This window comes from Devosia sp. Soil_C_22, from assembly GCF_057657195.1.
Map to the genome: position 1 here is coordinate 56340 of NZ_JBDGIY010000003.1, position 57671 is coordinate 114010.

The following is a 57671-nucleotide window of genomic DNA, read 5'->3' on the forward strand; positions in this document are numbered from 1 at the left end:
GATCATCGTCACCATCGGCACGCTGACGCTCTATCGCGGGCTGGCGCAGGTGATTGCCGGCGACAAGTCGATCCGCGTGCCCGAGTGGTTCATCGGCATCGACCGCGCCATGATCCTCGGCATTCCGGTTCCAGTGGTGATCTTCACACTCTGCGCGCTGGTGCTCGGGCTGGTGCTGGCCGGGACCATCTTCGGCCGCCAGATCTACCAGATCGGCACCAACGAGATCGCGGCCCGCCATGCCGGCATCCGGACTCGGCGCATCAAGCTGATCCTGTTCCTGCTTGTCGGGGTGGTGTCGGCGGTGGCCGGCATGATGACCGCCAGCCGGCTCGGCTCGGTGCGCTACGACCTCGGGCTCGGCGGCGAGCTGCAGATGGTGCTGATGGCCATGCTCGGCGGCACCTACATTTTCGGCGGCCGCGGCACCATTCTCGGCACCTTTCTCGCGGCCTGGCTGCTGGTGGTCGTCTCGACCGGCATGACCGTCGCCAACTGGCTGCCCGCCATCCAGCTGACGGTGCTGGGCATCCTGCTCATCATCGCCATCATCGCCACCAATTTCATCTATTCCCGCACCCAGAGGTAGCGGGGGACTATCGCCGGCACGACCGGCAAACAGGAGGAACGCATGCTGAAGACAACTCTGGCCGGGCTCGCCCTCGGCCTCACCCTCGCCACCTCCGCGCTGGCGCAGGATCCGCTGTCGATGGTCTATATCGGCAAGAACACCGGCAACCCGTATTTCGACTCGATCAACGGCGGCTTCGTCGACGCCTGCAAGGAGCTCGGCTGCGAGTATGAATTCGTGGCCCCGGCGACCGCCGAAGCCACCTCGCAGATCCCGTTCATCGAAGCGCAGATCCAGCGCGGCGTCGACGTGATCGCCATTGCCCCGAACAGCCCCGACGCCCTCAACCAGGTGCTCGACTCGGCCCGCGCCGCCGGCATCCTGGTGCTGACCGTGAACGGCGACCTGACCGGCAACGAGACGCACCGCGACGCCACCATCCTGCCGGTCAATTTCGACATCGTCGGCAAGGACCAGGTCGAGATGGTCGGCTCGCTGATCAACTACGAAGGCGAGATCGCCATCCTCTCGGCCACCACCGAGGCTCCCGACCAGAACAAGTGGATCGTGGGCATGAACGAGACGCTGGCCAACGACGCCAAATACGCCAACATGAAGCTCGTCGCGACCGTCTACGGCGACGACCAGCCCGAGAAGTCGACGGCCGAAATGGAAGCGCTGCTCGCCAACTACCCCAACCTCAAGGGCGTGATCGCGCCGACGACGGTTGGCGTGGCGGCCGCCGCGCAGGTGGTGCAGAGCCGCGGCATTGCCGAGCAGGTGAAGGTCACCGGCCTCGGCCTGCCGAGCGAAATGCGCGACTTCGTCAAGGATGGCACCGTCACCGCCTTCCAGCTCTGGTCGCCGTATAACGAGGGCTGGCTGGCTGCCCACTTCGCCAAGGGCGTCAAGGAAGGCACGATCAAGAACGAAGTCGGCGCCACCTTCGAGGTGCCAAACCTCGGCACCATCACCATCAACGATCTCAACTCGATCAACACCCAGGCCGAGCTGACCACGTTCAACGCCGAGAATATCGACGACTTCAACTTCTGATGCATGGGGCGCCGGGGCATGGTTCCGGCGCCCGCCCTGACCACGGTGTCATCCCGGCGCAGGCCGGGATTCATCCTGAGATGCCTCTCCTGCCTGAGATGGTGGAAGACCTCAGGATGGGCCCCGGCCTTCGCCGGGGTGACCCGGTGGTGGGGATGAAAACCGAGCACGCTATTTCTACCGCCATGCCGGTGATGAGGGGCTCACAATAGACTGGTGTTGGGCGCCGGATCGAAAGGTCCGGCGCCTCGCTTTTTGGGGAGTGTCGACGGGTCGGCCGCCGCGCCCCCTCTCCCCCAGGGGAGAGGGTTGGGGTGAGGGGGCCTTGCCGCAGACTCGGAGCGGGAGGAAGGCCCCCTCACCCGGCCCTTTGGGCCGACCTCTCCCCCTAGGGAGAGGTGGTGCGCCGCCGCCGGGTTTCGGGCTCTAGTCGTCCTTGCCCGCCACGGCCGCCTCGTAGGCCTCGAGCACCGCACCGAGCGTGCCGCGCACGTGGGCGGCGCCGATCTTGCCGGCGGCGTCGGGGTCGCGGCGGCGGAAGGCGTCGAGCAGGGCGTGGTGCTCGGAGCGGACGCGTTCGGCGAAAGCGGCATCGCGGCCGCGGCGGTTCATCAGGCCTTCGCTGAGGCCATAGTAGCGCGGGATCAGCGCCGCCGCTTCCATGTTGCCGCCATGCGTGTTGATGAAGCGGTGGAACTCGTGGTTGGCCCCGTCGATCTGGGCCCAGTCCATGGCGTCGATGGCGGCGTCATGTGCCAGTTGCAGCGCTTCCAGCTTCTTGAACGAGGACAGCGAGGCTTCCTCGGCGAACTGCCGGGCCATGAACGATTCCAGCGCCTCGCCGATCTCGTGCGCATGGATCAGCCGCGTGCGGTCGAGCAGGCGGACGCGCGCGCCGTGGTTGGGGATGAGCTCGACCAGCCCCTCGCCCTCGAGCTGCTGCAGGGCCTCGCGCACCGGCTGCACGGACACCCCGAAGCGCTCGGCGATCGCCGTCATGCGTAGCCGGCCACCGAGCGGGATTTCGCCGTTGATGATCTCGGCGCGCAACAGCCCGGTGACCCGCTGGTAGGCGGTCTCCACCTTGGTATCCGGTCCTGCCCCGCGCTTGCGACGCATGGTTGCGACGACGTCCCCGGCCATGGTTCCTCCCAAAATGTCGCATCGTATACGATGTTGACAGATTTGATACGATCTAGCATGGTCGTATATGTGACCAGTAGCCGACCGGTCCAGCGGAAATCCAACAAAAACGCTGCGTCAGTCGGTGGCACGGAATTCTACCGGCAATGCCCGCGCAGCAGCCTCCCCAGGCCGCCGGCGAAGCTTTGTCGCCCGCCTGAACCGGACGAGCCTGCCTCGTCCAAAATCCGCATACCGGGAGGATCATTGTGATCAAGAAGCTTTTGGTGGCCGCAGCCTTCGGGCTCACGGCCAGTGTCGCCGCATTGCCGGTGATGGCGCAGCAGACCACCCTCGACTTTGCCTCGTGGCAGCTCGAGGAACCGGGCAACGCCGACTGGTGGAAGGCCGTGATCGCGGCCTTCGAGGCCGAGAACCCCGACATCAAGATCAACCAGACCTACATTCCCTTCGCCGACTACCTGACCCAGCTGACCATCCGCTTCGCCTCGAACCGGGCGCCGGCGCTGATGCAGATCTCGGAGCAGAACTACGGCGCCTATGCCGCGCAGGGCTGGCTGGCGGGGCTCGACGAGCACATCAAGGGCACCGACATCGAGACCGGCTGGGCCGCGGCCCAGAAGGACCTAACCTGGGACGGTGAGACGCGCGGCGTGCTCGTTTCCAACGCTGCCCTCGTGCTGTTCTACAACTCCAAGCTGCTCGAGGATGCCGGCGTCGCCGTGCCGACCAGCTTCGAGGAATACCAGGCCGCGGTGGCGGCGATGACCAAGCCTGACCAGGGCATCTTCGGTCTGTCGGCCGTGACCACCGACCACCCGACGGTGGCCGAGGACATGCAGCGCTACATCGGCTATGCCGGCACGTCCGTGATCAAGGACAACGCCTACAACCTCACCTCGCCCGAAGTCGTGGCGGCGGTCGAGACCTACCGCAACGTCGTGAGCAAGAACGCCCCGCTCGGCAACAACTCCGCCGTGGCCCGCCAGCTTTTCGTCGACGGCCGCACCGCCTTCCTGGTCGACGGCCCGTGGGTCTGGACCTGGCTCGAGGGCGCATCGCCCGAGAACCGGCCCAACCTGCACATGGTGAAGACCCCGTGGGATCCCTCGCAGGCTCCGGGCGGCGTGTCGCTGCACATCGCCGAGGGCCTCGACGAGGCAACCGAAGCCGCCGCATGGAAGTTCATCGAGGTGGCCTCCCGTCCCGAGTGGCAGCGTGAGTACCTGATCATGACCGGCCAGCCGTCCGGCCGAGCTTCGTCGGTGCTGACCGAAGCCGACGTCGCCGAGAAGCCGCACCTGCAGGTGATCGCGGACGCCGCGGCTGTCGGCGTGCCGCTGTTCCCCACGCACCAGGCCATCCGCGCCTACTTCAACGAGTACTCGGCCATCATGCGCGCCGCCGCGTTGAAGGTGCTGACCACCGAGACTCCGGTGGCCGACATCATGGCCGAGACCCAGGCCGAACTCGAGCGCGCCGTTCCTCTGAACTGACACGCGCTCCCGGGCGCGGCGATCCCTCCCTTTCGCCGCGCCCGTTTCCCTGCTTTTTGATCCTCATCAGGAGAGGCCGATGACGAACGCGTCCTCGCTAGGCGCCGCCGGCAACAAGCTGCGGCTGTTCGACATCAACTACCATCGCCGGCAGACGCTGCTGTCCTTCGCGCTGCTTATCCCCGCCGCCGCGGCGGTGCTGCTCCTGATCGTCTATCCGCTCTACCAGGTCGTCGAGATCTCTTTCCGCGACGGCCGCCTGATGAATTTCGCCCGCATGGGCGAGCTGCCGCTGGGCCTCGGCAACTATGCCCGCGTGCTGGGCGATCCGACCTTCTGGCGCGCCACGCTGAACTCGACGCTTTATGTCGGCGGCAGCGTCGGCGGCGCCTTCCTGATCGGGCTCGGCACGGCGCTGCTGCTGAACAAGCAGTTGCCGGGCAACCGCATCCTGCGCACGCTCGTGCTGGTGCCCTGGGCCGTGCCGGGGGTCATCGTCGCCATCATGTTCCTGTGGATCCTCGACGGCTCGTTCGGCGTGTTCAACTCGATTCTGCGCTCGACCGGCCTGCTGTCGGGCGAGATGCCGTGGTTCGTCGATGCCCGCACCGCCATGGTGGCGGTGATCGTGCCGACCATCTGGAAGACCTATCCGCTCATCACGCTGACCCTGCTCGCGGCGCTGCAATCGATCCCCAAGGAGCTCTACGAAGCCTCCAATGTCGACGGCGCGACCAAGCTGCAGCAGTTCGGCTACATCACCTGGCCGGGCATCCAGGGCGCCTCCTTCCTCGTCATCATGATCTCGGCGCTCGGCGTGTTCCGCGATGTCGACATCGTCTTCGCCACCACGCATGGCGGACCGGCCGGCGCGACCGAGACGCTGGCGCTCTATGTCTACAAGGAAGCCTTCCACTATTTTCGCATGGGCACCGCAACCGCGGTGGGTACTCTGATGATCCTGGCCGCCTTCCTGATCGCAGCGACGATGGCCACCCTGTCGCGAAATTCGAAGTTCTGAGGGAGAACGACGAATGCAGCTCTCCGACAAAAAGCCGCTCACGCCCGCCCGCGTCCTCGCCTTCCTCGTCCTCGCCGGCTTCGCCCTGGTAACGGTGTTCCCGTTCTACTGGATGGTGATGACGGCGGTGATGCCGACCGACACCATCCTGTCGCGCACGCCCGCGTTGCTGCCCGACCTGACGCGCATCGACGTCTCGGCCTTTGCCGAGATCTTCGACGGACGGCCGTTCCTGACCTGGATCATCAACAGCCTGATCGTCGCCTTCGCCTCGACCTTCCTCAGCCTGTTCGTGTCGACGCTGGCCGGCTACTCTCTGTCGCGCTTTTCGAGCCCGCCGCAGCAGGCCCTGGGCGGCGCGCTGCTGATCAGCAAGCTGATCCCGGCGAGCCTGATCCTCATCCCGCTGTTCATCATCTACACCAATATCGGCCTGTTCAACTCGCTGTGGGGGCTCGTCGCCGCCAACATGACGATCGGCGTGCCGCTCGCCACCTGGCTGATGAAGGGCTTTTTCGACCGCATTCCGCGCGAACTGGAACAGGCCGCCATGATCGACGGCGCCAACCAGTTGCAGGCCTTGTGGCTGGTCGTGCTGCCCCTGGCCAAGCCCGGCATGGCCGCCTCCACCGTCTACCTGGTGCTGACCAGCTGGAGCGAGTTCATCTTCGCCCGCACCCTGGTCGACAAGCCGGACGTGCAGGTGCTGACTGTCGGCATGCAGAGCTTTGTCGGCGAGCAGATGGTCGACTGGTCGATGCTGATGGCCGCCGGCACCATCTCGGTTCTCCCGGCAATCGTCCTCTTCGTCTTCCTCGAGCCGTTCCTCGTCTCGGGCATGACCAAGGGCGCGCTCGCCGGCACCTGATCCAAACCCACTGATCCAGACACAAGGGCAACAAAGCGATGGATCGCACCAGTTTTCGCGGCATCTTCGTCATCGTGACGACGCCGTTCACCGACGACTTCAGGCTGGATGAGGCGGCCCTGGAGCGGACCATGGACTTCTGCCTCGCGGCCGGCGTCCACGGTGTCGTCGCCAATGCGCTGGCCAGCGAGGGCTTCTATCTCAACGAGACCGAGCGCAAGCGGGCGGCCGAGATCATCGTCGGCAAGGCCAGGGGCAAGGTGCCGGCCATCGTCGCGGTGTCGGCCCCGCACTACCACCTCGCCATCGACTATGTGCGCCATGCCGAGAGCATCGGGGCCGACGCTGTGATGTCGCTGCCGCCCAGCCTCCATGCCTCGACGCCCGCCGACATCAAGGCGCACTACAAGGCCATCGGCGCGGCGACCAAGCTGCCGCTGGTGATCCAGAACGTCTCCGGCCAGGGCCTCTCGGCGCTGAGCGCGCCGCTGATTGCCGAACTGGTGCACGAGATTCCGAACGCCCGCTTCGTCAAGGAAGAGTCGGGTTATCCGGCCCAGACCGTGGGCGAGATCATTCGCCTGTGCGGTGACAAGGTCGAGGGCGTGATGGGCGGCAAGGCCGGCAAGACCCTGATGGAGGAAGTCCGCCACGGCGTGGCCGGCACGATGCCGGCCTGCGAGATCGCCGACGTGCATGTGGCGCTGTGGAACGCCATCGAAGCCAAGGACGAGGCGCGTGCGCGAGAAATCTTCACCCGGCTGCTGCCGCTGCTCGACATGGAGAGCAATTACGGCATGCCGCTGATGAAGGAAGTGCTGAAGATGCGCGGCGTGATCGGCTCGAACGCGGTGCGCCAGTCCGGTTTCCGCGCGCTCGACGACAACGCCCGGGCCGAGGCGGCCGCCATCATGGACGGGCTGACCGACCTGATGCTGCCCGAATACGCGCACCGGCGCTGACGCAGAATTTCGGCGGCGCGAGCCGCCACCCCTGTTCAGTTTTGAGAGGCTTGAAATGAACCAGATCGACCAGCAGATCGGTCGCGCCGAGAACGCGATCAACACCCACTCGTCCCCCTCGGACCTGCGCATCACCGACATGCGCATCGCCGTGGTGGCGGCCAACTACGACTATCCGATCATCCGGATCGACACCAACCAGGGCGTCTACGGCCTCGGCGAAGTCCGCGACGCCGGCCACGCCATGGATGCGCTGCGCTTCAAGTCGATCATCCTCGGCCAGAACCCGTGCAACGTCGACATGATCTTCCGCGCCATCAAGCGCTTCGGCAACTGGGGTCGCGAGGGCGGCGGCGTCTCGGGCATCGAGATCGCGCTGATGGACCTGATCGGCAAGATCTACGGCGTGCCGTGCTGGCAGCTGCTCGGTGGCAAGTATCGCGACAAGGTCCGCCTCTACGGCGATACCCCGACCCCGGACGATCCGACGCCGGAGGATTTCGTCGCCGCCGTGAAGGGCCGGCGCGACCGCGGCCTCACCTGGATCAAGTTCGACCTGCGTCCCTCGCTGTTCGAGACCGGCGACAACCCGCTGATCGGCCACGATGCGCCGCATGAGACGGACTTCGACATGGGCAAGTGGTTCAAGGCCCCCATGGCCGGCCGCGGCGTCAAGCTGACCGACGAGACCATCGAGCGCGCCGCCCATGTGGTGGGCGAGGTGCGCGCCGCCGTCGGCAACGGCGTGCAGCTGTGCGTCGACCATTTCGGCGAGAACTACCTGACCGCCGACGAGGTGATCCGGCTCGGCAAGGCGCTCGAGAAGTACAACCTCGCCTGGATGGAAGACCCGGTTTCGCGCTTCGACATCCCGGGCCACAAGGTCGTGGCCGATGCGCTGCTGACCCCGATCGCCGCCGGCGAGGACCTCTACCTGCGCGACGGCTTCCGCGAGGCCATCCAGACCCGCGCCTTCGACATCGTGCACCCGGACCTGCTGACCTCGGGCGGCCTGATGGAGACCAAGCGCATCTCCGACGATGCCGAGGAGCAGGGCATCCCGACCGCGCTGCACTGCGCCGGCTCGCCGATCGGCTTCATGGCCAACATCCACACCGCCGCGGCGATCTCGAGCTTCCTCGCCTGCGAGCATCACGGCCTCGACCTGCCGTTCTGGGAAGGCCTCGTCACCGGCCTCGAGCCAGACTACATGGCCGACGGCTACGTCACCGTGCCGAACAAGCCGGGCCTCGGCATCGACATCAACCTCGATGCGATCGAGGAAAACCTGCGCACCCCGGGCACGATGTTCCTGCCGACCGACGAGTGGAACACGCCCAAGCTCGGCTTCTGGCGTCCGGACGATCGTTGGCCGGAGTAAGGCGGCGGGTCCGATTGGGTTGGGCGGGGCGTCACGATGTGGCGCCCCGTTTGCTTTTGGGGGCATGGCGTTACCCACCACGGGGTGTCATCCCAGCGAAAGCTGGGATCCATTTCGCGGCCGGCGCGGGCGGAGAGATGGACCCCAGCTTTCGCTGGGGTGACAGCCGGTGGGGTGGGTGAGAATGGGGCGTAGGCCCAAACAAAAAGAGCGGGCCCGAAGGCCCGCTCCTAGTTGATCTCCGTTGCCGGAGACAGCCCTTAGAACGGGCTCTTGTCGTCGAGGAACTCGGCCGCGTTGTCCTTGGTGATCACGGTCGAGTCGAGGATGTAGCGGCCGGCGACCTGGACGCCGCCGGTGAAGTGCGACGTGGTCAGCTCGATGGCCGTCGCGATCATCGCCGGGCTGTAGCTGACGTCGATCGGGGTCAGCTTGTCGCCGGCGGCGACGCGCTGCAGGATCTGCTGCATGCCGGCGCCGCCGACGACGAACATGTCGTTCTCGCGGCCGGCCTGCTTGATCGCCTCGATGGCGCCCAGCGAGATGTCGTCGTCCTGCGTCCACACGCCCTTGATGTCCGGGAAGCGGGTCAGGAAGTCCTGCATCACCTTGAAGCCGTCATCGCGGTTCCAGTTGGCGAACTCGTCGTCGAGCACGGTGATGTTGGTGCCTTCGATGCCGGCCATGAAGCCATCGAAACGCTGCTGGTCGATCGGGATCGGCAGGCCGCGCAGGATGACGATGTTGCCGCCTTCCGGCAGGGCTTCCTTGAAATAGGCCGCGGCGTTGGCACCCAGGCCCGGGTTGTCGCCGGCGACGTAGAGATTCTCGACGCCGGTGACCGACAGCTGGCGATCGACCACGGTGACGAACTTGCCGGCATCCTTGACCTGCTTGATCGCCGAAGTCATCGCGTCCGGATCGCCGGGCAGGATGACGAGGGCGTCGATATTGCGGGTCGAGACCATGTCCTCGATGTCGGCGATCTGCTTGGGCGCGTCGGGCGCCGAGGCGAAGACGAAGTCGACATTCGGGTACGTGCCCTTGAGGCGCTCGATCGCCTGCTGGGCGAAGTAGTTGACGCCACCGGTCCAGCCATGGTCGGCGGCCGGCACGGAAACGCCGATGGTCACCTTGTCCTGGGCCACGGCGACGCCGCCGAGGCTGCCGGCGACGACTGCCGCGGCGAACAGAGATTTCAGTTTCATTCGCAGTCCTCCCAAAATGCCCGTTTGTCGGGCGATGCAGAAATTCGTCCCGTCAGCTGGTGCGGCGACCCCGCTGCAGCAGCACGGCGAGAATGATGATGACGCCCTGAAAAGCCCCGTTGAGATACGGGCTGATGAAGCTTTGCAGGTTGAGGATGTTGCCGATGAGCCCCAGGATCACGACGCCCACCACCGTGCCCCAGATCCGGCCATAGCCGCCCTTGAGCGTGGTGCCGCCGATGATCACGGCGGCGATGGCTTCGAGCTCCCACAGGACGCCCGTAGTGCTGGACGCCGAACCGAGCCGCGGCACATAGAGCAGCACCGCGACGGCGACCAGCACGCCCTGCAGGATGTAGGTCAGCAGCCGGACGTTATCGACGCTGATCGAGGAATAGCGCGCGACCTGCTCGTTCGAGCCGATGGCGGCGCAATAGCGGCCGAAGGCGGTGCGGCGCATGACGATCTCGCCGCCGATCGCCACGGCCGCGAACACGATGATCGGCCATGGCACGCCGAACAGGCCGTCGTAGTAGACCGGGCGGTACACGTCGGCGACGTTGAAATTGAGCGACAGCGTGCCGCCATCGGCGAGGAAGGTGACGAGCGAGCGGAAGATGCCCATCGTGCCCAGGGTCACGATGAAGGCCTCGATCCGGCCGCGCGTGATCATCAGCCCGTTGCCGACGCCGGCGGTGCCACCCAGCGCGAGGCCGGCCGCCATGCCGACGAGGATGACGCCCCAGCCGATGCCCATCGAGGGGATCAGCGCGTTCATCACTATGATCATGACGCCCGCGATCACCGCCGCCATCGAGCCGACGGAGAGGTCAAGCCCGCCCGCGGTGATGACGAAGGTGGCGCCGATGGCGATGATGCCGATGAAGGACGAGCGCGCGAGCACGTTCGTCAGGTTGTTGTAGGTGAGAAAATTCTCGTTCAGCGAGATGCCGAGCAGCACCAGCAGCGCCAGCGCCACCAGCGGCCCCACGGTCTTGAGATCGAGGCGGAAGCCCCGTGCGGGCTTGACCACTGCTTCAGGCGCTGATGCGCTCATCGTTTCCACTCTGCTTGATGCCGGCGGCGTACCGCATGATTTCTGCTTCGGTGATCTCGGCGCCCTCGACGAGGCCGGCCATGCGGCCGTCCCGCATGACCACCACGCGGTGGCTGAGCCCGATCACTTCCTGCATCTCCGACGAGATGACGATGATCGATTTGCCCTCGGCCGCGAGCGCCGCGATGATGTGATAGATCTGCTGCTTGGTGCCGACATCGATGCCGCGTGTCGGCTCGTCCATGATGATGATGTCGGGCTCGGACTCCATGGTCTTGCCCAGCATCAGCTTCTGCTGGTTGCCGCCCGACAGGCGGCCGACGGCGACCGACGGATCGCGCGCCCGGATGTCGAAACGGCGCACGGCGCGCTCCAGCGCCCTGGCCTCGCTGGAAAAATCGAGGAAGCCGGCCTTGAGGTGCTTCTTGAGCGTCAGGAGCGTGAGGTTCGGCTGCAGCCCCATGTTGAGCAGCAGGCCTTTGCCCTTGCGGTCCTTGGTCATGTAGGCCAGCCCGGCTGCAACCGACTGGGCTACGCGCGTGTAGTTGACGGCCTTGCCGCCGACCTCGACCTCGCCGCCGGTCTTGTGCGTGAGCCCGGTGATCGCTTCGGCCACCGCGGTGCGGCCCGAGCCGATCAGGCCGGCAAAACCGAGGATTTCGCCCTTCCTGAGGTCGAACGAGATGTCCTTGACGCCAGGCGCCTGGAGGCCGCGTACGCTGAGCACCACTGGCGCATCGACATCCGGCTCGTGCTTGGGCGGATAGAGATTGGATAGCTCGCGGCCGACCATCATCTGCGCCGCGGTATCCGGGGTCAGCGAGCCCGCGTTGACGGTGGCGATCAGCTGGCCGTCGCGCAGCACGGTGACGCGCTGCGCGATACCGACCACTTCGTCGAGCTTGTGCGAGATGAAGACGACGGCGACACCGTGCTCGGTGAGGCGCTTGATCTGCTTGAACAGCGTCTGCGTCTCGCCCACCGACAGCACGGCGGTCGGCTCGTCCATGATGAGTACGCGCGCGTCGCGGCTGATCGCCTTGGCGATCTCGACCATCTGCTTGTCGGCGACCGACAGCGTCGAGATGCGCGCATCGGGGTCGACGCGAACATGCAGCCGCTCCATCACCTCGGCGGCCCTGCGCTTCATCTGCTCGACATCGAGGAAGCCGAAGCGGCGGATCTCGCGACCGAGGAAGATCGACTCGGCGACGGTCAGGTGCTCGGCCAGATTGAGCTCCTGGTGGATGAGCACGATGCCGAGCGCTTCCGCCTGCCCGTTGGGCGGCAGCACGACCGGCTTGCCGTCGAGCACCACCGTACCCGAAGTCGGCTGCTCGATGCCCGACAGGATCTTGATGAGGGTGGATTTGCCGGCGCCGTTCTCGCCGATGATGGCGTGAACCTCGCCGCGCTTCACGTCGAAATCGACGCTGAACAGCACGGGGACGTCGTTGAACGACTTCGAGATGCGGCTGGCCGCTAGAATCGCAGGCGCGCTACCGCCGACGGCATCCGACATGCTCATCCCTCCCCCGAAAGCGGCCCGGTTTACGCGCAGGGCTCACTTTACCGCCCTCGATGTAAAGGTTTTCATAGATGATGTAAAGGTTTACATGATTGGAGAAATCTATAGCCTGCCGCGAGGATAGCTGGCGCATCCGATGCCTTCTGCTAAAGGACGGAGCGACGCCTCGACCCGCGCGTGGTGAGGGACGGAGCACCGGGTGCAGCAGCAGAAACTGGCCACGATCGAGGATGTCGCCGCGATAGCCGGCGTCTCGATCGCCACGGTCAGCCGCGCCATCAACGAGCCGACCAAGGTCGCGGACGAAACTCGCCGCCGCGTCAACGACGCCATTGCCCGTACCGGCTACACGACCAACGCGATGGCGCGTTCGCTGCGCATGCGGCGCTCCAACATGATCCTGATTCTCGCTCCGGACGTGGGCGACCCGAACTTCTCCAACATCCTCGTCGGGCTGGAGACGGAAGCCTCCAACCGCGGTTATGGCGTGCTGATCGGCAACACGCAGAACGATCCCGAGCGCGAGACCGACTACCTGCGCTTCATCAGTTCCAACCAGGCGGATGGGCTGATCCTGCTGACCGGCCACCTGCCCTTCGGCTACGGCCAGGACGGCTCGGACGCGCGCCTGCCGCCCATGGTGGCGGTGAACGAGCCAATCCCGGGCAGCGACGTGCCCTTCGTCGGCGTCGACAATTTCGAGGGCGCACGCATTGCGGCCGAGCACCTGATCTCGCAGGGCCACCGACGCATTGCCTTCATCGGCCATTCGACCAGCCGCGCCGTGAACCAGTTGCGCGAACGCGGCTATCGCGCCGCGCTCGAGGGCAACGGCATCGCCATCGATCCGCGCATGATCCTCGATGGCGACGGCACCACCGAGAGCGGCCGGCAGGCGACCGAGCACATGTTCGTGCGCGACGTGCTGCCGACGGCCTTCCTCTGCGTCAACGACGCCACGGCGCTCGGCGTCATCATCGCGCTGACGGCGCGGCACTATGACCTGCCGCGCGAATTCTCGATCATGGGCTTTGACGACATCTCGTTCGCGAGCTTCGTCACCCCCTCGCTCACCACCATGAAGCAGCCGCGCCTGCGCATCGGCGAGGCGGCGATGGAAGTGCTGCTGGGCCTGCTCGAAGGCAAGCAGCCCGATACCCGCGAAGTGCTGCTGCGCAGTGAGCTGGTGGTGCGCAACTCGGTGGCGCCGAAGCGCTGAGCTTCAGCTCCGCTGCGGCAGCAGGGCCAATAGCAGCACCACGGCGACCATCGCCGCCGCGGCCCAGAAGGGTGCGTCGGGCGACATGCTGTAGAGCCAGGCGCCGAGCAACGGTCCGCCGGCAACGCCGAGGCTGCGCGCCGCCATGTTGATGCCGCCGACCTTGCCTTGCGCCCCGCTGCCGGTGGCCAGGCTGATCACCGCCAGGTTCGCCGGCAGCATGAAGCCGAGGGCGATACCGACCGCCGCCATGGCGAGGGCCAGCCCGAGCACGTCCTGCGCATGGATCAACGCCACCGAACCCGCGAGCGCGGCGATGCCGCCGACACGCAGCATGGCCACCGCGTTCCAGCGCTGTCGGATGGCGACGATGGTCTGCGCGACGATCAGCGCCAGCGCCGAGGACGTGAGCAGGAAGCCGGCCTGCCCCGCCGCATCTGCCGCCTCGAGGCCGAGCCGATCCATCAGCCGGTAGCCCAGCATCGGCTGCACCAGCGTGTAGGCAAGGAAGCCGAAGAAGGTGATGACGAAATTGGGCCAGATGCGCGCCATCGGCACCACGCCCTCTTCCGGCGCCGCAACCTTCGTGCCGCGCGTTTCGGGCAGGTAGGCCAGAGCGATGAAGAACGAGATGGCGCACAGTATTGCGACCGTCACCAGCCCGGTGACGAAGCCAAAGCCCGCCGTGGTCCACAACAGCACCGCCCCGCACAAGGCGCCGAGGCTGACTGCCATGCTCAGCAGTCCCATGCCACTGACCCGCCGCCCCGGCACGGTGAGCTCGGCCACATAGCTCTGCGCGACCGGCACCAGCGCCGCGCCGAACAGCGCCTGCACCAGCCGGGCCAGCGCCAGCAGGACCAGCACCGTGACGACCGGCAGGACTGGCGCGAGCCAGAATGCACCCGCCATCGCGGCCGGGGCCAGCGTTACCATCGGGATGGCGAGCAGCATCAGCCGGCGGCGGCTGGCGGTTTCGGACACGTAGCCCCAGGCGGGCGCCGCGAGCACGGCGGCCAGCGCCCCGCCGCTGAGAATGATCCCGACATCGATTTCGGTGAGGCCGACCGAGCGGCCGGCAACGCCGAGCCCGGCAGCAAGGAACGAGTTGGCCGTGGTATAAGCGATGGTGGCCGCAATGGCGGCGAGTTGCACAGCGAGCGCGCCACGCATCTCCACCCCCGACCGTTCCTCCACGCCAAGCGCCACGCGCCGTCCTCCCAATCTTCCCTTTCAGAACATGGACTTACGGACGCCGCTTGGGAAGTCCTCCTTCTGGCCGATCCGCTTATGAGCGGCCGGGCCGCGGGCGCGTCAGCCGGCCGGCACCGCCTTGAGCAGGTCGAGCCGGCAGCGCTGGCCGCCCGGAATGGCGTTGCCAGGGTTGGGCAGCTCGACGCGAATGCCGAAGGTGTCGGAGGCGGTGTCGAAGACGGAGTCGACGACGATGACGCTGCCACGCAGCGTCGCCTCGGTGGGCCGCTCCAGTTGCACGTCGACATCGGCGCCGACCCTGGTTTCAGCCCACAGCGCCGTCGGCAGGTAGGCATCGACATAGAGCGGATCGGTCTGGACGATGGTTGCGACCACCGAGTCCTGCCGCACGAACTCGCCCACCTGGGTGTCGACCGAGACCACCGTGCCATCGATCGGCGAGTGGAGGGTCAACCGCTCGAGCAGGGCGCGCTGCCGGCCGAGCTCCAGTGCCGCAACCTGCGCCTTGCGCTGTTCCGCCTCGAGGTCGAGGCGGGTGATGTCGACCGCGGCCTGCAGCTCATCGAGCCGTGACCGGGTCACCGAGCCGGACTCGACCAGCTCCCGCGAACGCTCGAGCGCCGCCTCGGCGACCTCGAGCCGCTTGCGCTGCGCCGCGATGGCTTCGCTGGCGTCGGCATCGATCTCGGCCAGACGGACGCTCGCCTCCTCGACCGAGGACTCGAGTTTGGCGACGGCCTCGCCGGCCTTCACCTGGTTGCCGCGGCTGACATTCATTTCGGCCAGGAGCCCGGTGACCGGGCTGCCCAGCTTCACAATACGGGCCGGGGTGGCGACGCAGTCGAACAGCTGCCCCTCCTGCTCCTGCGCCACCGCCGGGCACGCGATGGCCAGAACCGCGATGGTACACAAGAGCCTGAGCTGCACGGCTATTCTCCGCGTCCCGTAAACGCCAACGTCTTGGCCTGTTGCTGGTCGGTACGCAACAGCGACTTGCGCATGCGCGCATGGGTGCCCTCGAGCCGCAACTGCGCGAGGTCGATGAAGACGGCGGCGCCGCGCGAGCCGAGCAGCGCCAGCGCCATGCGGGCGAGCCCACCGATCAGCTTGCCGCCGCCATCGGCGAGAATCGGGTCCTCGATGGAGAGGATCGGCTCGAAGCGACCGCGCTGCCCCTGCCGGCCGCTGCGGCCGGCAAGCTGGCGATCGATGCGCCGCGCCTCGTGCCGCTCGATCATGATGACGTGGAGGCCACCCAGCTCCTCGACACCGGGTCCGAGCTTGATGTCGGTGCCCCGCCCCGCCATGTTGGTGGCGACCGTGATGGCTCCGCGCTGGCCGGCCTCGGAGACGATCTCCGCCTCACCCTCGTCCTGCCGCGCGTTCAGCACCTGATGTGGCAGCCCGGCCGCGGCGAGCCGCTCTCCCGCCTCGATCGAGGAGGCGACGGTGCGGGTGCCGAGCAGCACCGGCGCGCCGAGGGCGTGCAGCTGCCGGACCCGCTCGATGACCGCCTGCCAGTGCCGCTCGGACGAGCTGAGCACTTTTGCGCCGATCATCTTGCGCTGGACCTTGCGGTGCGTAGGGATGTGGACGACGTCGAGCCCGTAGACGAGCTTCAACTCGCCTGCGACCTGCCTGGCCGTGCCGGTGAGGCCGCCGAGATAGCGGTAGCGGCGGAAGAAGCGCTGATAGGTCATGCGCGCCAGGGTGCGCCGCGCCATCGAAGGTTCGAGCCCTTCCTTGATCTCGACCAGCTGGTGCAGGCCGTCGCTCCAGCTGCGATCGGGCATGGCTCGGCCGGTATGCTCGTCGATGATCACCACCTTATCGTCGCGCACCATGTAGTGGTGGTCGCGGTGGAACAGGCGGGTGGCCGAGATCGCCTGGCGGATCAGCTCCTCGCGCCGGATGACGCCGCGCCACTGTTCGCCGCGGCCCTGCGCGAATTCGCCGATCATCTCCCGACCCGATGCGGTGAGGCCGACGCGATGCTCGAGCGCCACGAGCTCGTAGTCGCGCCCCTCCTCCAGCGTTTCGGCAAGATCGAGTGCCTCGCGTGCCGCCGCCATGTCGAAGGGCAGCGGCGCGCTTTCCGAGATGATCAGCGGCGTGCGCGCCTCGTCGACCAGCACGCTGTCGGCTTCATCGACGATGGCAGCCACCAGCCCGCGCATGCGCAACCGCTTGGCACGGGTCTCCTTGCCGCGTAGCTCCTCGAAGCGCAATTGCGTGTCGGTGTCGCGGTCGCCCAGCACCAGCCGGTCGCGCAAGGCGTCGAAGGCCAGCTCCTTGTTGGTGCAGTAGACGATGTCGGACGCGTAGGCCGCCTGCCGTTCCTCGAGCTGCTGGCCCGAGATCGCGATGCCGAGGGTGAAGCCGAGACGGGTGAACAGCGGTTCGCCCAGCTCCGCATCGCGTTCGGCGAGATAGTCGTTCACCGTGACGACATGCACATGCCGGCCGGCGAGCGCGGTGAGCGCCGCGGCCATGGCGGCCGTCATGGTCTTGCCCTCGCCGGTCGCCATTTCGGCAATATGGCCCTGCATCAGCGTCGCCGCCCCGAGCAGCTGCACGTCATAGGCGCGATTGCCGAGCGTGCGGCGCGTAACCTCGCGCACCAGCGCCAGCGCTTCGGCGAGCAAGGAGCGCTTCTCGATGCCGTGACGCCGGAGCTTCAGCGACACCTCGCGCGCCGCGTTGTCGAGGGCCGCATCGTCGAGGCCGGTGAAGCTTGGCTCGAGCTGGCCGGCCTTGCGCACTGCACTGAGCAGCGCCAGCCGGTGCCGGCCGGAAAACGGCAGGCTCAGCCGGGCCAGCACCTGCTGGGCGATCTTGTCGAGCCCCTTCTTTTCCGGCCTGAGCAGCACCGGATAGGGCCTGAGCACGGGGAGCGCGAAGCTCGCGGGGGCGGGGCTAGGCACCGAACACTCGCAGCAGGGTCTGCCGGATGGCGCGCTGCACCCGCAGGTAAAGCGGCTCCGCGCCATGGTCGAAGCGCACATAGGCGCGCGCGCCATAGGCCAGCAGCCCGTCCGGGCGCGGCGAGGTTATGTCGACGATGAACAGCTTTTCGAGCGCGATCGGCGTGCCGTCGGGCGCATGGCCGATGGCGATATCGCCGCCGGCGCGCGCCGCGAGCGAGAGGCTCGGCAAGTCGTTCTGCGCCGTCGGGACTTCCCGCGTGATGGTCGCGTCGAGCGAAGCGGCGGGATCGAAGGAGTAGCGCACCTCGACCCCATCGGTGCGGGCACGTACGAGGTCGACCTCGGATTGCGGGATCACCACCCGCACCACCGGATCGGCATCGCCGATGACATAGCCCAGCAGCTCGCCCTGCCGGACGTAGCGGCCGACCAGATCGGGCGCGGCCGGAATGAAACGGCCGGCCGTCGTCGCGGTGGCCACCAGCGCCGACTGGCGCGCGTCGAGATCCTTGCGCTGCGCCTCGACATGGTCGCGCTGCTGCAGCGTTTCCGCGGCCTGCACGCGATCGGCGAACTGCAGCGCTTCGTAGCGAAGGCTGAGTTCGCGATAGCGCGCATCGACGATGGCGAGGCGCGCGGCGATGCCGGCATCCTCCATCTGGATCAGTGGCGCGCCGGCTGCGACAGCCTCGTTCTCGCCGACGAGGAAGCTCGTGACGATGCCGGCCGTTCCGGCGCGCACCTCATCCTCCCCCGGCAGCCACACGACGCCCTGCGCCACCGTGGCATAGGGCAGCGGCAGGACCCCGACGGCGGCGACCAGCACGGCCAGCGTTGCCCCGCTGACCATCAGGGCGCGCCGCCGCTTGTGCTGCAGTGCCGGCGACGAGAACAAATAGCCCAGCATCTTGAAGATCGGCACGACCAGCGTTGTCACCAACGTCAGGAGCGCGAGCAGCACGCCGATAAAGAACAGCTTGGTCGCGATCAGCAGCGCGATGCCGAGGCTGAGCACGATCCGGTAGACATAGGCGAGGATGGCATAGACGAACAGCCAGCCGCGCTCGGATGGTTCGTGCGAGGGGTTGTCGATATGGCTGAGCCCGAAGGCATAGCGCTGCACCAGATAGCCGACATACTTGTGGGCACGGGTCGCCATGTTCGGGATCTCGAGCCAATCCATGAGCACGTAATAGCCGTCGAAGCGCAGCAGCGGGTTGCCGTTGAACAGCAGCGTCGAGACGCCGCCGATCACCATGACGTTGAAGGCGATCTCGCGCGCAATGCCCGGCTCGGCATTGACCCAGAAGATGGCGGCGAGCGCTGCGAGCCCGAACTCCACCATGATGCCGGCGCCGCTCACCACGATCCGGTGCCACTTGCTGGTGAAGGCGGTCGCCGCCGTGGCATCGACATAGGGCGCCGGCACGAGGATGAGGAGCATCAGGCCAAACTCGTGCACACGGCCACCGAACACCTTGGTCGCGTAGGCATGCCCAGCCTCGTGCAAGGCCTTCACCACCGGATAGGCGAGCGCGATCAGCGCCAGGTTCCCGGCATTGAGCAGCTGCCCGCTGGCGGCAGCCTGCAGCGCCGGCCAGTTGAGCCCGACCAGCACCAGCCCGACGACCACCAGCGCGAGCCAGGCGATGAGGCCATAGATAGTGAACAGCGGGCGCACCAGCCAGGCGGTGGCATCGAGGAAGCGGTCGGGGTCCCATAGCCCGATGCGCAGCGCCAGCGGGTTCTTGATCCGCGACATGATGTTGGTGCGCGCCGTCTTGGCCGAACGCTCGGCGAGCTCGGCGAAATCGGGCGGCAGCTCGGTCTGCAGGAGGTCGGCGCTGTGCAGCTGCGACAGCAGCAGGATCATCTCGTCCTGCGTCGGCGGATCGTCGCCGGCCTTCTGGCCGACCATGTCCCAGATTTCTTCCATCGTGCGCCGGCCATCCATCAGCGCGACGGCGAGGTTGGCGGCGGCGGAGAGACGGTGGAAGCGGCCGTTCTGCTGGTCTTCGAGCACGTACCAGACGCGCTGGCGGAAGCGCTGGCGGTGGATGCGGGCCTGCCCGCGCAACCGTGGCTTCAGCCCGCTGACCCGATACCACGACGAACTGAACAGCGACTGGGCCATGGCGCGGCTACGGCACCAGCCGCCACCAGAGCAGCCCGAGCCAGTCGAGGAAGGGACGCGTCCAGATGGCGATCAGCGGCTGCTTGTCGATGGCGACACGGGCGACGCCGGTCATGCCGGGACGTAGCCGGGTGAGGTCGCCCTCGAGGCTGGCCTCGACCCGAAAGCCGCTGCCATCGGCCCGGTCGGTGGCGACCGGTGTGATGCGGTCGATAGTGATGGGCAGGGGCAGCTCTGGCATCGAGGCGAACACGACCTCGCCCTTCTGGCCCAGTTGCAGCGCGCCGATATCGCGCTCGCCCACGGTGACCACGACGCGATAGGCCGAGAGCGGGGAAAGCTGGAACAGCGTCTCGCCGCGGCTGACCGAGGCGCCGATGCGCTGGCTGAGATCGCCGGCGACGACGAGGCCGGCGAAGGGCGCGACCAGCCGGGTGCGGGCGATCTGCTCGTCGATCAGCCGGATCTGCGCATCGGCCTGCTCGATCTGGCTGCGCACGATGTTGATATTGGCCGGCTCGCGTGCCGCCAGCGCCCGATCATACTCGTACTGGTGCTGCTGCCGCTCGGTGACCCAGCGCAGCCGCTCGAGATTGAGCTCGCGATCCTCGAGGCTGGCGAGCTCGTCGCCGGCTTCGACCACGTCGCCGGCGCGCGCGGTGGCCGTCTGCACATAGCCGTCATAGGCCGAAACCACGGCGCGGCGCTCGAGCGGCTCGAGCTGGGCATCGGCGACGACGTGGAAGGTCTCGGTCCAGAAGCTGAGCGCTGCAACCACCGCCAGCGCCCCGAGCGCGATGGCCTTGCGCGCGATGTGCCCGGGGCCGACCAGCTTGATCAGCTGCTGGACAAAACTGTCCCAGATCTTGACGATCAGCCAGCGGTCGTTGTGGCGTTTCTCAGCCAGCACCGGCCCGAGCGCAGCGGCAACCACGCTGAGCAGCCGCACCGTCTCCTCGTCGAAGGGTTGGTCGTCCGGCCGCTCGAAGGTGATGGCGCCGATGAAGGCGTCGACCACCAGCAGCGGCACGGTGAGGATGTTGCCGTTGTGGTGCGTCTTGGCCAGCGTGGCATGGGCCGTGGTGAACACCACGTCCTCGGCGGCCGGCGGGTAGCGCAGGATGGCTTTCTGGTCGATGGCCTCGTCCATCGCCTTGCCGATTTCCTGCACCAGCTGGGCGCGGCGCGAAAAGCTCGATGTGTGCGAGATGGCGACGACCTTGGTCGAGCCCCAGCGCGTGAACCCCAGGCTCACCCGCGCACAGGAAAAGCGCAGCGCCATCTCGGTGACGGCGGCCAGAGCGGCGGTGCGGAAATCGCCGCGATCGACCACGGTGGCGAGGAGCTCGAGCGTGGCGCGAGAACGGTCGCGCTCGGAGCGCAGCGCCGCATCGCCGCCCTTGTGGAAATACTCGCGCAGCCAGGCAAGGCTCCACTGCAGCTGGCGCAGCTGCCGGGCCGGCGCGTCGGCCTCTTCGTTGGCGGCGATGGGCAGCGCCACGATGGCAATAGCGGCGGTCTGCCCACCGGCTTCGACCGGGTGGGCGAGATAGCGCAGCGCGCGGGCGCCGCGGCCTGATTGCCGCAGTACCGGGCGGCCTTCGGTCAAAGCCAGGCGGGCGAGGCCTTCGAGCTCATCGAGCGAAGCAGAAGCCGGCCAGGCCGCGAGCGCGCGGACAGCGCCGGCTTCGACGGCGAACACGGCGTTGAAGCGGGTGCCGGCCAGTTGCCGGGCCTGCAGAGCGAGGAAAACCGAGAGATAGCCGGGGGCTTCGTCGGTGGCGAGCAGCCGCTGCCACAGCGCGCCCTCGGGCGAGGCGGCAATGGAAGCCTCGGCGCCCCCGGCGCCGCGCCCTTCCAGAACCTCGCCATTCCCACTCATGGTCCGGGAGCTTACTCGACCTCGAGCGCGCCGTAACGACGCTCGTGCTCGCGCAGCACGTTTTCAAGGATCGTGGCGAGGCGCTTGGCCGCCAGCGGCGTCATGATGATGCGGTTGGAGAGCTCCACCGTCACCTGCCCGCCCGCCTCGGGGTTCCAGGTACGGTTGGTGCCGAAGAAGATGTCGACCTGTTCGCGCGTGCCCTGCACGTTCACCACATTGGCGAACTGGGTCTGCATCTGCTCTTCGTGCCAGACTACGCCCGGCTTGGCCTGGGCCGTATCTTCGTCCTGCTTGGCGGGCCGCCTGGCCATGATCGAATGCTCCTCCACCGGTAATTTGTCGCTGTGACCGCCGCACAATACCAGCCGGCGCTGACATCGTCCGGCCTGGTATGATCGAACGGTTACCGCTCAGAAGCGGAAGTTGAGCGATACCTTGCCGGTCAGCAGTGACGGTGTCATTTCCAACTGCCCGAACTGAGTATTGTCCGATGTCAGCGGTTCGGTCGCGACCGTGTAGAGGCCCTCGACACCAAGCGTCATGGTATCGTTGATGGCGGTTTCGAGACCGACGCCGACCTGATAGCCCGGCAACAGTTCCTCGCCGCCGCCCGCGAGTGCAAAGAACTCTTCGTTGGCGGTGGTATAGATTCCGGCAATACCGAGCTTGCCGTAGAGCAGCGTCGACGGATTGAGCTTGGCGCCGAGGCGAGCCCCCAGTGCGATCACGCCTTCCACGGTTCCGAACTCGGTCGGCGCGTTCACGTCGAGGCTGTTCTGATCCGGATCCTCGAACACCACCGGGTTGTAATCGAGGCTGGCCTCGAGACCCAGGATCCAGTCGTCGGTAATCGCAAAGTCGAACCCTGCACCAATCCCGGCGCCGAACCCCTCGCCCCAATACGGACCGACGCTCGAGCCTGGTGTCGCGACCTCGCGGTCCATGCTGCCGGCGGTTCCGAGCAGTGCAAGCGACAGCCGCGGGCCGCTGAAGTCGAAGTCGACCGGCGCGGAATTAGGCTCGGGGAAGCCCAGGCCCATGTTGCCGCCGAAGCGATACTTGAGGCCCGCGGTGACCGCGAAGTAGCGCGGCTCGAAATCGGAATTGTCGTCCGTCGTGAACGTGTCCGTGGCACGGAAATAGCGCGCATCGAGGCTGGCGGTCAGCGCATCCATGAGGCGGGTCTCGATGCCCACGCCCAACACATAGCCACCAACGCTCTCGGTAGCCTCGTCAAAGAAGCCGGTAATCGCAGTTACCCGGGAAACGCCGCCACCGACAATGCCGTAGACCTGCGTGTTGTTGTCGACGCGATAACCCAGTTTCACCGCCGCAGTGGTGCTGTCTTCGATGGTCGCCAGCACATTGTCGGGAAGCAGCGGTTCGAAATCGGCGCCGAAGTGATCGTAGCGAAGCTCCACGCCGGCCACGACATTCGGGGTCAGCAGGAAATCGTAGCCGACCGTGATGCCCGCCGTCAGCGACTGCTCCGAGAACAGATATTCCTGCCGATCGACGAAATTGGGATTGTAGTACAGGCCCTGGAAGGATTGACCGAGATTGACCCCGACATAGAGGCCGGTCATCGGCGTCTCCGCCGGCAGGGCAACCGGCACGTCCGGCTCGGCAATGATCAGGTCCGCCGCAAGCGACGGCGTGGCAATGGCAGCAAGCAGCACGCTTGCAGCACAACTCGACAACTTAAGCATACGGCCCCCCGCATTTATGTGATCGATCATCGCCCCATGAGGCGGATTCAGCAAGCGGCTAGGCCGGTCACGGGGCCACGCATCCACCAGCAAGGCGGTCGCGTGGCCTGATTACAACACTTGCGAGTTCGCGTTAGCCAGCCGTTAAGGCAGCGGCACGAATTCGCCCGTCTCTTCATCGAATACTAACGCTCCCTGATCGGCGTGGCGCGCCAGAGTCGGCGTCACCAGCTGCACGAATTCGCCCGTTATGATGTCGTAGTACCAGTGGTCGAGATCATCCCGTTCGGCGAGGTCGTCCTCGTCGCTGGCCTCGATCGTGATCTCGTTGGCCTTGAGCAACGTGATCAGATCCGGATCGAGCGGCCGTGCCGAATGATACTCGGCGTCGACCTCGCGTTCGCCCAGGTCGATCGGCGTATGGATGATCGTATCCGGATCGGCTCCCGTCACGAAGGTGAACGGCTGGTGCGGGGCGGGGCGGATAGCGGCCTCGATGGTCTTTTGCACCACGCCCGTCAGCTTCGGCGTCGTAACCGCAGCGGCGTTGCGACCGAAAAGTAGCCCCGTGGCGGCTGCCCGGTTTACGTCAGCCCCGATGGCGTTGAACAGCGGCACTACCCAGTTGCGACCAAGGAGCGAGTTGTTGGCGCTCGCATCCACCGTCTGCTTCACCATGTCCCTGGCGCCCGGCGTCTGCACGGCCTTGTCGCGCGCCCGGTCGAAGGCAACGGTGTTGGTACCCGCTCCCCCACCGACCGTGTCGTAGCCATTGCCGCCCGACACCGTGTCGTTGCCCAGGCCGCCATCGACGATATCCGCCCCCATCAGGCCGAACAGTTGATCGTCGCCGGCATCGCCCCGGATGTCGTCGTCGTCGATCTTGTAGATGCCCTTGAGGTTGACGTCGGTGGCAGCGGTGCGATGCAGCTTGCCGAAGATGCCGTAGTCGTAGGTGTAGCGCAGCGTCGAGGACTGGCTCGAGCCGGGCTCGCCGATCGGCAGGATGCGGTAGGCGACCGGCGTGCCCGCCGCGCCGGCGCCGTTCACCACCGGCATCGCCTGGCCGTTGTCGCCGATGACGATGTCGTTGCCGGCCCCGCCATTGATGGTGTCGGCGTTGAGCGTGATGTAGTCGAGCGCCGGCTTCTTGGACTGGCGCGGGTCGCTGAGATTGGTCAGCCAGTTGCTGATCGCCCCGTAGGCTGACCAGTCGGTGAGCTTGGCCTTAGTGAGGTTGACGATCACGCCGAAGGCATTCGACTGCGCCGTGGCCTGGGCCATGTTGCCCACATACAGCGCATCGATGGTGTTGAGGAACGTGTTCTGCATCTGGTCGGCGACCGCCTTGGCCTGCGCCGCGGTATAGTCCTGCAGCAGCACCGGCCGCTCCAGCACGCCGGTATCGCCGATGATCACGTCATCCTCGGAGCCGCCCGAGATCGTGTCGCTACCCACCTTGAGCATGTAGCCGAGCTGGTTGCCGAACAGCCAGTTCGCACCGGCATTGGCGGAAGCGTCGATCCTGTGATCGCGGGTGATGTGCGCGTTCAGCGCGTTGGTCAGCGTCGTGTCCTGCGCCGCCAGCGCCGCATCCATCGCCGTCTTCTGGGCGGTGGTGTAGGTCTTGGTCGGGTTGGCGCGGGTCACCATGATCGAGGGAATGGTGGTGATGCCGTGGTCGCCCACCAGCATATCCGCCCCTGCCCCACCATCGATGATGTCGTTGCCCAGCTCGAGCTTGTGGGTAGGCCCGATCAGTACGGCGTTCCGGGGGTTGTAGGTCCCGGTGATGCCCTTGTTGGCCACATACTGCGCGATCACCTTCGTGCCGGCCGCGTGGACGGTGAAGGAGAGGTCGGCAAACACGTTCTGCAGCCCGAACACGAAGGCGTTCATGCCCAGCACGGCCGCCTGGTCGTTGGCGCCGTCGAGCACCAGGAGGCGCGAGGGCACGATAACCGTGCCGGTATCGCCGAACACCATGTCGTTGCCAGCATCGCCGTTGATGGTATCGGCGCCGATCTTCACCGTGGTCATCGCCCCGGTATGGGTCCGCGCATTGTCGGCAAAGCCCAGCGATGAGAAATTGACCATCAGGTTCTGCATGGTCAGCGATAGCCCGGCGAGGTTGGCGTCGATCACCGCAAAGCCGGTGCCCTGATCGGCAGTGACCCGGCCATCGTCGCCGAAGATCGTGTCGTCACCGACGCCGCCATTGATGGTGTCGTCGCCGTAGACGTCGCCGGCATTGGTGACATCGCCCATCACTGCGGCGAGCAGCTTGTAGGCGCCACCGGCCGCGAGATCGAGCGCGTTGCGGCCGGCCATGTCGCCGGCAAAGCCGGCCGCCCACGGGTAGACCTCGAGCTGCGGCTGGTAGGGCGTGAGCTCGCTCGGCAGCAGATTGACGGCGGGAACTACGAGCTCGCCGAATACCGGCAGGTTCAGGCCGAGCGCGGCATCGGCCGCAATCACCCGGTAGGCATTGACGATGCCCGGAAGATCGGTGGCGAAGGCGGCATTGTTGCTGGCCCGATCGCCGAAGATAGTGTCGTTGCCGGCATCGCCGTCGATCCGGTCGTCCCCGCGCTGGCCGAACAGCACGTCGTCGCCGTCGCCGCCATAGATGATGTCGTTATAGGCCGGCTCGAGGTCCACCCCGATTGCCATCGTCTCCCAGGTACCGCCCGTGACGACATTGCTGCCGTCGCCATTGACGCGACCGCCGACCAGCAGCGCGTCATAGTCGAGGAGCTTGGCCGCCGTCGACAGACTGACGCCCGAAAGATTCGAGGCGAGTTGGACGATGGCTTCCGCCGTCGCCACTTCCTCGAGCACCACGTCGCGATGCCAGGTGCCGTCCGAGTTCAGCACGGCCGATCCGTCGGCGTTGAGCGCCCGCAGGATCTGGCCTTCGTCGCCAAGGACGATGTCGTTGCCGGCCTGGCCATGCAGGATGTCCGCACCGAGGCCGCCGACGATCTCGTCGACCCCGCCGTCACCCCAGATATAGTCGTTGCCGCGCTGGCCGTGGATACGATCCTCGCCTTCACCGCCATACAGCCGGTCGTTGCCGCCGACGAAGTCGGCATGGTCGAACGGCAGGATTTCGCGCATCAGCGCCGGCGTGCGACCCGGAATCGCCGGGTTGAGCTTGTAGATCGCGTCCTTCCAGCTCGTACCGCCGACCATGACGCGGCCGATGATGCCGTTATCGCCCAGGATCACGTCCTCGCCGTTGCCGCCCATGATGGTGTCATGGCCGTCCGCGCCGCCGACCACGTTGTGGCCGCCCACGAGATCGTCGTCGCCGCTACCACCGTCGATGGTGTCGTTGCCCTGCTGGCCGAACACGATGTCGTTGCCGGCTTCGGCATAGATCGTGTCGTTGCCGCCGCCATCGGCCACCCCGGTCAGGATCGAGATGACGCGCTGGTTCTCCGGCAGGCTGATGTCGAACAGGGCATGGTCGCCGAATACGCGGTCGTCGCCGGCGCCCGAACGGATGATGTCGTCATCCGTACCGCCGATGACGATGTCGTTCGAGGCCCCCGTGCTGATCGTATCCTTGCCACCGGCCGTCGGAGCGATGGAGAAGGCGCGCAGCAGCGTCAGCTGCGAGGAGCCGGCAACGAGCCCGAACTCGACAATGGCGTTGTCGCCGAAGACGATGTCGTTGCCCGCCCCGGTGGTGATGGTATCGCCGTCGGCGCCACCGATCGACAGATGGTCGCCGTCGCCGGTTTCGATCGTGTCGGCGCCGCCGATATCGGGGTCGATGGCGTAGGCGGTCTTCACCACGCCATCGATGAACTCGACATAGCCGTTATCGCCGAACAGCACCGAGCCGAGCAGGTCGGACTGACTGGTGCCGACCTTGAGGCTGTCGCCGGCTGCACCGCCGAACACCACGTTGTTGCCCGAGCCGGCCACGATCGTGTCCGCCCCGCCCACATCGGTGGCGATCGAGTAGGCGATCTGGATCACGCCATCGACGAACTCGGCATGGCCGCTGTCACCGAACAGGGTGCTGTTGCCATTGCCGTTGGCGATATCGTCGCCCGCCGCACCGCCGAAGATGATCGCATTGCCGTTGCCGGCGCGGATCTTGTCGGCGCCGCCCAGTTCGGGCTGCAGCGAGAAGGCCATCGTCGCCTTGTTCTGGAAGAACTTGGCATAACCATAGTCGCCGAACACGACGCTGTTGCCGTCCCCGATGCCGATATCGTCGCCGGCGCCGCCACCGATGATGGTGTTGAAGCCCGTGCCGGCGCGGATGGTGTCGACGCCGTCGTTGACGTCGTTCTCGCTGATCAGCGCGACGAGCTTGCCGTCCTCGAAGTTGGCGACACCGTTGTCGCCGACGATGACGTTGTTGCCGTTGCCGGCCGTGATGGTGTCGGTGCCCGAACCACCCATCAGGATGTGGTTGCCGTCGACGATGGTGATGGTGTCGTTGCCGAAATCGGCCGGCGCGATGGTCTGCACCAATTGCCGCGCGCCGGTCGACGAGAACAGCGCGAGGCCGTTATCGCCCAGGATGACGCTGGTGCCGACGCCGGCGCTGATCTCATCGTCGCCGATGCCGCCGAAGACGATATTCTCGCCGCCGCCGGCCTTGATCTTGTCCTTGCCGCCCTTGTTGGTGGACGTGGTCTCGACGCGGAAGGCGATACCCGCGGCAAAGAAGGCCGCACCGTTGTCGCCAAGGATCGTGTCGGCCTCGTCGCCGGAGGTGATGTCATCCTCGTCGGCGCCGCCGATGACGATGTTGCGGCCGGCACTGGTGGTGATGACATCCTTGCCACCGTAGTCGACGGCGGTCGAGATGACGGATTCCACCCGTGCCTGGTTGTCAAAGACGATCCAGCCATTATCGCCCAGGATCACGTCGCCCGCGGTGCCCGGATCGGCCGCCGGATCGATGCTGTCCTCGACCCCGATGGTGTCGTTGCCCGAACCGCCGACCACGATGTTGCGGAGGTTCCCCTCCACCGCCGCACCCGCATAGGTGGTGATGGTGTCGTTGCCGCCATGCTCGGGAGCGGTGCTCTCGATCTCGGTCGGCAGGCCGTTGGCGAAGCTGGCAACACCATTGTCGCCGAACAGGATGTCCGTGCCGCCGACACCGGTGATGATGTCGTTGCCGGTGCCGCCGAGCACGATGTTCTTGCCGCCCATGGCGTTGATCTCATCGTCGCCACCCACGGTCGTGTTGGTGGTTTCGACGCGGATCACGTCGTGGTTGCTCATCATGTTGAGCACGCCTGCGGTCAGCGCCGTGGTGGTGCCGTCGATAAGACCGGCCTGCGTGATGAGGCCGTGGTCGCCCAGGATCACGTCGGCATTGGCCCCGCCGGTGATGAAGTCCTTGGCCGCCGAGGTGGCGCTATCGTCTATGATCACGGTGCGCAGCAGGTAGTCCACGTCGAAGGCGCTGTCGCCGATGATCCAGTTCATCCCCGTGCCACCGGTGATGTGGTCGCTGCCCGTACCGCCGGCGATGAAGCTGGTGGCATTGCCGCCGGCGAGGATGTCCTCGCCCGCGCTGCCATCGACCACGACGATGCCGTTGGCGCCCGAAGCGTCGATGATGTCGTCGCCATATTCGGTGAAGGCGTAGGCATTGCCGTCCGGCGCCCCCTGCACGGCGCTGTAGCGCTCGCCATTGGCCGAGGTATCGCCGAACAGCACCAGCGGACCGGTGCTGTCATGGACGATCAGGTGGTCGGAATTGCCGCCGCCATGGATGACGGTGAGCGTCTCGGCGTCGGTGCTGTCGACGTGGAATTCATCGGCGCCCTGGCCGAGCAGCACCTCGACGATGCCGACATTCTCGTAGGTGATGCCGCGCGGATACGACTTCTCGCTGCCATCGCCCATTCGGACGATCAGGTCGCCGGCCGGCATGTTGAGGCCGGTAATGGTATTCTCGCTGAGGCGGCCGGTCTGGTCGGCTTCGACCGTATCGGCAAACACCACCAGCTGGTCGAGATCGGGCGTATCGTCGTCCTCGATCTCGCGGGTGACCTCTTCATTGGCCTCGCCCGGCAACACGACGGCGCGCGTGATCGACCGGTTCGCCGAACCCGAACCGCCTTCGATGAACAGCGGGCCCTGGATCGACACGAGGTCATGCGGCTGCGGCGTGAAGGTTCGGTCGTCCTCGCCCGAGTCCGCGCCGGCCGGATCGTAGACGAGGTCGATGGTTACGAGGTCGTCCCAGTTGCTGGCATCGAACTCGACATAATAGCCGGCCGCATCCTGCTTCACGCGACCGCCATCGACGACGACAGGCTTCGCCTTGCCCTCGGTGTTGATGTCCACCCGCACGGTGGCGTTGGGCGCCGTGGTCAGCCGCATCTGGTAGCTGTCGGCCTGGCCGGCCTGAGAAACCTGGGTCGAACCGTCGGTTTCGATGATCTCGACGCCGGCGGTGTTGGAGTCGACGACATCCACGCGGACGCGCGCCGTTTCGACGTCGGAATAGAGGCCACCGGTGCTGGTCACCGTGTGCGTGATGTCGGTGAGGTAGCGGTTGGCGATGCCGTCGCCGGTGACGCTCACCGTCACGGTCTGTGCGTCGTTCCAGGCGAGGATGCCCTGGCCCGCGTCGGCGACGAGGGCGAACTTCAGGGTCGTGGCCGAGAGCTGGACGCCCGGGCTCGAGGCGAGGGTAACGGTGACAACCTCGCCGGCTGCCGGCGGCTTGCTCAGCTTGACCGTGTAGTCATCGCTGGTGCCGCCTTCGAACACCTGCGTGTCGCCGCCACTCTCGAGGATCAGCACATCGGGGCGATCGTCATCCTGTACGCGCACGATCACGTTCGGGATCGCGAAATCGACGTAGGCCGGGTCGGCGGTGATCACCGAGTGCGAGATCGCCACGGTGCTTTCGCCTTCCTCGGCGCTGTCGCCTTCGGCCATCACGAAGATGGTCGTGGTCGGCGGCTGGCCGGCCACGAACTCGACCGTCACCGATTCCGAGAAGTTGACGCCATCGCGCGAGACCAGGACGGTCTTGCCCGGGCCGCCCGGACGGGTGCCCAGCAGGGCCGAAGCCTGGGCTGCCGAAATGGTGACGAATACCGAGGCCGCCGGAACCGTCGGCAGCGTCAGGGTGTACGTGTCGATGGCGGCGAGCCCGCCATTCTCGAGCACGTTCAGCCCGTCGTCGGTATCCAGCGTCGCCGTGCCGGTGGTCGAACCAGTCGCGGTGAAATCGAGGCCGCGCACGAAGATGTTGTTGAAGCGCGAGTCGGTGCTGGTGACCGTATGGGTGATCGCGCCCTGGTTGCCGTCGCTGTCGGCGACGACCGTCTGAGTGACGTCGCCGGCCACATTGAACGTATCCGAGCCGAGGCCGCCGATCAGCGTGGTGACCACATCGGCCGGGGTCGACAGCACGTAGAAGGTGTCGTCCCCTTCGAGGCCGTCGACTTCCATGGCCTCGGCGTTGGCGTAGCGCACCATCAGGCCGGCGCCATAGACACCATCCTTGGTGATGACGAAGGTGTCGGCGAATTCGGTGCCCAGCACCACGATCTTGTCGAAGCCGGCGCCACCGTCGATGTCGACAGGCGCATTGACGTTGTACTGGATGTTGTCGTTGCCGTCGCCGCCGTTGAGCTTGACGTCGCCGCTGCCTTCGAGCGCGAAGGCGCGGATGACGAACTCGTCGTCACCGTCCTCGCCCTCGAGGCGGAGGTCGGCCTTGTTCGAGTAGACGATGAACTGATCCTCGCCATCGCCGCCATAGAGCACCGCCGGCAGCGAGATGCCGTTGGACAGGTAGGCGCCGAAGCTGATCGACGTGGTCTCGAACCGATCTTCGACCGACTCGATCGCCCCTTCGTCACGCGGCGTGGCAAAGAGCTGTCCGACCTGGAACTTGTCGTCGCCCAACCCGCCGTCGACGGTCATGACCGCCGAGTTGTCGTCGAAGTAGAACGCGTCGTTGCCGTCATTGCCGTTGACGATCACGCGCCCGTTGATGTCGGCGGTATAGTTGATGCGCTCGAACGCATCGGCATAGGTATCGGGATCGCTGCCGGTCTGGCGCAGGTTGGCGATCATGTTCTTGCGCATCAGGAACACGTCGTTCTCCGACGTGCCCTCGACCTGCAGCACGTCGCCCGCGTCGAGCTTGGAGCCGGTGTCGATCACGTTCATCACGTAGTCGGAGCTGGCGCCCTCGACGATGACCAGCACCTTGTCGTTGCCGTCCTGGCCGTCGATGGTGATCTCATCGCGCAGTTCGCGGCCGGTGACGGGATCCTTGAGGAAGTCGCCCACGACATCCGCACCGTCGCGGGTGTGCATGGTCACGAGCTTGTTGACGGTGATCAGATCGTCGCCGGCGCCGCCATAGACGAAGGTGTCGCCGTTCAACGCCTCGACGTCGAACAGGATGCTGTCATCCTGCGCCGCGCCGTGCATCTCGATCACCGGCGCACGGAAGCTGCCATAGAGCTCGGCCGAACCGCCGACTGTGTCCGGATCCGGGCCGACCTTCTGGTAGTCGACCTTCATGATGATTTTGGTGGCAGCCTCGATCGAGGCGCCCGCTTCGACCACGAGACCATCGCCTGCGAGCAGACGCACCTCTCCCGTGTTCGATTTCAGCGTGACCCCGGAGACCACCGTCAGGTTGTCCGGGTCCGCGTCGACGCCGATCTCGCTATCGTTATTGTCGTCCTCGGCCCAGAACTCGAGATCGACATTGGCCTCCGAGTCTTCCGTCACGGTCGTTGGGCTCGACGACTTGATATAGGCCGAACCGCCGGCGAATACGCCGCTGGCGCTCGCCACTACGTTGCCCACCTCGAGCGCGCCGAGGTTCGAGATCCAGGTCGAGCCGTTAAGCGAGGCGGCTTCGAGATTGCCGACCTCCGTGACGATCGCCGCCGTATCGCTGCCGACATTCTGCGTGGCGCGCATGAAGGTCATCCGCGCCACCACGTTACGCGGATCGGCCGCGCCGGACGGGCGCGCGTTCAGGATGCTGCCGTTCAGCGCCACGAGGAAGGCGAGCGGACGGAAGTCGCCCGCAGCTTCGGTCGGCGTACCGACCTGGTCGAGGCGGAGGTCGCCGGTGGTCTCGGCGAGATAGATGCTCTCCACCTCGGTGAAGGCACGCACTGCGCCATTGGCCTGGTTCGAGCTGTTGATGTCGAGCTCGTTGCCGGCCTGGCCGATCGCGATCTTGGCGAACAGGCTGATCGAGTTGCCGATGACGTCGGCGCCGCTCTGCGCGCCACCCGGGGCGTACTCCGCGTCGACGATCGAACCGAGCTCGGACGTGAGGTACACATCGCCTGCGTTCGAGGTGATCTTGCGGACGTTGAGATCGCCTTCGGTTTCCTTGAGCGAAATGTCGCCGTCGGCCGTGGCGATCACGGTGCCGACATTGTCGGCCTCGCTCGCATCGCCGCTATAGAGGCCGGTGACGTTGATCTCGAGCGCGTCGGTCTCGGTGCCGATGCTGCCGCCGGCCGTGAGCGAGATGTGGTTGGCGCGCACCTTCTCGGTGTCGGTGCCCAGCGCATCGAGGATCGAGCCTTCGGTGGCGACGAGCGTCACATTGCCCGAGCGCGAGAAGATCGAGTCGATGAGCAGGTCCGAGGTCGGCGCGGTGATGTTCACGTCCTGGTCGGCACGGGCCACGAGGCTGCCGCCTGGCAGCATCTCGACCGTAACCGCCTTGTTGACGCCGATGCCGCCGTCGCCGCCTTCGATGACGATGTCGAGGCCCTTGAAGTTGACCTCGGTGCCGGCCAGCCCGTTGACCACGCCCGCGCTGCTCTTGAGCCGGATGGTCCCGGTCGTACCCGCCTCGACGCGGCCGACCTCGACCGTCTGTTCGGATCCCAGATAGATCGAGCCGCCCGCCTTGGCGTTGACGAGGCCATCGACGGCCACATCCACGTCATCACGGCGCGACACGATGATGTGCGTGATCGGTTTGGTGGCGTTGTTGGGATCGAGCTGACCGACCGCGATGGTAACGCTGCGGTTGGTCTCGATGCCGAGCATGTCGGTGCGCGGCAGCGTGTTGCCCTGGCTGTCGAGCTTGTCGACATAAACCAGCGTGACCGTCGTGCCGTTGATGGCGCCGATCTTGTAGTAGCCGCCCTTGGTGGTGGCGTTGGTGGTGTCGCCGCCGAGGTACAGATAGTCACCGACGGCGTAGCCCGACCAGCCGGTCGAGCGCGTGATCGTGCCCTCGTGCAGCGCGGTGTTGCCGAAGCTCACCACCACGTTCTGCTCGAGCTTGCTGGCGTAGACGATGTCCTGCCGCTCGGCCGAGGCGATGGCGACGCGCTCGTCGTCGCTCAGCCCGCCCGGGTTGGAGCCGATCTCGACGATCATCTCGCCGTCGACCTTGCCGATATTGCCGCTGGTCTCGATGGTGAGGTCACCCTCGGCATCGACATTGTTGTCCTCGATCACCGTCTCGGTATCGGTGACCGGCTTCATGATGCCCGAGCCGAAGGCGAAAAGCAGTTCCTGCTCCGTCCACACCTTGATCGAGCCGACAAGATCGTCGGCCACGGTGCCGATGGCGAACAGGTACTTGTAGTTCGGGCCCGTCCTGTCCCAGGCCTGGCTGGTCTCGCCCAGCCGGCCGAACATCTTGTGCAGGTCGTGATAGTCGGCGGTCTGCCGGGCTTCCTCGGCCGCGATGCCGTCGGCGATGAAGTCGGCGACATAGTCGTCGAGCTCCGTTCCCTCCAGCGGGGTCTCCAGCGCGGCGTTGAGGAACAACGCTTCCGTCTCGAGCTGGTTGGACAGCGCGTCGCGTTCCGCCGTGCCCAGCGTGATGGCGCCGGCTGTATCGGATTGCGCCGTGCGATAGGCCCAGTATTGGGCGTACGCCGCATCGATATCGGTGCGCTGGATGTCGCCGTAACTCTCGTAGATCGTCTCGAGCTGCAGGTACTGGTCGGTGCGCAGCCCTTCGAGCGCAGCGATCGCATCGGCCGCTTCCTGCGGTGTGCTGTACAGTGCCTCGTAGTAGGCGACCTCGGCCGCGCTCAGCTTGACGCTGGTGCCGTCGAACTGGCTCTTGAGCTTCCAGTAGGCCTGGTACTCGCTGCGCTTCCAGCTTTCATAGCCGGTAAGCGTGTCCTCGATCTTCTGCTGCGCACCGGTGCCGTCGGTGAGCTGCAGGTCGGTCCACAACCCGTTCAGCAGCTGCTGGTAGCTGCGCACGTCCTTCTCGATGGTGAAATCGGCATCGATCAGCGAGCCGGAGTCGACCTTGATGTAGATGTCGCCCTTGCTCTCGGCTGCGATGAGCTTGAGATCGCCCTGCGTCTCCCGGACCGCGATGTTGCCGACCGCGCTCATGGTGACGCGGTGTTCTGCAAGCACGCCCGAGTTGATCAGCAGCGGCCGCGACTCGCCGAGGCCAATGCCGCCCACGGCGCCGTCGGCCGGCGCGACACCCAGCGCCGAGAACCGGTCGGCGATGAGGTCGATCGAATTGCCGGTGACGAGTCCGGACGCAAAGGTGCTGGGGCCGGTCTGCGCGGCAACGATGCCGCCATGCGCCATCAGCACCACGTCGCCCTGGCTGGCCGTGACCGAAACCACCGACATGTCGCCGCTGATCTCGTTGATGTAGACGCCGCCGGTCGCCGAGCTCGCGGTGAGCTGCGCGTAGGTCGGCGCGCCGATGCCGAGCCCCTTGTAGTCGTCCGGGTAGGTGTCGACGAGATCGATGTTGAGCGGCTTGATGTTCTCGATCGAGCCACCGGTCGCCTCGGCCCCGCTCATATGGTCGGCGCCGATATCGTTCCTGGCCGACAGTTCCACCCGCACGCCCTGGATCACGGCGTTCTCGTTGGTGGTGTCGATATTGTTCTCGGACGAGATCTTGGTGAGGCCGGTATCGTTGTAGATGCCGCCTTCGATCAGCACCTGGCCGGCGCCGTTCGAGTCGATCTCGACGCGGGCCTCGTCATAGCCGGTGAACCGGATGGTGACGGGGCGGTCAGCCTCGATCGAGTGCGTGCCGTTGGTCTGGATCGTTTCGAGGATATCTTCCTGCTTGCGATAGTCCTTGGTGCCGTACCAGTGGCTGATCGTGGGCAGGTCCTTGTAGGTCTTGACCGGCGCTGTGGTGGCGAACGAGGTGTCCGACCACTCGTGGTTGTCGTCGCCGCCGGCGCCGTTGTCGGCGTCACCCTGGTCGAACACGAAGTAGACCGAGCTGTCGATCAGCGTCGGCTGGCCGATGATGCGGGTGCGCGTCGAGGTGATGTCGTCCGGATCGAGCGCCAGCGCGTCGATGCCGAGCCACGCCGAGGTGGTGTAGATATTGGTGGTCAGCTTCTCGGTGACCTTGCCCACCGTCCAGTTGAAGCGCCAGCCTTCACGGGGGTTGTAGACGAAGTCTTCGGTGTAGCTGTCGCCGTCGGTGTTGACGCCGAACTGCTCGGTGCGCGTCCCGACGTTCTCGATATAGTTGCGCGTGTAGGTGACCTGCCCATTGGCGTCGCCTGCCCCACCCGGATTGCTGTTCTGCAGATCGAAGCGCGACGTGCGCACGGTAACCGTGCCGTCGTCTTCCATCTGGTACCAGGTCTGCAGGTAGCCGCCGTCGGTGGCCTTGGCCTTGTCGTTGAGCCGGATCGTACCGGCACCGCGATCGGTGACGTCGATACGCCGGATCACCAGGTCGCGGTTGGTATTGTTGGTCACCTTGAGGTGCACATAGCCACCCAGCGCCTCGATGAGACCGTTGCCGGTGTTCATCAGGTTGCCGGTGATGGTGATCGAGCCGCCCGGGACGCGGAATTCCTCGATGACGATCTGCTTGGTCTTGGTGTCCCAATACGCCTTGAACGCATCGCCGACATTGGCGCTCTTGATCAGCACCTGGCCGGTCGCGCCGCTCTTCTCGATATCCTTGATTTCCTGCTCGACGGTGGCGTCGAGCACCAGGTTGTAGTCGGCCTGGCCGGAGCGGATATAGCCGTTGAGATCGATGAACTCGGCGCTGATCGAGATGCGGTTGGCCTGGATGCCCGAGCTCGGGCCCTTGAGCAGCTCGGCGGTCGCGTCGCCATCGGCGACGGTGCCGACACCGCCATCGGCCGATATCTGCTTCCAGGCCGCGTACGGGTTGCCGCCCGAGTAGTAGATGCTGCCCGGCGGCAGGTCGATCAGCACATAGCCGTTGGTGATCACGTCGAGCGAAGCGCTGGTGATCTCGGCGTTGATGGTGATGTCGCCCGAGCCGACATGGTTGTCGATCAGCACATCGGCGGTAACGGCGTTGATGTCGCCCGAAATCGTGATGCCGGGCCAGACCTTGCTCGTGCTGTCGCGCTGCCAGGTGTTCTCGATGGTGATCGAGGCCGCGACCGCCGTTCCTGTGGTCGGGGTTACGGTGAAGGCAGCCGGTCCCGCCGTCCAGGTGTGATCGTAGGCAGTATCTTCCTCGTCGTTCTTGGCGCCGATATTTTCTGCGTTGATCGCGGCGATGGCCGCATTCGGATCGGCCGCCTTCGACACCTCGTTCTGGAAGCCGTTGAAGAACACGCCGCCATTATTCTCGGGGATGGTGATCCCCTTGATGTCGAGGAACGCCTCGGTGGTGTTGGTGATGGTGACTTCGACATTGCCCGGCGCATCGAGCACGCCGTCGCCCTGCAGCACATCGGCGATGACGAGGATATAGCCGGCGGCGGCGTGGATCTTGTTGACCGCGGCAGTCAGCACATCGCGCTGGATCGGCAGCACCACCTGCTGGCCGCCCGGCGCGGTCTGCACTTCGGCGAGACCGAGGAACACCAGTTCCTTGATCAGGCGCTGGATTTCCTTCTCCCAGAAGGCCTTGAGGGCCGCATCGTTCTGGTAGCGGCTGAGCTGCTCCTGCGCCGTCGCCAGGTCCTTGAGATAGTTCGAGGCGAGCGGCGCATCGCCGATCTTGACGCTGACCGGGCTGTCCTCGCCGATCAGCTCGCCGTTGAGCGTGACATCCACGGCCGGATCGAACACTTCCGGATCCGGGTTGGTGTCGCGCAGGTTCGAGATGACGATGTTGACCACGCGGTTGAGGCCGGTGCGCACCGTGCCATCGACGTTGACCACCGCCTCGGAGGCCGAACCACCATTGCTGGTATAGGTTTCGGCGCCGCCCAGCGCACTGTTGATCGCATCGCCGATCGCGGTCGCCCAGTTCCGGGTCTTGCCCTGCGAGGTAATGTTGGCGAGCGCGTCGGTATCGGCGAACAGCTCGACATTGCCACCGGTCAGCACCGTGGCGCCGCCCAGGATGTCGATGTGGTTGGTGATGAACAGGATGCTGTCGACCTGGATCGAGTCGATCGGGATCACGCTGCCGGCCAGCGTATCCGAGAAGGTCGCCAGCGAGTGCTGGTCGCGCGTCATGTTGGCGGCCATGCCGGTGAGCATGCGCACATCGCGCAGCGCCGTGATCTCGGCTCCGCCACCCACCGTGATCTGGTGCACCGGATTGATCTTGAGCACCGAGTTGGCGACCGAGACGGTCACGCCGCCATAGTTGTCGACGCTGACCTTGGCCGTCGCGTCGGTCTTGCTGTTGGCGGCGAACTGGATATCGCCGGTCGACTTGAGGACGACGTTCGAGTCGGCCGTGGTGAGCGGGTTCGAGCCGATCTGCACCGTGCCGAAGATGCCGTTGCCGTTGTCGCGGTCCTCGCCGGAATCGTCGGTGGTGTCGAGCGTGCTGGAGGCGCCGATGCCCGAGCCGACGCCGCCGCCCTTATAGGCGATGCTCTCGTGGTAGAAGATGTCGTTGAAGGTGGCGAGCGAGATGCCGCCGTCCTCCGGCGCTGCGTTGGCGACCGTCAGCGAGGCATTGTCCTCCACCACGGTCAGCGTGTTCAGCCGCAGGTCCGTGCGGCTTTCGACGCCGGCCGCGTTGATGGCCCCGCCCGAGCTGCCCTCGATATTGGTGCCGATATTGTTCTTGCGGAAATGGTTTGCCGCCAGCGCATCGATATTGGCGGCCTTGATGATGGCGCCGTTGCCGAAGCGGGCCGTGCTGTCCGCATTGACGTCGTTGCGTGCCGAGGCGCCAGAGCCCGAGATCGCGCCATAGGCGCTGGTCTTGATCTCGTTGTTGGCGAGCGTGTTCTGGTCCGACTGCATCTGCAGCGACCCCTTGGGGCCGGTGTTCGGATCGGCGTCGCCGAGATCATCGGCAATGAGCGTGACCTTCGCACCGTTGCCGATCGCCACGGTCGAGCTGACATTGGCCGTTGTGTCGGCAATGCCGGCGGCGATGCCGACAAGGCCGCCCGCGCCGGGGCTGGCCGAGGACGAGTTGTCGTCGTTGCCGCTCGCCTTGAGCTGCAGGTCGCCGGCGGTGATGATTGCGCCCGCGGCAACGCTGGCTAGCGTGTCGGAATCCGAGCTCGCATAGGCCTTGGTGGCGCCGCTGGCGACGAGCCCGAAAGCGGCGCTGTCGGAGGCCGCGCGCTGGCGGTTGTCGCTCCGCGCCGTGGCCGACACCGTGCCGGCGGCGACGATGCTGGTGCCGGCCCCGATCAGCGCCGAGATGGTGCCGACATGGTCGGCATTGGTGACGGTCGCGTCGGTGCCGATCAGGCCGCCGACAATGCCCTGTGCCGAGGCATAGGCGGTGTTGGCGGTGTCGGAAGCGCGTGCCTCGAAGGCCCGTAGCGACAGGTCGCCGACCGTGAATTGCGAGCCCGTCGCGCTCATCACCGAGGTAACGGTGACGTCGGTATCGACCTTGGAAACGCCCACCGCCAGCACGCCGCCGGTCGCCGCTTCGGTGGACGCGCTCGCCTGCGGCGTTGCCGTGCCGGAGACATCGACATCGTCGGCCTCGATATGCGAGCCATCGATGCGGCCGCGATTGGTGATGACGACGTCGGTCTGCGCGTCCATGCCCGAGACGGCGAGACTGAACAGCCCCGCCGCGACGGTGAGCGCCCGGCCGGTGCCCCAGGTGGTGACGTCGGTATTGACCTCGATGGTGATGTCGCCGTTGACGAGCACGGTGCTGTCTTCGACATAGCCGTCGGTGGTGGCGTTCGCATTGTTGACGATCAGCGCGCCGCCGCCCGAGAGCGTCGGCCCGATGCTGAGATTGACCGCAACCGAAGCCAGCTCGGCCACTGCATCGAGCGTGGTGGCGCTGTTGGCCTTGATGTCCACGAGACCGGTATCGAGCGCGAACAGCCGAAGGTTGTCCTCGTCGCGCACCAGGTAACCGAGCGCATCCACGGCCACCGCGCCGGTGATCGTGACATGCGCGTCCTCGATATAGGCCTTGACCTGCGAGTTGGTGCGGTTCTCGGCCACCGACACGGCGACCGAGGCCGCGCCGCCATAGGCACCGGTGGCGCCAGCGATCGAGGCGGCGCCGGCGTAGGCGCTCATGTCGATCGTATCATCGGCATCGATCGAGATGTCGCCGGCCACGATCGAGCCGCCATCGTCCGAGATATAGGCCTTGGTGACGACGCCGACGCGGTTGGTGGTTTCCGAGCCCGCGCCCGTTGCGGCGACGCCCACCCCACCGACGGCCAGCGCCACGGCGCCGGTGATCACCGTCGCATCGACCGTCTCGCTCGAGCTCGCATCCAGCGACAGCTCGCCATAGGTCTCGACGCTGGTATTGTCGAGATAGGCCATCACCTCCAGCGGATCATAACTAGGTATGATGTCGGCGCCATTGGTGACGTAGCCGATATTGTTGCGGGCGATGCCGATGCCGATCGAGGCCGCGACACCGACACCGCCAAACGCCGCCGACCCTGCCACGGCGAGGATTTCGGCGTCGATGTCGGAAGTACTGTCAGCAGCAACCGAGATATTGCCGCCCGCATCGAGCGAGCTCTCTTCGGCATAGGCCTTGGCGCTGCCCAGGATGGTGTTGAGCGCCACCGCGCCGCCACCGGCGACGGAGACGCCCACGGCGCCGCCGCTGATCGCAACCGCGGCCGCCGCAGTGGTGGCGTCAATCGTGTTGTCGAGCGTCGCCGAGATGTTGATCGTGCCCGGCGTGGCCGCATGCGGCGGCGTCACCGGCGGATCACCGGCCGGTGGGCGGTCGACGATGTCGGTCACCTCGATGTCGGCGCCATCGACATAGGCGGATACATCGCCATCGATGGTATTCTTGGCCACTGCAACGCCGACCGAGACGGCAACGCCCACGGCACCGAAGCCGGCTGAGAGCGCCGCGGCGCCCGCGAGCGCGGTGATGTCGGAGGTGTTGCTGGCCGAGATATCGACGCTGCCGGCGACGATCTCCGCTTCGACGGCAGGGTTGCCGCCGGCGGCCGGAGTCTCGGCGATGTAGGCGCTGGTGTCGACCGCGATCAGGTTCTCGACATACACGCCGGCGCCCGCCACCGCGACACCGACCTTGCCGGCCGCAACCGCACCCGCGGCCGCGACAACCTTGGCATCGATCGTCTGGTCGGAGGTCGCACTGACCTCGACGGCCCCGGTCGCCTCGACCGTCGAGCCCTGGATGAAGGCCTTGACCTCGGCCGTATCGTCAAGCTCCGCCGTGGTCAGCGGATCCTCGCTGTCGATCAGCTCCTGGTAGGTCTTGCCGCCATTATCCCAGTCGCCGATCGTGTTGAGGGCAACCGAAATACCGATACCGACGCCGACGCCGACTGCGCCAACGCCCACGGATACGGCCACCGCACCAACGGTCGCCTCGATTTCGGAGGTCGACTCGGCCGTGACCAGCAACGAGCCGCTCACATCGACATCGGCAACGCCGACGATCGACGCGACGACGTCGCCGCCGATATCATTCACGGCCGCGGCACCAGCGCCACTGACCGCCACGCCCACCGAGCCGAAGCTTGCGGCGAACGATGCCGCGTAGGATTCGGCAGTGATGGTCGCATCGCGCTCGGCGCGGACCGACACATTGCCGGAGGTCGAGCGCAGCAATGCAACGCCGGCAACCGACGCGGTAACGTCGGAGCTGATTTCGTTCAGCGCCAGCGCCAGGGCGAGCGAAATGCCGACGCTGGTCGAACCCACCGCGGCGGCCAGCGACGCTGCGCCGGTCAGGACGTCGATCTCGGATGTGTCGGCCGCCGAAACTGCGATCGAGCCCCCGGTAATGCTGCTACTCGCGCCGTCGATCAGGGCGGCCGTCGAGACATTGATCGCGTTGCGGGCGCCCGAACCCGCCGCCGATGGCGCGACGCCGGTTGAACCGAGGGCGATGGCCACGGACGCTGCGACAATGGTCGCGTCGACCGTGTTGTCGGACAGCGCCGTCACTTCCAGCGCGCCATCCGCCGTGACGTTGCTGCTGGAGATCTGCGCCTTGACCTGGGCCTGATCCGTCTCGCCGCCGCGGATGATGTTCTCTGCGGCCGAGATGCCTGCGGCAATGGCCACGCCCGTTCCGCCGACGCCGACCGCCGCAGCCACGGCGCCGATCGTCGCCTCGATGTCCGAGCTGGATTCGGCCTTGACCAGCAGTCCGCCGGCAACGTCGACATTGGCCACACCGACAATCGAGGCGACCGTATCCCCGCCGATGTCATTTCTGGCCGCGGCGCCGGCGCCGCTGACGGCGACGCCCGTGCTGCCAAAGCCCGCCGCCAGCGTGGCTGCAAAGGACTTGGCGGTTATCGTTGCCTCGCGCTTGGCGGTGATCGATGTGTTGCCGGAGGTCGAGCGCAGTAACGCAACGCCAGTGACCGATGCATTGACGCTCGAGTTGATCTCGTTCAGGGCCAGGGCAACGACGAGGGAGACGCTGACGCCGGTGGAGCCCGCGGCGAGACTTACTGCCGCCGACAGGGTCTCCACGTCGATCTGCGATATGTCGTCGGCCGAAACCGTGATCGATCCGGCCGTGATGTCGCTGGTCGCCCCGTCGATCAAGGCCGACGTATCGACGTTGATCGCATTGTGCGAGCCGGCACCGGCGCCGGCCGGAGCCACACCGGTCGAACCGGCGGCGACGGCCACCGCCAGTGCCAGCAGGCTGGCGTCTACCGTATTCTCGGACAGCGCCGTGACTGCCAGCGCACCATCGGCCGTAATGTCGCTGCTCGAGACCTGCGCCTTGACCTGCGCCTGCTCCGCCGCGTCACCCCGGATGATATTCTCGGCGCCCGCAACGCCCAGCGCGGCGGCAACGCCAGTGCTGCCGAAACCCGCGGCGAAGGCTGCAGCGGCGATCGTGGCATCGATCTCCTGCTTCGAATGGGCGTTGACGGACACCCCGCCGCTCACCGTGACGGTCGACTCGAGGATGGTCGCCAATACGTCGGTCGCGATCTTGTTGACTGCCGCCGCGCCACCACCGCTGACGGACAGGCCCGTCTTTCCTCCGGAGACCGCAACTGCCGCGGCCGCGGCGGTTGCGTTGATCTTGGAGATATCCTCGCCCTTGACCGATACGCCGCCCGTGCCGGTGATGCCGGTGTCCTCGATGCGGCCTTTGGTGGTTCCCTTGATGTCGTTGAGCGCGATGCCGGCAGCAACCGACACGGCGACCGAAGTGCCGCCCGAGAGCGCGGCCGCGATGGTGCCTGCGGCAGTGGTCACGTCGATGTCGTAGTCGCTGACCGCCGCCACTTCCATGCCGTCGGTGCCGACCGTGATGGAAGAGGCGCCGCCTGCTGTGTCGCCACCGTCGACCACCGCCGTGGTGTTCGCCGCGATGCGGTTCTCGGCGATGGCGCCGGCAAGTCCGACCTGCTTGGCCGAGCCCGAGGAGGCACCGATGGCCACGGCAACCGCGGCGATGGTGCCTTCGATCTTGGCGGTCGAATTCGCCTCGACCTTCACCTTCTTGCCCGAGACGGTCGAGTTGCGGATGCTCGCCTCGGTCTTGAGCGGCGTGGCGACGCCCACGTCGGTGACCGAACCGGTATAGCCGATATAGTTGAACGCCAGCGCCGCACCGATCGCGACACCGGTCGAGGTGCTCGAGAAGCTTCCCGAGACACCGACCGCCGCGGCCAGCACCTCGGCCTCGATGACGGCCGAGTTGCCGGCATGCACCAGCACGGTGCCCGTCGGGGCCGTGATCGAGGAGTCGAGGATGGTCGCGACCGCGCTACCCAGGATCGAGTTATTGGCAATGGCACCGCCACCGCTCACGGAGGTGGCGCTGCTGGACACACCGACGCCGAGCGCGATGGCAGCGGCCGCCGCCGTGCTGTTGACCTTGGCCGCCTGATCCGCCGAAACCGTCACCGCGCCGGCATCGAAATCGTCGATGTCGTCGATCCTGGCGTCCACGGTGGCGTTGATGATGTTGCGCGCCACCACGAAGCTGATGGCAAAGCTCTTGGTCCCGCCAGAGCCGCCGCCGATATCGAGCTCGAGGGCGATCACCGGCTGGATCACCGTCGAGATGATATCGGCCGTGTTGTCTGCATCGACCACCACGTTGCCGTCGGAGCTGACTGTCGCCGCGTTGCTGATGGTGGCGCTGACGGTCGAGTTGACGCGGTTGAGCGCGATGACGGCGCCGATGCTCGTCGCGCTGCCGCTGCCGATGCGCATGGTGCGCACCAGGCTGGAAATCTCGGCATTGATCGTCTGGTCGCCATGCGCCTCGACGTTCAGGTTGCCGCTGGCATCGATCGTGGTGTTGTCGATCAGCGCCACGGTCGATAGCGGCGCCGCACCCTGGACGACACCGACGAGGTCGGTGCCGACCAGCGCATCGACGGTGTTGAACAGGAAGTTCTGGTTCTGCACACCGACCGAGTTGAAGGCCAGCGTTACCCCCACCGAGGTCTGCTTCGAGATCGTGTCGGCATCGAGTGTCGCCTCGATGGTCGAGCTGTTGGTCGCGATGGTCGACAGGTTGTCGGCCGAATGCACGGCGCTGTTGAGCAGCTTCGCACTCGAGGTACCGACGACGTTATTGGTCGCGATCACCGCGTTGACGGCGATCGACTTCGACTTGGCGGCGGTGCCGCCGGTGACTTCGACGCGCGCCGTGAGATCAGCATCGATCAGCCCGGTCTTGGCCGCCGTGATGTTGAGATCGCCGCCCAGCGTCAGGTCGGCGTTGGTCACCAGCGCTTCCGAGCCGCCCTCGACGATGTTGAGGATCGCCATGGCGCCGACGCCCGTGGCGCTGCCGCCGGCGAGACTCGGAATCAGGGTGTTGATGATCTCGAACGCCTTGCTCGAGTTGAACTCGGAGAAGCTGGCGTTCGTCGTGATGTTGCCCGACAGGTCGACCGTCGTGCCGTCGGGGCCGCTATAGCGGTAGAGCTTCCCGCGCTCGCTCTCGATCGGATAGTCGTCGCCGATATAGACGAGGTCGCCCGAGTTCAGCACCTGCGCGCCGGACTTGGTGGTGAACCTGTAGCTCTCGATCAGCGACTGGATGACGTTGGCCGCGATGGAGAGGCCATAGTCGTTCTTGATCTCGGCAATGGCCTTGATGTCGCCCGTGGCGATGATCTCGCCATCGTCGCTGGCGGTGACGTTGACGTTGTCGGCCTTGATCGTTGCGCCGGCCGCGCCGGTATTGTCGATTGTCGCCTTGGCGCCGCCCGCCACCTTGTTGGAAGCGATGAGGAAGCCGAGCGCCTTGCCGTCGGTGCCGGCGATCGAGACGGTCGAGGACGTTGCCTCGTTGCTGACTTCGGAATCGATCCTGGCGGTGTTGTCGGCCGAAACCGTCAGGTCGCCAGTGATGTCTATAGTGCTGCCGGTGATGTGCGCATCGGCGATCGCCGGGTTCTGCAGCCCGAACGCGTCGTCGGCGAGCACGTCATCGCCCAGGATCGCGTCGATGCCGTTGAACAGCACGTTCTGCGGTTCCCAGCCCACGGAGTTGAAGGCCAGCACGACGCCTGCGGTGTCGCCACCGCTGGTCGAGGCCGCCGCCATCGTCTTGGCGATGATCTCGGCGTCGTTGACAGCATCGACCGTCGCGCCACCCTGCCCAGTCACCGTCGAGTTGGTGATCTCGGCCACGGCGCTCGACTGCACGAGGTTGGTGGCGATGGTGCCGTTGATGGCCAGCACCGTGTCTTTTGGCGGCTTGGTCGTGCCGTCCGGCCCCGGCTTGGGATTGGGCGCAAAAGTGTTGGACGGCAGCGAGTTGCCGCCAATCGCCGCGATGGCGCTGTCGGCCGTGGCCGTGAGCGTCGCCGACTCGCTGGCGCTCACCACCACGTCGCCCGTGCCGCCCTCGACCTCGGCGCTATCGATCGACGCCTTGGCCCCGCCCCGCACGTCGTTGAGCACCACGAGGGCGCCGATCGACTTGGACGGCGCGACCGAAAGGTTCAGGTCCTGCAGCAGGATCTCGGTCGCCGGATCCTTCTTCCAGAAGTTGAGATCGGTGAAATCGAGCGTCGTGAGGTCGGTGTCCTCGCCGCTCTCAGCGGTGCCCATGTAGGTGTAGATCGCGCCGGCATCGCCGCCGACCTTCACCCAGTTCGCGCTGTCGAAGTCTTCCGCATCGACATCGGCGATCGTATAGACGGCAAGGTTGCCGACATACATGTACTTGACCGCCTCTTCGTCGCCTTCCGGCTCGAGCGCGATCACTTCGCCCTGGGCGATGTCGACATTGTGCGGGTCGATGCCCGTGTGCATGTCGATAGCGGGCGAGCCATAGCTGTCGTCCAGCCGGATGCGGTCGCCATACTTCAGGTTGCGGATCTTGTCGCCCGAGGCATCGGCTACCGTGTCGTAGTCGGCGCCCATCAGGTCGTTGATCGTCTCCTGGATGACGCCGACGCCGGCATCATTGGTGACGGAAGTCTCGGCCACAAGCTTGGTGTTCGAGTAGATGCCGCTCTCGTCCGTGGCAGTAACGACGACGCCCGTGCCGGCCTTTATATCCTTGCCGACCGCGGTCTTGGCCTGCTGGATCGTGGCGGTCGCCTTGCCGCTGACCTTGTTGCCCGAGAGCACGATGCCGTAGGACGCGCCCGAGGCACCATAGAGCGCCGAAGTCGTGGTCTGCGCCGTGTTCGACACGGTCGAGTTGATCTGCGCGATGTTTTCGGCCGAAACCGTGATGCTGCCCTTGGCGTCGATCGTGCCGCCATTGACGGTTGCCGTCGCGTCGGCGCTGTTCTCGAGCCCGAAGCCGCTGTCGCCCGCGATATAGTTCGCGCCCACCAGCGTATCGATGGCGTTGAACAGGATATTCTGCGTGTTCCAGCCCACCGAGTTGAAGGCGAGCGTGATGCCGACCGCGGTCGCACCCGACACGCCCGAGCTGTAATTGCGCGCGTCGATCGCCGCTTCGTTGCTGGCGAGCGCGCGGACGTCGCCTGCCGCGGTGATGGCCGAGGAATCGATCAGCGCCGCGGCCTTGCCGAGCACCACGTTGGTGACGATCTGGCCGGCGAGCCCGAGCACCTTGCCCGAACCGTCGATGCCGCTACCGCCCGCTGCCGAGACAGTGTTGGTCGAGTAGGCGAGGATCTGGGTCGCGTTGGTGGCCGAGACGATGACATCGCCATCGTCGGCGCCGTCGGCATCCACCACCGCGTTCTTGATCGACGCCTTGGCGTCGCCGCGCGCATCGTTATAGGCGATGGAGAGGCCGATCGCCTTGGCGTTGGTGGTCTGGATGTTCCCGAGGTTGGGGAAGAAGATGTCCTTGTAGTCGGACGTCCTCAGCTGCTTCCACAGCGTGATATCGCCGTAGTTGACCGTCGTGAGGTCGGCATCGACGAGGTCGGCCGTGCCGATATACTCGTAAACTTCGCCCGCATTGACGTCGAGCAGCAGCCACTTGGTCGTGTCGGTGAGCGTAATGCCTGTATTCTGGGTGATCGGATCGGTGCCCAGATAGCGGTAGATCTGGCCGCCCTTTTCCACCAGGTCGCCCTGGATCAGGTTGAGCGGTGCATCGGGCAGCGCGGCGTCGAGATCGACTTCGGCATCGAGGTATTGCAGCGCCACGCGGACCTTGTCGCCCGTGTGGATCGTCCGCTCGCCCGAGCGGGTGGTGTATTCATAGTCGCCCGCGCCCAGCCGGTCGGCGATGCCGCCCACCATGTCGGTGATGGCCGAGATCGTGTTCGAGGGCAGCGCAGTCGCCACCACCTTGATATTGGCCGAGATCTTGGCGTTGTTGTCCGCTTGGACCAGTACGGACTCGTCGGCCTCGACCTGCTTGCCGGTAGTGCCGGTATTGTCGATATAGGCCTCTGCGCCGGCGCTGACCTTGTTCATCGTCAGCAGCGCTGCAGCCGCCATGCCCTTGGCGCCATATTTGGCCACCACGCCGAACGGGTTCTCCCATTCCTGCTTGGTCTCGTTGCCGGTGCGCGCGTCGATCTCGGCCGAGTTCTCGGCCGTCACCGCGATCGAGCCGGCCACGTCGACATCCGAGCGGAGGATGGACGCGGTGGTCGAGAACGGCATCTCGTTGCCGATCGCCTTAGCCACCTCGGGCGAGCCAATGATGGCGTCGACCGTATCGAAGAACAGGTTCTGCGGCTTCCAGCCGATCGCGTTGAAGGCGATCACCGCGTTCATCGCCTTGCCGGTCGAGGCGATCTGGCTGAGCGCAGTGGCATCGATCACCGCAGCATTGGTCGCGGCGACCGTCAGGTCATTGCCCGCGCCGGTGCCCTTGGTGATCGTCGAATCCGTCACCGTGGCGAGCGTGGTCCCCAGGATCGTGTTGGACACCGACACGCCGCCCATGGCGCTCGCGGCATTGCCGTCCGTCGAGTTCTCGGACTTGATGACGCTGATATCGGTGGCCTTGATCGTCGCCACCTGGTCGGCCGTGACCGAAACGGCGCCCGCTGCATTGATGGTCGACTCGACCACCTGCGCCTTCACATAGGCATCGATCTGGTTGCGGCCGAAGATACCGCCCTTGGCCGAGCTGCCCGTGCCGATGAACTTCTTGGTTTCCTTGTCGCCGCCGAACTTGGCGAGGAGGCCCGTCTGCACCAGCGCCGCCGGAACGATGGCGTCGGTGTTGAGTTTTTTCCAGAACCCGAAATCGTTGAAGTTGGCGGTCGCGAGATTGATGTTCGTCGCGTCGGCGCCCATGAACTCGTAGACGTCGCCCGGCTGGCCCACGGTCGCGGTCCAGTTGGCATCCGTCGCGAAGTCGATGCCGGCCAGCGAGGTCAGCGTGCCGCCGCCGGTATAGCGATAGACGATGCCATCGCTCATCACGCGGTCGCCCGCGACGATGTTGATGCTGGCATCGGGGATCAGGTCGTCGAGATCGACTTCGGGCGTCTCGACCCGCACCCGGTCGCCCAGCGTCAGCGGCGCGCTGCCCGGCGCCGAACCCGGCGTGCCCGACTTGGTCGTGTACTTGTAGTCGTCGACCACGGCGCTGATGATGTCGCTGAGGACATCGGTGCCGTAGGTGGTCGCCGTCTGGTTGTCGGCGCCGACATTGGTCAGCGTGTCGATGATCGCCGAGTTTTCGGCATGCACATCAACGCTGGCCGCCGTCACCGAGCCGCCATCGATCGAGGCGGTGGCGCTGTTGGCGATCTTGTTGCCGGCAATGGCGAGGGCCAGCGAAGCCGACTTGGTCTGCGCCAGCGACTGGAAGGCCGCCGAGGCCTTGTTGTCGAGCACGACCGTGATCAGGCCTTCCGACAGCGCCTCGACCAGCACGTCGCCCGACGACTGCACGACCGAATCCTCGATCGTGGCGGTGACGTCGTAGGGGTTCTGCTTCCTCAGCTGCACGTCGGTGGCGCCGGCGAGCTCGGCGGAATCGTCCACCAGGTCGCCCAGCAGCGTCTCGACGGAATCGAACAGCACGTTGCTGCGTTCCCAGCCGATCGTGTTGTTGGCGATCTGCAGCGCCTGCATCTTCTTGGCACCGACGCCCGTCGAGATCGCCGAGTTCTCGGCATTGATCTTGGACGAATTGTCGGCGCTGACGGTCACGTCGCCGATCTTGTCGGCCACATCGCCCAGCGTCGCATCGACGATCTTCGCCGAAGTCTCGCCCTGAATCAGGTTAGTCGAGATGATGCCGCTCTGCGCCTTGGTCGAGCCGCCGGCGAGCAGCTTCTGGAAGATGAAGCCCTTGACCCCGCTGGGCGCGATCTTCTTGAGCACGCGCTTTTCGTCGAACGCGCCGCCGCCCTGCACTTCGTTGAGCACGTCGGTATTGGCGTCGATCTCGCCGACCGACTTGGCCGTGACTGCAACGCTCGCCGCGTCGACGTCGGCGCGGGTCAGCAGCGCCGTGGCGCCGCCGCGAATGTCGTTGAGCGCCACTACCGCGCCGGTGGCTCCGGCGCCGACCGAGCGCAGGTTGTACTGCTCGGTGAGGATCGAATAGTCGAGGTCCTGCTTCCACAGGTCCTTGTCGGTGAAATCGACCTCGGTGAGGTCAAGCGTCGGATTGTCGGCACCAAGATAGGTATAGGTGTCGCCCGGTTCGCCCTTGATCGCCTTCCACAGGCTCTCGTTGGAGAAATCGGTCTGCGGGCTGACCGACTTCCAGTCGGTGATGGTGAGCGTACCCGGCCCGACATACTGGTAGAGCTTGCCCTGGCTGCCGAGCTCGGAGACCAGCAGAATCTCGCCCTGCGTAACCGTCACAGGCGTCTTCTTGTCGGTGACCTTCTGGTAGTCGAGCCCGACCACCGTGCCATAGCCGACCGGCTGCACGAGCCCGTCGCCGAGCGTGCGCTCGGTATCCATGGTGATGCCGCGGGTCGAGGTATCCTGCCCGGTGAGAATGCCTTCGACGGTGTTGGCAAGGCCGAACTCGAGGAAGCGCTCGAGCGAGTGGAGGCCGCCATCGGTGCTGGCGATCGCCGAGCCGGTGAGCTTCACATTGGCGTTGATGCGCGTGTCGTCGGTCGCTTCGACCGTCAGCGCGCCGGTGGCGGCGACGGACTTGTCGCTCACCCCGTCGATGGTCGCGGTGGCCGAGCGGCTGATCTGGTTGTTGGCGACGGCAGCGCCCGTCACCTTGGCCGAGGTCTTGAGGACGCCGACATCCGAGGACTGCTTGGACGAGCTCGAAACCGTCGAGTTGACCACGCCCTTGGAGAGCGCAGTGACCGACAGCGCCCCGGCAGCGACGACCGCGCTGTCGACGATCGAGGCGGAAACCGCGACCGGCGTCTCGTCCTGGAAGAACTCCGTACCCAGCAACGCATCCAGCGTCGCCTTCTGGAAGGCGAGCGTGTTGCCGTTGACCTCGGGCCCGCCGCCGATGGTGAAGCCGATGATGTTCATCGTCTCCATCAAGCCGGTCGACTTCGAGCCGCCCTTGAGCTGCTTCAGCAGCTTGTTGCCGGTGATGCCCTTGCCTTCGACATTCATGAAGATCGTGGCATCGAGGAAGCTGTCGTCGGTCGCCTCGACCTTGATGTCGCCGCCGGCCGTGGTCGTGACCGTGCCGCCCTGGATCTTGGCCGTGGTCGAGCCATTGACGATATTGGCGGCGAGGAAGCCGCCCATCACCTTCTTGGCCGTGGTCGGATCGGTCGGGTCGATATCCCCGTCTTCCTCGAGCGGCACCGAATGGACAAAGACGGTGGCCGTGGTGCCGTTGAAGGCGGTGACCGTTACGTCGCCAGCGGCGTTCACGCTCGATGCGGTCAGCGCCGCGATCGTGTCCTTCTGGATCTGGTTGATCACCGAGACGCGCGCGATGTGCTTCTTGACCACCGGGTCCGGCTCGGCCCCGTTGAGGTCGAGCGCCGGCTGGAACGGCGTCGCATAGGCGAACACGGTCGACGTGTCGGTCGCGTTGATGCTCACGCCACCGGCGCCGGCCAGAACCACCGATTCATCGAGGGTGGCCGAAGTCGCGCCGATCACCTCGTTCTCGGAATCGAGGCTGGTCGAGGTGTAGTAGGTATCGCTCCTGGCCGCGATCGCGAGCCCGCCGACGGCGCCTGCGCCATTGGCGATGGTGACGCCGCGCACCAGCACCGTGGTGCTCTCGTTGGCTTCATTGGTCGCCGAACCGAGCGCATTCGAGATGATCTCGTCGCGGATGTCGCCCTGGCTGGTCGCCGTGATGCTGACCTGCCCGGAGGCGGCGAGCACGCTCGGCCGGGTCGAGACGGTGCCCGACTGCTGGCCGACATTCACCGAGGTCGTGCGGTTGACCAGCGTATCGGAATCGATCGCCGAGAACACGACGACCGTCTGCAGCTTGGGCAGGAACGCGTCGATCTCGGTTTGCAGCGTGTCGCGCACCAGCGTGCTGTCGGTCGCCGCGATATTGATCGTGCCGGCCCCGCTGACCGCCGAGACCGTGGCCGTCTGCGACACGGTTACCGACGTGGTGTTGGTGACGTTGACGTCCGCCTCGACCTTGGCGTTCTGGAAATCGACGACGTTGCCGAAATTCTCCATCAGCATCCGGATGTCATCCATCGCGATGACGCCGGCTTCGAGCAGCTCGGTGAAATACTGGTCGATCGAGCTGATCGTGGCGCCCATCGCCTGGATGATGTCGAAAATTCCCTGCGGCACCTGGATCTGCGGGGTGCCCGGCAGCACGGCACTGGTGGTGAACACCGTGGTCGGGATGGTGATCTCGGCAAGCCCGAGGAAACCGGGGATCTGCACCTCGGTCAGCATCACGTCGACGTCGACATCGGTATCGGCCGTAATCGAAACCGCTTGCCCGCTGATCGAAGCGCCAGCGTTGACCGCCACTGTCGAAGTATTGGTCAGCGTCGTCGAAATCGTGCGCAGGGTGCTGGCCGCCTGGCCGTGCGAGCGCACGGTGTTGGAGGCGATCGAGGCGACCTTTACCGCGCCGGTGGCGTTCAGCGAACCGTTCAACGTCACCGTGGCCGAAGCCGCCGCCGCCACGCTCAGCGTCGCCGCGTTGTTGTCGCCATCTGCATTGGCGTTGCTGGCGTCGATCGCGATACGCGACCAGTCGACCGCACGGATGTCGATGGCGTCGGCGGTGATGACCGCGGACGAGCCGATATTGATGTCCTCGGCGCTGAGTCCGAGATTGCCGCCCACATTGATGATCGAGTTGACGACGATCTCCTCGCCGCCATCGACCATCAGCGAGAAGCTGGCATTGGACGGCAGCGAGGCGATGGTGGTGACGTTGGCGCTGTCACCCAGATACAGCCACGTCTGGCCGGTGATCGTGTAGTCGTTATTGGTGCCGCCATTGGTGACGACGCGCAGCGTATTGGCCCCACCGCTCTGCACCGAGACATTCTTGTTGCCGGCCGAGCTGATCACGTCGCTGAGGTCGATGACCTGGATGCCGCCGCCGACCGCGAATGGCTCCATGTTCTCGAACGTCAGCGTCGAGCTGTTGGAAAGCCCGACCGAGCCCGAGCCGTTGGCGCCGAGCAGGCCCGTGCCCGCCATGGCGCTGAGACCGCCCGAATAGACGACGGTGTCGTTGCCGCCATAACCGCCGTCGACCACCCCGGTAATCTTGCCCGGGTTGGCGAAGGTGAAAGTATCGGCATTGCCGTCAGCGCCTTCGAGATTTTCGACGCCGATGAAGGTGAGATCGACCCGCTGGCCGTCGACGCTGCCGGCATTCTCGCCGGTGATCGACCAGGCCGTCGCGTCCGAGCTGTCATAGATCAGCTTGTCGTTGCCGAGACCGCCATTGAAGCTGAATGTGCCCGGCAGCCCGTTGGTGCCAAAGGAATCCTCGTCGATCCTGAGGCTGTCGTCGCCCGCGCCGCCGGTGATGGAGATCGAGGTGATCGAGCTCAGGTCGCCAAAGGCAAGCACCTTGCCGCCCTGCGCCTGGTCGAGGATCTCGACGCGCTTGACGGTCACGCTGCCAGATTCGGTGGTCTGGATTTCCTCGACCAGCCGGACCAGCAGTTCATGATCCTGGCTCGGGTTGTCGGTCGAGAGGTTGACGGTCAGGTCGCCGTTGAGCAGCAGGCGCGGCTCCAGCGAGTCGAAGACGAGGCGTACGCGTTCGGCGAGCTGCCGATCCGTCCGGCTGCGGCGGAGCAGCCGCGCCAGCCTGTCCTTCAGCGCCGTGGTGAGCCGCACCTTGCGGTGCGACGTCGGGCGGCCGAAAATGCCTTCGGAACGGAACGGATATGCCATCTTGCCCTCGGACCGGCGCTCAGACGCACCGATTTGTAACGCTATGACGCACTACGCGTTCGAACCCCGCACCGGCCGGCGCGAGGTTCCGTCAGGGTTCCGCTACAGTCCGGGGATCGCCCCGTGGAAACCCGCGTCCGCTAAAAGCCGCGGACGTTCGAGATGGTCAGGCAGCAGTCTCCTGCTCGGGCGCGGTCGGCGTCTCCGAGGCAATCCCGAGCCGCTCCGCCGTCGCCTGCAGGTTTCGCAGCGACTGCAGGTGCAGATAAATGAGCTCGAGATCTTCGGAGGCGAACAGCGTCGCGAGTTGGTCGCTCGTCACCCCTTTGAGCCGATCGCGGCTGACCACCTCAAAGCCCGAAAGCATGAGGTTACGGCCGCCCCGCAGCGTGAACTGCGCCTGCATCGGCTCCAGCAGGTTGAGCTGGCGCAGACGCCTCGTCAGCTCCTTGGTGCGCTGGAATTGCACCTGGTAGGCCTGAAGGAAACCGAGCACCCCCCGCAGATACTGCGTTTGCTCGCCTTCGGCATCGAACAGGCGTTCTCCGCGCCCGTCATTGTTGGCCCCCTCGAAGGACTCGTCGATGCACAGCGTGAAGGTTTCACCATCATCGCTCGACGAGAACACGAAGGGATAGCGACGCAGGAAGGCGGGGACGTACTTGCCCAGCCATTTGCCCTCGGCATCGACGAACAGGTTTTCGTTCTCCCGTACGCCCAGCAGCACGGCCGGGATGATCTCGTCCCCCTGCCCTGCAAAGACAATCGTCATGTCATTGGCGACTTGCGCGAATTCGGCCACCATCAACGGCACCGAGTTCACGCCGACGGAAAACGAGTAATCGTTGCCCGTCTTTACCGACAGGCCACCGTGCCGCGACCGGTTTACAGGCGTGGCGGTTTCATAGATCAGCAACTGCTTTGCCAAGTGCGTCCCCCTCGGCTCCAGGCTGACGCCCCTGGCAGCGATTTACAAACCTATGCCTAACAATGTGACGGGACACATTCAACACGCATTCTCGTCACAATCGACACAACTTCATGTCGTGACGGAAGTCCGTACTACGTGCGAGTACTTAAGCCGGGATCGCGTAGGGTCGCAGATCGGCCGCCATGTCGCCGAATCTGGCGACGTAAGCCTCGGTCAGACCGAGGCAGGCCCGGGAGTTACAGCTGGCCCGGTGCGGGCAGCGATAGAAGCCGTTCCTGTCGAATTCCACCCAGAAATCCGGGTCAATCAGCAGCGCCGCCTGCCCGTTGTCCAGCCGCCAGTCGTCTCCACCAAGGAGACATTGCGGCACATTCTTGATCTCGGCGGCAACGCCCCGGGCATCGGCACGCCGGCAGGCTTCTCGCAAGTAGGGAATAATTAACCGATAGTCGGCGAGCAAATTTTTGTTATCGGTCTCGCTCATCGGGAAATAGTGCCAGAATTCCATTTGCGTGAGAGCTGTGACGCCTTTCAACGCATCAACTACTTCCGGCAATAGTCGATAGCTTAGCTCGGTCACCACCGTGTTGGTGATGATCGCCGTGCCCGGTACACCCGAGATGATCTCGAGCCCCCGCATCATCTTGTCGAACGAGCCCTTGACCGCGGTGATCCCGTCATGGGTCGCCGCATCGCACCCGGCAACCGAGACGAAGAACTCGTCTATCCCCGCCTCGATGAGCTTTTCGGCATAACCCGGCCGGCTCAGGTGCATGCCGTGCGTCTGGATGCGGATATGCTTGAACCCGGCCGCCCGGGCGCGCTGAGCCAGTTCCGGCAGGTCGCGCCTGAGCGTGATCTCCGAGCCGGTCATCACCAGCCCGGTCCAGCTGCGGTCGCGCTCGTTCTTGGCCAGCACGCGATCGAATTCGGCGTCAGAGACCGGCTGCAGCCGGTCCATGGTGCCCTCGATCATGCAATGCACGCAGCGCAGGTTGCACCGGAACTCCAGTGTCGCCGACACGTAGCTGGCATTGTCGTAGCGGCCCATCGCGCCCTCAGGCAAAGCCGTAGATGGCGGTCTTGCGCACCTTCAGCTCGCTCCCGATCATCGCATAATCGAGCCCAAGATCGAAATAGAGATGATCAAGACGATTAAGGTTCGCCGTCACGAAGTCTCGCAGCAACGTCGGATAACCGTGCCGTCCGAGGAAATCGGCCATCTGCGCCGCCCTCACCCGCGAGTAATAGATGCCGTCCGACTGCCTCTTGTTGGCAATCACGGTGACCACCCCCAGGCCCTCCGGGGCGAGCAGCCGGTCGGCGACCGCCGCCGCATCGTCGAAATGCGCCGAAGTCACGAGTTTCTGGCGCAGCGCCTCGGCCTGATCGCGAGTGTGAAAGAAGTGGTAGAGGTTGGCGAACTCCAGTCCCGCCGCCGTCAGCCGGTAGGATAGCCCGGATGAAAGGTCGCTGCTCGGGTTTCCGAAATAGATGCTGATCTCCTCGATCGGCCGGCCGGCCGCGATCCCTGCCGGATCGAGGTCGATCGAGAACATGAAATAGGGCCGCTCGCCCGGGATCGCCAGCGCCGACGGCACGAACGGTTTCAGGCACGTCAGCACCCGCTCCACCGACACCTGCCGGCCGGTTCGCGCGTAATCGTAGAAATAGAGCTCGTAGGTCAGCCGCCCGTCGGCCTGCTTCAGCCCCCACACGGTCTGCCCGCGCTCGAGTTCGGCCTGCAGCGCGCGGATCACCGCCATCAGCGCCTCGCCCTGCGGATCGAGCCGGGTTGCGGCCCACAGCACCGCCTCGCTGCGCAGCTTGCCGGCAACGGGTGTCAGCGGCTCGTATGGCCACAGGCAGAAATCGGCATGCCGGTCCGAAGCGGTGGCCAGCAGCTCTATCGGGATCGGCTCAACCATGCGCGACCTTGGTCATGGCATAGTAGAGCGTCACGAACTCGATGCCCTGCGCATCACGGCCGATGGCGACATGGCCCAACATCGTCCCCTGCCCATCGGCGAGGATTTCGGCTGTCGCTTCGGGTATTTCGAATGCCGTGCACAGGTCAGCCAATGCCCGCTTGTGCCGGGCCAGCGGCGTGTTGATGCGATAGAGGTTGATGTCGAACGATTTTCGCGGGGTCTCCTCGTCCTCGACCAGCATCACGTCGACCCGACCGCGCGGTGTGATCAGCTCGCCCAGCACCCGGTCGGCAAAGGCGACGGAGATTGGCCCCGCCTCGCCCGCCATGGTGTCTCTGAGCGCCGCGCGCGCCTCGATCCCGTTGGTCGGGAACGGCATGTGCCGGTAGAGCGAGAAATTCGCCGTCTGCCCCGGGAGCCACTTGGCCGAGAGGAACAGCGTATCGTCCGGCAGGTCATCGCGCCCGGACTTGCCGAGCTGATATTCGACGTAGAGCTTGAACAGCGGCGGCGCGATCCCGTCGCAGCCCAGATGCACCGTCAGCACCCGATCCCAGCTGCGCAGCAACCGCTCGATCGACTTTGCATCGCAGCCCAGGGTCTCGGCAATCTCGCGAAATTTCGCGTTCGGCCGTGCGCCCAGCACGGGCGGCTGGCACGTGACGAGGAAGCGATCTTTCGACACCCGGCCCGGCCTGAGCTTCACCGAACGCTCGATCACGTGCGGCCCGTCGAGGGCCTCGACATAGCGCCGCATGTCGGCCGCGGTCGGCGCGCGATCGAGCAATGCAGTCTTCATCACCCCTCCTTGCGCGCCATGATCACCTGGAACGGCATGTCGAGCATGGCTTCGGCCACGCCCTCGAGCGCGAAGCCAGCCTCGGCGAGAAGCTTCGCATATGTCTCGGCCGGCCGGAAGAAGGGCAGGAAGGCGAGGTTTGCCACCATGGCGAACGGGAATTCCGCATCCAGCACCATCGGCGCCCGCTCGGCAATCACCAGCCGTCCGCCCGGATAGAGCGCATCCGCGGCCTTGCCGAGGAAGACGGCCGCCATGTCGTCGGGCCAGTCGTGCAGCATCGACTTGAACACGATCGCATCCACCGGCCCCGGCAGTCGCTCCCGCCGCAGGTCGCACGGCGCGAACCGCACCCGCTCTGCCCCGGGCCGCCCGGCGACGTTCCGCTCGCCCAGCACGCACACCGCCGGCAGGTCCGCTACCGTCACCTCGAGCGTCGGGTAGCGCTGCGCGAGGCACAGCCCGAACTCGCCGCTATTGCCGCCGACATCGAGCACTCGCCGCGCCCCCTCCAGCCCCAGCAGCGGCGCCAGCACCGGCCCCTCGTGCCGCGTCAGCGCCGTCGTGTAGCGCACCCAGCGCGCGGTCGTCTCCAACTCCGTCGGC

At 65.9% G+C, this 57671-nt stretch carries 25 protein-coding genes (2 of these 25 cut by a window edge); 8 read left to right on the top strand and 17 right to left on the bottom strand.

The annotated features are described in order from the left end of the window. On the top strand, positions 1-589 hold the 3' portion of the coding sequence (locus AC3A6I_RS20515) for an ABC transporter permease (RefSeq protein WP_487545739.1). It extends 413 nt beyond the left edge of the window; only the last 589 of its 1002 coding nucleotides appear in the window; its start codon lies beyond the left edge, outside the window; it ends in the stop codon at positions 587-589. A gap of 42 nt (positions 590-631) precedes the next feature. Then, positions 632-1627 (top strand): substrate-binding domain-containing protein, encoded by a 996-nt coding sequence (locus AC3A6I_RS20520; protein WP_487545740.1) that lies wholly within the window; start codon positions 632-634, stop codon positions 1625-1627. 426 nt (positions 1628-2053) lie between these two features. Here AC3A6I_RS20520 and AC3A6I_RS20525 read toward each other — a convergent pair whose 3' ends face one another. Further along, positions 2054-2770, bottom strand: a complete 717-nt coding sequence (locus tag AC3A6I_RS20525; RefSeq protein ID WP_487545741.1) for a GntR family transcriptional regulator — start codon at positions 2768-2770, stop codon at positions 2054-2056. Between the two features lie 248 nt (positions 2771-3018). Between AC3A6I_RS20525 and AC3A6I_RS20530 the strand changes: the two genes are divergently transcribed. From AC3A6I_RS20530 to AC3A6I_RS20550, 5 genes are all read left to right on the top strand, one after another. Continuing rightward, on the top strand, positions 3019-4266 hold the full coding sequence (locus AC3A6I_RS20530) for an ABC transporter substrate-binding protein (protein WP_487545742.1): 1248 nt from the start codon (positions 3019-3021) through the stop codon (positions 4264-4266). Positions 4267-4345: 79 nt separating this feature from the next. Then, entirely contained in the window at positions 4346-5287 is a 942-nt protein-coding gene (locus tag AC3A6I_RS20535; protein WP_487545743.1) for a carbohydrate ABC transporter permease, read from the top strand. Between the two features lie 13 nt (positions 5288-5300). Then, complete coding sequence (locus AC3A6I_RS20540) at positions 5301-6155, top strand: carbohydrate ABC transporter permease (RefSeq protein WP_487545744.1); 855 nt, start codon at positions 5301-5303, stop codon at positions 6153-6155. Between the two features lie 38 nt (positions 6156-6193). After that, positions 6194-7117 (top strand): dihydrodipicolinate synthase family protein, encoded by a 924-nt coding sequence (locus tag AC3A6I_RS20545; RefSeq protein WP_487545745.1) that lies wholly within the window; start codon positions 6194-6196, stop codon positions 7115-7117. 55 nt (positions 7118-7172) lie between these two features. Beyond that, positions 7173-8498 (top strand): mandelate racemase/muconate lactonizing enzyme family protein, encoded by a 1326-nt coding sequence (locus AC3A6I_RS20550; RefSeq protein ID WP_487545746.1) that lies wholly within the window; start codon positions 7173-7175, stop codon positions 8496-8498. A gap of 260 nt (positions 8499-8758) precedes the next feature. Here AC3A6I_RS20550 and AC3A6I_RS20555 read toward each other — a convergent pair whose 3' ends face one another. Genes AC3A6I_RS20555 through AC3A6I_RS20565 form a run of 3 tightly spaced genes read right to left on the bottom strand, consistent with a single transcriptional unit; the run spans position 8759 to position 12285 of the window. Continuing rightward, on the bottom strand, positions 8759-9706 hold the full coding sequence (locus tag AC3A6I_RS20555; RefSeq protein WP_487545747.1) for a substrate-binding domain-containing protein: 948 nt from the start codon (positions 9704-9706) through the stop codon (positions 8759-8761). A gap of 52 nt (positions 9707-9758) precedes the next feature. Next, positions 9759-10763, bottom strand: coding sequence for an ABC transporter permease (locus tag AC3A6I_RS20560; protein ID WP_487545748.1), 1005 nt, complete (start codon positions 10761-10763; stop codon positions 9759-9761). After that, a complete protein-coding gene (locus AC3A6I_RS20565; protein WP_487545749.1) occupies positions 10744-12285 on the bottom strand; it encodes a sugar ABC transporter ATP-binding protein in 1542 nt (513 codons plus the stop codon). The genes AC3A6I_RS20560 and AC3A6I_RS20565 overlap by 20 nt, the downstream gene beginning before the upstream one ends. Positions 12286-12490: 205 nt before the next feature. Between AC3A6I_RS20565 and AC3A6I_RS20570 the strand changes: the two genes are divergently transcribed. After that, the gene (locus AC3A6I_RS20570; protein WP_487545750.1) at positions 12491-13510 is read left to right on the top strand and encodes a LacI family DNA-binding transcriptional regulator; all 1020 of its coding nucleotides are present in this window, start codon (positions 12491-12493) and stop codon (positions 13508-13510) included. 3 nt (positions 13511-13513) lie between these two features. Here the strand turns inward: AC3A6I_RS20570 and AC3A6I_RS20575 are convergent, their stop codons facing one another. From AC3A6I_RS20575 to AC3A6I_RS20635, 13 genes are all read right to left on the bottom strand, one after another. Then, complete coding sequence (locus tag AC3A6I_RS20575; protein WP_487545751.1) at positions 13514-14719, bottom strand: MFS transporter; 1206 nt, start codon at positions 14717-14719, stop codon at positions 13514-13516. A 105-nt stretch (positions 14720-14824) separates the two neighbouring features. Further along, positions 14825-15652 carry an efflux RND transporter periplasmic adaptor subunit gene (locus tag AC3A6I_RS20580; RefSeq protein WP_487545752.1) on the bottom strand — a complete coding sequence of 276 codons (828 nt, stop codon included), beginning with the start codon at positions 15650-15652 and terminating at the stop codon, positions 14825-14827. Positions 15653-15654: 2 nt separating this feature from the next. After that, a complete protein-coding gene (locus AC3A6I_RS20585) occupies positions 15655-17649 on the bottom strand; it encodes a preprotein translocase subunit SecA (protein WP_487545753.1) in 1995 nt (664 codons plus the stop codon). Next, on the bottom strand, positions 17642-19786 hold the full coding sequence (locus AC3A6I_RS20590) for a peptidase M50 (protein ID WP_487545754.1): 2145 nt from the start codon (positions 19784-19786) through the stop codon (positions 17642-17644). The genes AC3A6I_RS20585 and AC3A6I_RS20590 overlap by 8 nt, the downstream gene beginning before the upstream one ends. 7 nt (positions 19787-19793) lie before the next feature. Then, a complete protein-coding gene (locus tag AC3A6I_RS20595; RefSeq protein ID WP_487545755.1) occupies positions 19794-21668 on the bottom strand; it encodes a GAF domain-containing protein in 1875 nt (624 codons plus the stop codon). Between the two features lie 11 nt (positions 21669-21679). Next, a complete protein-coding gene (locus AC3A6I_RS20600; protein WP_487545756.1) occupies positions 21680-21982 on the bottom strand; it encodes a DUF3467 domain-containing protein in 303 nt (100 codons plus the stop codon). Between the two features lie 99 nt (positions 21983-22081). After that, on the bottom strand, positions 22082-23380 hold the full coding sequence (locus AC3A6I_RS20605) for an outer membrane protein (RefSeq protein ID WP_487545757.1): 1299 nt from the start codon (positions 23378-23380) through the stop codon (positions 22082-22084). A 144-nt stretch (positions 23381-23524) separates the two neighbouring features. Continuing rightward, positions 23525-53404, bottom strand: a complete 29880-nt coding sequence (locus AC3A6I_RS20610) for a beta strand repeat-containing protein (RefSeq protein ID WP_487545758.1) — start codon at positions 53402-53404, stop codon at positions 23525-23527. Positions 53405-53570: 166 nt separating this feature from the next. Beyond that, positions 53571-54332, bottom strand: coding sequence for a SapC family protein (locus AC3A6I_RS20615; protein ID WP_487545759.1), 762 nt, complete (start codon positions 54330-54332; stop codon positions 53571-53573). 148 nt (positions 54333-54480) lie between these two features. Beyond that, the gene (locus tag AC3A6I_RS20620; protein ID WP_487545760.1) at positions 54481-55386 is read right to left on the bottom strand and encodes a radical SAM protein; all 906 of its coding nucleotides are present in this window, start codon (positions 55384-55386) and stop codon (positions 54481-54483) included. 7 nt (positions 55387-55393) lie between these two features. Continuing rightward, positions 55394-56263 carry a hypothetical protein gene (locus AC3A6I_RS20625; RefSeq protein ID WP_487545761.1) on the bottom strand — a complete coding sequence of 290 codons (870 nt, stop codon included), beginning with the start codon at positions 56261-56263 and terminating at the stop codon, positions 55394-55396. Further along, positions 56256-57065, bottom strand: coding sequence for a hypothetical protein (locus AC3A6I_RS20630; protein ID WP_487545762.1), 810 nt, complete (start codon positions 57063-57065; stop codon positions 56256-56258). Before AC3A6I_RS20630 ends, AC3A6I_RS20625 begins: the two co-directional genes overlap by 8 nt. Continuing rightward, positions 57065-57671, bottom strand: partial view of a methyltransferase gene (locus AC3A6I_RS20635; protein WP_487545763.1) — the 3' portion only. It continues 416 nt past the right edge of the window; only the last 607 of its 1023 coding nucleotides appear in the window; its start codon lies off the right edge, out of view; the stop codon is at positions 57065-57067. Before AC3A6I_RS20635 ends, AC3A6I_RS20630 begins: the two co-directional genes overlap by 1 nt.

Coding starts and splice junctions, on each gene's coding strand:
- AC3A6I_RS20520 (WP_487545740.1), top strand. CDS start 632: ATGCTGAAGACAACTCTGGCCGGGCTCGCCCTCGGCCTCACCCTCGCC.
- AC3A6I_RS20525 (WP_487545741.1), bottom strand. CDS start 2,770: ATGGCCGGGGACGTCGTCGCAACCATGCGTCGCAAGCGCGGGGCAGGA.
- AC3A6I_RS20535 (WP_487545743.1), top strand. CDS start 4,346: ATGACGAACGCGTCCTCGCTAGGCGCCGCCGGCAACAAGCTGCGGCTG.
- AC3A6I_RS20540 (WP_487545744.1), top strand. CDS start 5,301: ATGCAGCTCTCCGACAAAAAGCCGCTCACGCCCGCCCGCGTCCTCGCC.
- AC3A6I_RS20545 (WP_487545745.1), top strand. CDS start 6,194: ATGGATCGCACCAGTTTTCGCGGCATCTTCGTCATCGTGACGACGCCG.
- AC3A6I_RS20550 (WP_487545746.1), top strand. CDS start 7,173: ATGAACCAGATCGACCAGCAGATCGGTCGCGCCGAGAACGCGATCAAC.
- AC3A6I_RS20555 (WP_487545747.1), bottom strand. CDS start 9,706: ATGAAACTGAAATCTCTGTTCGCCGCGGCAGTCGTCGCCGGCAGCCTC.
- AC3A6I_RS20560 (WP_487545748.1), bottom strand. CDS start 10,763: ATGAGCGCATCAGCGCCTGAAGCAGTGGTCAAGCCCGCACGGGGCTTC.
- AC3A6I_RS20565 (WP_487545749.1), bottom strand. CDS start 12,285: ATGTCGGATGCCGTCGGCGGTAGCGCGCCTGCGATTCTAGCGGCCAGC.
- AC3A6I_RS20590 (WP_487545754.1), bottom strand. CDS start 19,786: ATGGCCCAGTCGCTGTTCAGTTCGTCGTGGTATCGGGTCAGCGGGCTG.
- AC3A6I_RS20595 (WP_487545755.1), bottom strand. CDS start 21,668: ATGAGTGGGAATGGCGAGGTTCTGGAAGGGCGCGGCGCCGGGGGCGCC.
- AC3A6I_RS20600 (WP_487545756.1), bottom strand. CDS start 21,982: ATGGCCAGGCGGCCCGCCAAGCAGGACGAAGATACGGCCCAGGCCAAG.
- AC3A6I_RS20605 (WP_487545757.1), bottom strand. CDS start 23,380: ATGCTTAAGTTGTCGAGTTGTGCTGCAAGCGTGCTGCTTGCTGCCATT.
- AC3A6I_RS20610 (WP_487545758.1), bottom strand. CDS start 53,404: ATGGCATATCCGTTCCGTTCCGAAGGCATTTTCGGCCGCCCGACGTCG.
- AC3A6I_RS20620 (WP_487545760.1), bottom strand. CDS start 55,386: ATGGGCCGCTACGACAATGCCAGCTACGTGTCGGCGACACTGGAGTTC.
- AC3A6I_RS20625 (WP_487545761.1), bottom strand. CDS start 56,263: ATGGTTGAGCCGATCCCGATAGAGCTGCTGGCCACCGCTTCGGACCGG.
- AC3A6I_RS20630 (WP_487545762.1), bottom strand. CDS start 57,065: ATGAAGACTGCATTGCTCGATCGCGCGCCGACCGCGGCCGACATGCGG.